This is a genomic window from Sphingomonas sp. GV3 (genome assembly GCF_031082075.1).
Lineage (GTDB): Bacteria > Pseudomonadota > Alphaproteobacteria > Sphingomonadales > Sphingomonadaceae > Sphingomonas > Sphingomonas beigongshangi.
Genome location: NZ_JARWLE010000001.1, coordinates 255,343 through 311,461 on the forward strand (window position 1 = coordinate 255,343; position 56,119 = coordinate 311,461).

The window sequence follows — 56,119 nt, forward strand, 5'->3', positions numbered from 1 at the left end:
GGATCTGACCGGAGACGGCGGCCTGCCGGAGGACGAGGCGGCGGCGCTCGCGAACGACGTCAAGGCCGCGCAGCGTGCCGGGCGGTCGTTCGTACGCGCGCTGCATCCGCAAGGATCGGGCCGCAGCATCACGGTGCGCGGGGCACGCGCGCCGGGCGATCTCGGCGCGACCGGAGCGGTCGTGCTGTGGACGCTCGACGCGACCGAGACGCAGGGCGAGATCGCGCGCCTTTCCGCGGAGGTCGACGAGCTGTCCGCGGCGTTCGACGCGCTGACCGGACTGATCGAGGCGGCGCCGTTGCCGATGTGGTACCGCGCGCCGGACTTCCGCCTCGCGATGGTCAACCGTGCCTATGTCCGCGCGGTGGAAGGCAAGGATGCCGCCGATGTCGTCGGCCGCGAGCTGGAGCTTGTCGAGGGATCGGGACGCGGCGGCCCGAAGGCGGGCGCGCGGCTGGCACGCGAGGAGGGCCGCCCGCAGGTGGCGACGCTGCCCGCGACGATCGGCGGCGAGCGGCGTGCCTTTCACGTCCACGACATCCCGCTGCCGACCGGCGGCGTCGCGGGCTATGCGGTCGATATAGAGGACCTCGAACAGTCACGGGCCGATGCGAAAAGGTTCGCTGAAGCACAGCGCGCGATGCTCGATCGCCTGTCGGCGGGCGTCGCGCAATTCGGACCCGATCGCGGTCTGGTCTTCTGCAACCAGCCCTTCCGACGGATGTTCGCGATGCGCGCGGAATGGCTTGCGGATCGGCCCGAATTCGATCGCGTGCTGGAACGGATGCGCGAGGCGAGCCGGCTGCCCGAGGTGCGCGACTTTCCCGGCTGGAAGGCGGAGCGGCGGCAATGGTTCGTCCCCGGCGAGGATGCGGCGGAGGAGAACTGGCATCTGTCGGGCGGCGTGCACCTGCGCGTCGTCGCGCAGCCGCTGCCCGATGGCGGGTTGCTGCTCATCTTCGAGGATCGGACGGAGCAGGTGCAGCTGGCCAGCGCGCGCGACACGCTGCTGCGCGTGCGCACCGCGACCTTCGACAATCTGTTCGAGGCGCTGGCGGTGTTCGCGGCCGACGGCAAGCTGCAGCTGTGGAACAACCGGATGCGCACCGTGTGGGGCTTCGAGGAGGAGTTCCTCGCCGCGCACCCGCGCGTCGATGCTTTCGCGGAGGCGGCGGCCTCCCGTCTCGCGACGCCCAACCGCGCCGCGCTGATCCCCGAGCTGGTCCGCTCCGCCACCGCGGAGCGCCAGCAGCGCGGCGGGCGCGTCGCCTTCGCCGACGGGCGGCATTTCGAGTTCGCCGCCGTGCCCCTGCCGGACGGCAATGCGCTGCTGACGATGCTCGACATCACCGACAGCCGCCGTGCCGAACAGGCGCTCCGCGAACGCGCCAATGCTCTGGAGGCGGCGGACAAGGTGAAGACGCAGTTCGTCGCGAACATGAGCTATGAACTGCGCACGCCGCTGACCTCGATCAGCGGCTTCGCGGAGATGCTGCACGGCGGCTATGCCGGCGCCCTTTCCCCGCAAGGGGACCAATATGTCCAGGCGATCCTGGATTCGGTCGAGCGGCTGGGGCTGCTGATCGACGACGTGCTCGACCTCACACAGGGCGGCGACGAGGCTGAAATCGCGCGCGTCGACGTCGACCTCGCCGCGGTCGCGCGGCAGGCGGCGGAGACGATCCAGCCGGCGGCGAAGCGCCGCAAGCTCGACTTCGCGGTCGAACTGGCGCGCTCGACCGGCCGGGTGACGGGCGATCCGAAGCGGCTGAAGGAAGTCGTCGAGCACCTGTTGCGCCATGCGGTCGCATCGACGCCGGAGGGCGGCCGCATCCTGCTGCACGCCGACGGCAATGCGACGAGGGCGCGGATCGTCGTGTCCGACGACGGCTATGGCATGGATGCGCAGGCGGTGGCGCATGCCTTCGACCGGTTCGCCGAACCGGGTATGCAGCCGACGGGCGAGCGCGCGCTCGGCCTCGGCCTGCCGCTGGCCAGGCAGTTCGTCGAGGCGCATGGCGGCACGATCGAGCTGGTGTCCGAGCCGGGGCAGGGGACGCTGGTAACGTTGGAGCTGCCGCGGCGATGAAGCATCGTCGCGCAGGTCCTCGCCATGAAGACGTCTCATGAACGTCGTGCACCTTCCGGATGCCGCCGCGACCGAAGCGTTCGGGGCGAAACTCGCCGCCGTTCTTGAACCCGGGGACGTGATCGCATTGTCGGGTGACCTCGGCATGGGCAAGACCAGCATCGCGCGCGGGCTGCTCGCCGCGCTGGGCCTGCCAGGCGAGGCGCCGAGCCCGAGCTTCGCGATCGTGCAGCCCTATGCCCCGCCGGAGGTGCGCCTGCCGGTCCTCCACGTCGATCTTTACCGCATCGACGATCCGGCGGAGATCGAGGAACTGGGGCTGGATGACGCGCTCTACGACTCCGCGTTGCTCGTCGAATGGCCCGAACGCGCGGCCGGACGCTGGCCCGAGGCGCTGGCGCTGACCTTGTCGGCGGCACCGGACGGCGGACGAATCTTGACAGCCGATCTGCCCGCGTCATGGAAGCGGCGATGGCCGATATGACTCCGCCGGGCGGCGCGCCCGCCTTCCTCGAACGTCACGGCTGGGCAGGTGCGATCGTGCCGCTCGCGGGCGATGCGTCGTTCCGCCGCTACTTCCGTGTCCATGCCGGCGAACGGCGCGCGATCCTGATGGATGCGCCGCCCCCGCACGAGGACCCGCGGCCCTTCCTCTCCGTCGCGGCCTGGCTCGGCGACCATGGTTTCGCCGCGCCGACGATCCACGCCGTCGACCTCGACCAGGGCCTGGTTCTGCTCGAGGATTTCGGCGACGATCGGCTGCGCGAGGCGGCGGATGCGGATGCGGCGGGTGCGCTGCCCCTGTACGAGGCAGCGATCGATGTGCTCGTCGCCCTCGCCCGGCATCCGGCGGAGGGGCTGGAGCCCTACGACCGCGCGGTGCTGCACCGCGAAGCCGCGCTGTTCGTCGAATGGTATTGCCCTGCGGTCGGGCTGGACGTGGATCTGGACGGCTATCGCGCCGCGTGGGACGCGGTGTTCGACCATGCGCTCGCCGCCGAGCCCGTCACCGTGCTGCGCGACTATCACGCGGAAAATCTGATGCTCGTCGGCGCGGAGCGGCGTCTCGGCCTGCTCGACTTCCAGGATGCGCTCGCCGGCCACCCGGCCTACGACCTCGTCTCGCTGCTACAGGACGCGCGTCGCGACGTCGAGCCTTCGCTGGAGGAGGCGATGCTGGCGCGGTACCGCGCCGCGACCGGGGCGGACGATGCGTTCCTGCGCGCCTATCACGTGCTCGGCGCGCAGCGGAACGCGAAGATCATCGGCATCTTCACGCGCCTGTGGAAGCGGGATGGCAAGCCGCGCTATCCGACCCTGTGCCCCCGTGTATGGGCCTATCTGGAGCGCGACCTGTCGCAGCCGGTGCTCGGCCCCGTCGCCGCCTGGTTCGACGCCAACGTGCCGCCGGAGAAGCGCGGCGACCCGCTGGTGCTCGCCGCATGACGCGGTTGCGCTCCCTGCGTCCGGAGCCCGGCGGACGCGTGCCGGAAACGGCGATGGTCATGGCCGCGGGGCTCGGCAAGCGCATGCGCCCGCTCACCGCGACGCGCCCGAAGCCCCTGGTGGAGGTGGCGGGCAAGCCGTTGATCGACCATGTGTTCGATCGCCTGCGCGCCGCGGGCGTCCGCCGCGCGGTGGTCAACGTCCATTATCTGGGCGACCTCCTCGAAGCGCATCTCGTCAACCGCTACGCCGACATCGAGATCCTGATCTCCGACGAGCGCGCGCAGCTGATGGAAACTGGCGGCGGCCTTGTGCAGGCGCGGCATCTGCTTGGGGACGATCCCATACTCGTCGTCAACAGCGACAATCTGTGGCTCGATGGGCCGGTCGACGCGCTCAAGCTGCTGGCCGCGCGCTGGGACGATGCGCAGATGGATGCGCTGCTCCAGGTCGTTCCCTATGCCCGCGCCAACAACCACAAGGGGCAGGGCGACTTTCGTCTCGCCGCCGACGGGCAGATCGTCGGGCGTCGTCGCGAGGGCGGCACCGCGCCCTTCGTCTACACCGGTGTCCAGATCCTGCACCCGCGGATCATCGCGGACTGGCCGGAGGGCCCCTTTTCCACCAACCTGTTCTGGAACCGCGCGATTGAGGCGGGCCGCGCCTTCGGTCAGGTCCACCAGGGATTGTGGTTCGACGTCGGTACCCCGCAGGCGATCGCCAAGACGGAAGTCTTGATCGCGGATGGCTGAGAGCCGCCGCCCCAGGCTGTTCACGATCCCGTCGCACAAGGCGTTCGCCGACACGCTGGTCGCGGGGCTGCTGCGACGCGCCGGCGACGATCGCATGGCGCTCGCGCGCGGGCTGGTCCTGCTACCGAATAACCGCGCCGTCGTGGCGGTGACCAACGCCTTCGTCCGGGCGAGCGGCGGGGGATTGCTGCTGCCGCGACTGGTGGCGCTGGGCAGCCCCGATCTGGGCGAGGCGGTCGGCGCGGCGCTCGATCCGGTCGACGGTGCCGATCCGCCGCCCCCCGCCGTCGCGCCTATGCAGCGGCGGATGATCCTGTCGCGGCTGGTGCACGAGGAGCGCGCGCGCGCCGGCCAGCCCGTCGACGCCGCCGAGGCCGTCCGGCTCGCGGGCGACCTTTGCCACACGCTGGATCAGCTGCTGGTCGAGGAAGTGTCGCCGGCGCGTTTGCGCGACATCGATCTCGCCCCCGAACTCAGCGAGCATTGGCAGCGCGCGCTGTCGACCTTTGCGGTCGTGCTCGAGCGCTGGCCCGTGGAACTCGCGCGGCTGGGCATGATCGACGCGGCGACGCGGCGCCGAATGCTGCTCGACCGACTGGAGGCGCGCTGGCGCGACGCGCCGCCGATCGGCTTCGTCTGCGCGGCGGGCATCACCGATCCCGCACCCGCGGTCGCCCGCCTGCTCCGCTGCGTTGCGGAAGCGCCGGCGGGGATGACGGTGTTCGCCGGGCTCGATCTTGCCATGCCAGACGAGGAATGGGACGCGCTGGGTCCGCATGCCCCCGACGCGGTCACCGGTGCCATCCGTCGGTCCATCGAAACGCATCCGCAATTCCATATGAAGCAACTGATGGAGCGGATGGGCGTCGGCCGTGCGGAGTTCGCGCCCTGGCCGGGCAGCGCCGGCCCGGACGCCGGCGTCGTGCGCGGGCGGGCGATTGCCAATGCGCTCGCACCCGCTGCCTTCACAGGCAAGTGGACAGCACTGAAGGCAGAGGATCGCCGCTTGACCGGAGTCACCGCCGCCGAGCTCGCCACGCCGGCGGAGGAGGCGCAGGCGATCGCGATCGCATTGCGCGGCGCGTTGGAAGAGGAAGGGCGGACCGCCGCCTTCGTCACCCCGGACCGCGCGCTGGCGCGCCGCGTCGCGGCGCATCTGGAACGCTGGGGCATCACGGCCAACGATTCGGCGGGGCGGCCGCTGTCACTGTACGCGTCGGGTACGCTGCTGCTCGCGCTGGCGGAGGCTGCGGCGCAACGGTTCGCACCGCTCGCCCTGCTCGCGCTGCTCAAGCATCCGCTGGTCAGGAGCGGCGAGCGACGGCTGGCATGGCTCGACGGCGTCCGCAGCCTCGACCGCGCGCTCCGGGGGCCGCGCCCGGCGCCCGGCCTGGACGGCATCGCGGCGCATCTCGAACGGAGCGGACGCAAGCGCGCGGCGGCCTGGTGGCAGGAGGCGTCCGAGCTGCTGGAGCCGATCGAGCGGACCTTCGATGATGGCCCACAGCCGCTGGCGACGATGCTCGCCTGCCTGCGGGAGACGGCGCAGGGCCTGTGCGGCGACGACCTGTGGGCCGGCTTGCCGGGCCGCGCCGCGGCACAGTTCATGGACGATCTGGAGGCGGATGCCGCGGCCGGGCCTCCGCGCGTCGACCCTGCCGGGCTGGCGCCGCTGCTGCGCGGTTTGCTCGACGAGGTGGCGGTACGCCTGCCGAGCGGGCGCAACCATCCGCGCATCGCGATCTACGGCCTGCTCGAGGCGCGGTTGCAGACCGCCGATCTGATGGTGCTGGGCGGCCTGAACGAAGGCGTCTGGCCCGGGCGGCCCGCGCCCGATCCGTGGCTGGCGCCGCGTATCCGCGCGGCGCTGGGGCTGCCGGGCCTGGAATATGCCGTCGGCGTCGCAGCGCACGAATTCGGCCAGGCCCTCGGCGCGCCGGCGGCCCTCGTCACGCGGGCGCGCCGCGACGCGGCGGGGCCGACGCTGGCGTCGCGACTCTGGCTGCGCCTGCAGGCGATGGCCGGCGACCGCTTCGTGCGCGCGCACGATCTGGAGCGCTGGGTCCATGCGCTCGACGCGCCAGGCGAACACGCGCCCGCCGATCGGCCCGCGCCCATACCCCCCGCCGCGCGGCGGCCGAGCACGATTTCCGTCACCGAGATCGATCGGCTGAAGGCCGACCCCTATGCCTTCTACGCCCGGCGCGTGCTGGCGCTGATGCCGCTCGATCCGGTCGATGCCGATCCGACCGCCGCCTGGCGGGGCACCGAGGTGCATCGCATCCTGGAGGAATGGTGGAAGCAGGACGGCTGTGCCCCTGACGCGCTGGTCCGCCGTGCCGAGGCGATGCTGGCCGACGAGCGGACGCACCCGATGATGCGCGCGCTGTGGCGCCCGCGTCTGATGGAGGCGATCGAGTGGATCGCCGGCGCGGTCGCGGCGCAGGCGGCCGAGGGGCGGCAGGTGGCGAGCGCGGAAGGGTCGGGCCGCACGGAGATCGCGGGCGTGACGCTGACCGGCCGCTACGACCGGATCGACCGATTGTCCGACGGCAGCCTCGCGATCGTCGACTATAAGACGGGCAAGCCGCCCTCCGCCGCGGCCGTCCGGGCCGGCTACAGCCTCCAGCTGGGCCTGCTCGGCGCGATCGTCGAGCGGGGCGGGTTCGCGGACGTGAAGGGCCGTGCCGCGGCGTTCGAATATTGGTCGCTCGGCAAGAAGCGCGACCAGTTCGGCTATATCGACACGCCGGTCCATCCCGACGGCGCGCGCGACCGGATCGCGACCGCCGACTTCACCGCCATCGCCATCGCCAATTTCGTCGAGGCGGCGGGCAAGTGGCTGACCGGTGGGGAGCCGTTCACCGCCAAGCTCGTCCCCGAATACGCGCCCTATGCCGAATACGACCAATTGATGCGCCGGGACGAATGGTATGGCCGGGACTGACGCGCTCGCCACCTTGCCCCGGCTGAAGGGCGCGCAGGCCGCCGCGAGCGATCCGGAGGCGCATGTCTGGCTCTCCGCCTCGGCGGGGACGGGCAAGACGCAGGTGCTGGCGGCGCGCGTCTTCCGCCTGCTGCTGCGCGGCGTCGATCCTTCGGCTATCCTCTGCCTGACCTTCACCAAGGCGGGCGCGGCGGAAATGGCGCAGCGGATCAACACCCGTCTTGCCGCCTGGGTGCGGATGGCGCCGCCGCAGCTCGCCGCCGATCTCGACGCCCTCGGCGAGCGCGCCACGCCCGACTTGCAGGAACGCGCCCGCACGCTGTTCGCGCGTGTCCTCGATGCGCCGGGCGGGGGCCTGCGCATCCAGACGATCCACGGTTTCTGCCAGAGCCTGCTCGCCGCCTTCCCGGTCGAGGCCGCGCTGACCCCCGGCTTCCGTCCGCTGGAGGCACGCGAGGAGGCGGTGCTGGCGCGCGAGGCGCTGGCGCAATTGCTCGCGGATGCGGAGCGCGAGGGGCGTCTTGCCCCGATCGACTCGATCGGCGCGCTGTCGCTGCGGCTGGGCGAGGGCGGCGCAGAAAGCTTTCTGCTCGCCTGCGCACGCTCGCTGCCCGCGCTGGAAGCTCTGCCGAGCGGCATCCAGCCCTGGCTGCGCCGCGCGCTCGACCTGCCGCAGGGCGACATCGGCGAGGCGCTGGCATCGGGTTGCGACCTCATCGACACCGACGTGATCGAGCGGCTCGCGGCGGCGAATCGCGCCTGGGCGACCGCCACCGGTCTCGGCCATGCGGCGCGGTTCGACGCCTGGCTCGCCGCCTCGCCCGAAAACCGGGCGCTGACGCTGGAGGATCTCGCTGGCACGGTACTGACCGGCAAGAACGAACCGCGCAAGGCGTCGAAGAAGCTGGTCGATGCCGAACCGGACTATGAGACGCTGGCGGCGGAGCTCGGCGCGCACTGCCTCGACCTGATGGCACTGACCAGCCGCGCTGCCTATGCCGATCTGCTCGCCGCGGGGCTGGAGGTCGGCCGCGACTATGCCCGTGCCTATGCGGCGGCGAAGCGGCGGATCGGTGCGGTCGATTTCGACGACCTGATCGCTGTCACCGTCCGCCTGCTCGAACAGCCCGGCATCGGCGAGTGGGTGCGCTACAAGCTCGACCAAGGCACGGAGCACGTGCTGATCGACGAGGCGCAGGACACCAACCTCAACCAGTGGCGGATCGTCACCGCGCTGGCCGCGGAATTCTTCGTCGGCCGCGGCGTCTTCGCCCCGTCGACGCGTACGCTGTTCACCGTCGGCGACTACAAGCAGGCGATCTTCGGGTTCCAGGGGACGGACCCGATCAACTTCCGCTGGGCGGAGGGGCATTTCGCGCAGCGCGCCGCGTCGGTCGCGGGCGATCTCGACTGGCCGGCGCACGAGCGCGGCCTGCCGTTCAACCAATTGTCGCTCACCCATTCCTTCCGCTCGACGCGGCCCGTGCTCGAATTCGTCGACGCGGCGGTGGCGACGCTGGGCGAGCCGGGCCTCGGCATCGCCGGCGATCTGGAGCGCCATGCCAGCGAGGTGGTCGGGCCGGGACGCGTCGACCTCTGGCCGCCCGTCGTCGCGGGCGGCAGCGAGGAGGACGAGGAAGGCTGGATCGACGACGCGGTACGCGAGCAGGCGGTGCGCATCGCCCGCGCCGTGCGCGACTGGCTGAAGCAGGGCCTGATGCTGGAAAGCAAGGGCAGGCCGCTCAGGCCCGAGGATGTGATGATCCTCGTCAAGCGGCGTGGCGACCTGGCCTCGCTGATCGTTGCGCGGCTGTATGCGGAGGGGGTGCCGGTGGCCGGCGTCGACCGGCTGCGGCTCAACGCACCGCTGGCGGTGCAGGACCTGCTGGCCGCGATCCGCTTCGTGCTGCAACCCGACGACGACCTGTCGCTCGCCGCCTTGCTCGTCTCGCCGCTGATCGGCTGGACCCAGGACGAACTGATGGCCGCCGCGCCGCGGGAGACGGGCAGCCTGTGGTCGCGACTCGTCGATACGCAACCCGAAGCGCGGCTGGCGCCGCTACGCGCCATGCTCGGCCGCGCCGACATCGACACGCCCTATCAGTTCCTCGAGGCGCTGCTGTCCGGCCCGCTCGACGGCCGGCGCAAGCTGATCCGCCGGCTCGGCGAGGAGGCGCGCGACCCGATCGAGGAGTTGCTGAACGCCGCGCTGCTGTTCGAGACCACGTCCACGCCATCGCTGCAGCGCTTCCTCGACTGGTTCGATCGCGGCGACGTGGAAATCGTCCGCGACCCGTCCGCGCCACTCGACGCGGTGCGGGTGATGACCGCTCATGGTGCCAAGGGCCTGCAGGCGCCGCTTGTCATCCTCGCCGACGCCACCGTCGACCCGACCGCGGCGCCGCGCACGCTGGTGCGCTGGACGCCGGAGCCGGGCGCGCAGCCTATCCCGATCTTCCGCCCGCGGTCGGCGGAGCGGGGTGGTCCGCTGGACGAGGCGATCACCACGCTCGAGCGGCGTGAGTTGGAGGAGCATTGGCGGCTGTTCTACGTCGCTGCGACCCGCGCGGAGGAGCGGCTGGTGATCGGCGGCGCGCTGGGGTCGCGGGCCAAGGGCGTGCCGCCCGCCGCCAGCTGGTACGCCGCTGCCGAGCGCGCCTTTACCGCGCTGGGCGTCGAGGGGGAGGGCGTCCGCAGCTTCGCCGGCACCGATCCGCAGCCGCCGGTACGGCCGCGTGCGGCAGCAAAGGTCGAGCAGCTAGCCCCCACGGACATTCCCGACTGGGCCCGTCGCCCGGCGCCGCAGGAAAGCCGTCCGCCGCGCCCGCTCGCGCCCTCGTCGCTCGGCGAGGACGAAGTCAGCGACCCGCCGCCCGGTCCCGCCATGCGCGCCGCGGCGGAGCGCGGGCGGCTGTACCATGCGCTGTTCGAGCGGCTTCCGGCTGTGGCCCCTCACGCCCGGGCGGCAGCGGGCGAGCGCTGGCTCGCCACCGCCGGCGGTCTTGCCGATGCGGCGCAGCGGGGCGAGATCGTCGATTGCGTGCTGTCGATCCTCGACGATCCGCAGTTCGCCGACCTCTTCGGCCCCGATGCACTGGCGGAGGCGCCGATCGCCGCGACGATCGGCGGGGGGATCGTCGTGTCGGGCACGGTCGATCGTCTCCTGGTGACCGAGGATGCGGTCCGCGTCGTCGATTTCAAGACGGGCCGCCGGCCGCCCGCCACCCTCGCCGACGTGCCGCATTACCATCTCGCGCAGATGGCCGCCTATGCGGCGGCGCTCGCGATCGTCTTTCCGGGACGGCGGGTAAAGGCCGGATTGCTCTATACCGCCGGCCCGCGCCTGTTCGACCTGCCGCCCGATCTGCTCGCCGCGCAGAAGCCGGGCTTGCATCGAGCGGAGCAAAGCTAGGGCTCGGGCGGTTGAGCCGGCACGCGTGCCATCCTAGATGGGACGCAAAGGAGACTATTCATGGCGACGAAGACGATCACCGATTCCAGCTTTCAGTCCGACGTGCTCAACGCCGACGGGCCTGTGCTGGTCGATTTCTGGGCCGAATGGTGCGGACCCTGCAAGATGATCGGGCCGAGCCTCGAGGAACTGTCGGAGGAACTGGGTGAGAAGGTGACGATCGCCAAGCTCAACATCGACGACAATCCCGACGCGCCCGGCCGCTACGGCGTGCGCGGCATCCCGACCATGATCCTGTTCAAGGGCGGCGCCCCGGCGGCGACCAAGGTCGGAGCCGAGCCGAAGGGCCGCATCAAGGCGTGGCTGGAAGGCGAGCTGGCATAAGAGCGCCGTCCTCGTCAGGACCACGTGAAACGGAGCGGGGTGGCGCGACATGGCTCGCCCACCCCGTTTTTGTGCGCCCTCGTCCGGAAGGACGCCGGCGTAAATATATTTTTCGTTGATGTTTCGCGGGTTGTTGGCAGTAGTTGATATGAATGGAATCCGCTGGTCATTGGTCATGCGATAATATTCGCGTTCTACGTTCGACTGTCATGCACCGGCAATGCCTTCGGCAGCGCCCACACGGTCGCCAAAACTCGAGAACGGACCTCATCCAAAACCGTTTGTTCCGAGATAATTATAGATAAGGCCTTTCCTATAGCTTTATAGGTCGATATCCGACACATGTAAGACAGGGAGGCCCTTCGACTATGGACGATTCCGAAGATTGGGCTCCCGTCCGGACACGTTTGCACGAGGTGCTCGTCTGGGTCGCCTTCGGCGGCGTGCTTGGTATCTTCTGGCGTGAGATCTTGCGGCTCGTACGGCACTGGCTGCTTCAGGCGGGCTGAACGCGTGCCGCTACGCGACCGCTAGCCCTCCAGGATCGCCAATGCCTGCTCCCACAGGTCCGCCGATGCCGCTGCGATCATGCCGCTCCGGCCGTCGCCGATCCGGTAATCCGCACCGTCCAGCCGGCGAACTACGCCACCCGCCTCGCGCAGGAAGAGACTGCCGGCGGCGTGGTCCCACGGCAGGGTACGACGGAACAGCGCGGCGTCGTTGTCGCCGAGCACCAGCCGGGGATATTGCTCCGCCGCGCAGCGGGGCATCGGGACGATCTGCCAGCGGCCGGCCGCGCGCGCGTCGATATCCGCCAGCTCCTCGGTCGACAGGAAATAGCTCGCCACGCCCGCCACCGGCTGCGGTCCCGACGATCCATGCGCCGTCACCTGCACGCCGTCGACGAACGCACCGCCGCCCGCAACCGCGTGGACGAGCCGTCCGCTGACGGGGTCGAGGATCCAGCCCGCCTCGACCATGCCATCATCGGCAAGCGCGACCATGATGCCGAACGGCGTGCGACCGCTGGCGTAATTGTTGGTGCCGTCGATCGGATCGACGATCCATACCCGGCCATGATCGAGCCCCTCCAGCAGCGAGGCGTCGGCCGACACCGCTTCCTCGCCCACGACGCGGGCGTGCGCGTCGATCGCGCTCAATCCCTCGGTCAGCGCGGCCTCGCTCGCGCGGTCTGCGACCGTGACGAGGTCGTCCGCCGCCTTCTCGATCACCTGGTCGGGCGACAGATTGCGGAAATGCGGCATGACGATATCCGCACCGACGCGGCGCATCAGCGCGACGACGGCGTCGTGGTGGTCGTGGGTCATGGCGGCGCCGGTCCTCAGCTGCGATAATCGGCGTTGATCGAGATGTAGCCGTGCGTCAGGTCGCAGGTCCACACCGTCGCGCGGCCATCGCCGAGACCCAGGTCGACGCCTATTTCTATCTCCTGCCCCTTGAGATGCGCGGCGACGGGCGCCTCGTCATAGCCCTCGACAGCGAGGCCGCCTTCGGCCACCTGCGTCGCCCCGAAGCGGATCGCCAGCCGGTCGCGCTCCGCCGGCTCGCCCGCCTTGCCGACCGCCATCACGATGCGGCCCCAATTGGCGTCTTCGCCCGCGATCGCGGTCTTGACCAGCGGCGAGTTCGCGATCGACATGGCGATGCGATGCGCGCTGCGGTCGCTTTCCGCGCCCTCGACGGTGATCTCGATGAGCTTTTGCGCGCCCTCGCCGTCGCGCACCACCAGCAGGGCAAGCCGGCGGCAGAGGTCCGCGAGCGCTGCGGCGAAGGCGTCGGCGCCGTCGCTGTCGGCGTCGACCAGCGGCGTGTTGCCGGCCTTGCCCGTCGCGAAGGCCAGCACCGTGTCGCTGGTCGAGGTGTCGCCGTCGACGGTGATGCACGAGAAGGTGCGGGCATTGGCCGCGCCGAGCGCGCCTTGCAGGAACGCCGGGTCGACCGCGGCATCGGTGAAGATGAAGCCCAGCATCGTCGCCATGTCGGGGGCGATCATGCCCGATCCCTTGATGATCCCGACCAGGGTCACGGTCCGGCCTTCGACGATCGCGGTCGTCGTCGCGCCCTTCGGATAGGTGTCGGTCGTGCCGATCGTCTCGGCCGCCGCCTGCCAGTCGCAGGCTTCCGCGGCGAAGGCGGCGTCCAGGCCGGCTTCCGCCTTGTCGATCGGCAGCGGCACCCCGATGACGCCGGTCGACGCGACGAAGACGTCGGAGGGTTGGCAGCCGAGATGCTGCGCGGTGCGCGCCGCGATCGCCTCGACCGCGGTGCGGCCTCGGTTGCCGGTGAAGGCGTTCGAATTGCCGGCGTTGACGACCAACGCGCGCGCCTGGCCCAGCGTCAGCGCCTTGCGGCACCATTCGACCTCGGGCGAGGGGCATTTGCTCTGCGTCAGCACGCCCGCGACCGACGTACCCGGATCGAGCGCGACGAAGGTGAGGTCGCAGCGGTCCCACGCCTTGTACCGGGCCCGCGCGACATGCGGCACGACGCCGGCGATCGGGGGCAGGTGGGGGAAGGCGGCTGGGGCTAGCGGAGAGATGGACGAGGACATGGCGCCCCCATAAGCTGGTTCCGGGACAGGGCAAAGACACATGATCGACGCAGACGAGCCGGCAGCACCGACGATATTGTATGCCGGCACGCGGCCGCCCCCCCGCCCGCGCCGGCGCCTGTCGGGTGACAACAGGTCCCTGATGATCGGTGTGCTTCTGGCCATCGCCGCGATCGTCATCGCAGGAACCATCGTGGCGGCCATGCTCGCCGTCCGCGGCTATCAGGTGTATCGCGACCGTCAGCGACAGGAGCTGGCCGCGCCGCCGCAAGTTATCGGCGCTCGTCCAAGGAAAGCGGCTGAGGTGGCGTCCCCACGCGTCTTGAAGAAGGGGTTCGTGCCCGCGGCGCCGATAGGGGATCAGGGTTCCTGGTTTCCGCCCGATGCCTATCCGGCGGAGGCGCAGCGCCGAGGTGAGGAGGGTCGCGTCTCCGTGCTGCTGGCGATCGATGCGCAGGGCCGTGTCGCGGGCTGCACTGTCACGACGTCGAGCGGGTCGAAGATCCTCGATGAGCAGACCTGCGCGCTGGCACGGCGCCACGCCCGCTTCTCACCGGCGCGGCAGGACGGGGTCGCGGTGAGCGATACGTATCGCATGCGTGGTGTCAGATGGGCGCTGGATCCTGCCGCCTCCCAGCGCATGGAGGTCGGGCAGGCGCCAAGGTTCCTGGTCGACCAGGTGATCGAGGTGGCGGTGACGCCAGAGGGAGCGGTGTCCGGCTGCAAGGTTGTGCGTCAGGGAACGCCAAGTGGCGATCCCTGCGCGTCGGCTCCGATCGGCCGGAAGCTGTTTGCGCCCCCGATGCGCAACGGCCGGCCTACGACGGCGCGCGTCCGGCTCGCGTCTCGGATGCTGCTGCTACCGGCGCCATAGCCGACGGGCTAAGGCTGAGCCCTCAACTGCTATGGTCGGAAATGATCTTCCAGCCTTCCGGCCGGCGTTCGAACAGCAGCGAGGTCATGCCTGTGTCGGTCCGGCCGCCGGGATAGCGCAGCGTCCAGCGCGCCCACAGCATCTGGTGGACGTTGCTGATCCGGCGGTGGCCGAGCATCTGGAAGCTCAGTGCGCCGCGCTTGGTCGGGTCGGTGCCATAGCCCTTGTCGTAGCGGGCGGCGATCGCCGCCTTGCCGCGGACGAGGCCGTCCTTGGTCACGAAGACGGCATCACCGGCGTAGATGTCTAGGAACTTCGCCATGTCGCCGCTGGTCCAGCCCGCGGCGCTCGCGACCATCGCCGCCTCGATCGCGGGTTGCGGATCCGCGTCGGGGGCGGGGGCGGGGATGCGGGCGGGCGCGACCAGCGCGGCGGCGAGCAGGATCGGCATCATCGTTCGTCCTCCGTGACGGGATTGACCAGCATCGCGAGGCGCGCCTCGTCGAGCGGGGGTGCGAGCAGGAAACCCTGGTAGATGGCGCATCCTTCCGCCGCGAGCAGCGCCCGCTGCGCCTGCGTCTCCACGCCCTCCGCGATCACCGGCAGGCCGAGCGACCGAGCCAGCGTCATCACCGCGCGGACCACCCCCCGATGGCGCGCGCCGTCGCCGACCGCCAGTGCCTTGTCCAGCTTGAGATAGTCGAGCGGCAGCGCCGTCAGATAGGCGAGGCTGGAATAGCCGGTGCCGAAATCGTCGAGCGCGACCTTGATCCCCGCATCGCGCAGCGCGTCGAGGACGCCGGCCGCGGCTTCCAGGTCGCGGATCGCGCTCGATTCGGTAATCTCGACGGTCAGTCGCGCCGGCGGAAAGCCGCTGGCGACGACCCGGGCGAGGAACGCGTTCGCGAAGCCCGGGCGGCCCAGATCGGCCGGCGTCAGGTTGAGCGCGACCCGCAAGGCGGCGCGGGCATCGCGCCACGCCGCGGCGCGCGTCAGCACCAGCGACTGGATGTGGTCGGACAATGCCAATCCGAGGTCGGCGCGCTCCGCCGCGGCGAACAGCACGTCCGCGCCGAGCGCGCCCAGCCGGCCGTGCCGCCAGCGTGCCAGCGCCTCGACCCCGATCACCTCGCCGTCACCGATCCGGGCCTGAGGCTGGAACAATATGTCGATCTCGCCCTGCTCGATGGCATAGTGCAGGTCGACCGCCATCGCATCGAGCGGCGCGGCGCCTTGCGGACCGACGACGCGGACCATGCCGCTGTCGCTGGCCTTGGCGGCGGCGAGCGCCTCCGAGGCGCGGCGCAGCAGGCGATCGGCATCGTCGCCCGGCGCACTGCCGGCCATCGCCCAGCGACTGCCGAGCACCGCGAGCCGCCCCGCCACCGCGAGCGGCTTCGCCAGCGCGCCGTCCAGCCTGGCCGCCAGCCGATCGAGCGTCGCCGCGTCCGCCGCCGCGGCGACGATCAGTTCGCCGCCACTTGGCACCGCGACGATCGCCGCATCGCCGAGCAGGTCGGCGACGATCGCCTCCACCTGGCGGTGCGCCTCCGCGATCAGCACGTCGCCCGTCGCGCGACCGCGGGCGGCGTTCAGGATGTCGAGTCGCGACAGGGCGATCATCAGCACGCCGATCGGAGCGCCCTGCGCCAGTCGGGCCGCGATCCAATGCTCCGCGACCGCGACCTGTTCGTCTTCCCGCTCGCTGGGCAGGCGGCGATCGTCGGGGCGGGCGCCCGCGCGATTGGCGTGGCGGCGTGCGAAGCGGAGCGTCTGGCGGACCGAATCGTCGGCGGCGTCGCAGGCGAAATGCGTCGCGCCGGCGGCGTAGAGCGCATCGAGCGTCGCGTCGTCGTCGACCCTGTCGAGCAGCGCGACCAGCGCGCCGCCCGTCGCGGCGGCGAATCCGCCCAGCGCGCGCACGGCCTCGATCCCCGATTCGGTGTCGCGGCGCGCATCGACCAGCGCCACCGCGGCGTTCTCCGCCATCGCCGCGTGCACGTCCGCCTGCTGAGCCGCGCTGACGATCCAGCCGTCCGCGCGCGCCACGGCCGCCAGTCGATCATGATCCTCCAGCGACACGATTATCACCGTGCCGCGCTCGTCTCTCCGCCCCATCGTGCCACGACTAGGCGGTGCGACCGTTTCGGGCAATGTGGAACGGACTTGTCCGCGCCGGGTTGACGTCCTAGCTCGATGACCATGGCCTCCGCTCCACCTTTTCCCGATCAGCGGCTGGTCGATGCGCATGGCCGGGCGATCCGGTATCTGCGCATATCGGTCACCGACCGCTGCGACCTGCGCTGTCGCTATTGCATGGCGGAGCAGATGACGTTCCTGCCGCGGGCAAAGCTGCTCAGCCTCGACGAGATCGCGATCATCGCGGAGCGCTTCATGGCGCGCGGCGTGACGAAGATCCGCCTGTCGGGCGGGGAGCCGCTGGTGCGACGCGACGTCGGCGATCTGGTGCGCCGCCTCGGCCGTCATGTCGGCCAGGGCCTCGACGAGCTGACGATGACGACCAACGGGACGCGGCTGGCCCAATATGCGGACGAGATGGTCGCTGCGGGCATCCGGCGCATCAACGTCAGTCTCGACAGCCTCGATGCAGACCGGTTCCGCTTCATTACCCGGCATGGCGACCTCGGCCAGGTGCTCGGTGGCATCGCGGCGGCGAAGGCGGCCGGGCTCGCGGTCAAGATCAACATGGTCGCGCTCGCCGGGCTCAACGAGGACGAGATCAGCACCATGCTGCAATGGTGCGTCGACGAAGGGCATGACCTGTCGCTGATCGAGACGATGCCGCTGGGCGCGATCGACGAGGATCGCGTCGATCGGTTCGTGCCGCTGACGCGTGTCTTCGAGGCGCTGGCCGCGCGCTTCCCCCTGGCCCGCGACCCGCACCGTACGGGCGGTCCGGCGCGCTACTGGCGGGTCGGCGAGAGTGCGACGCGGCTCGGCCTGATCTCGCCGCTGACCGCCAATTTCTGCGACGGTTGCAACCGCGTGCGGCTGACCACCGAAGGCACGTTGTACATGTGCCTGGGTCACGAGGATCGCGTCGATCTGAAGGCGGCGCTCCGCGACGGCGGCATACCGGGCCTGGACGCGGCGATCGATCACGGGCTGATGCGCAAGCCCGCGCGGCACGACTTCACCATCGGCGCAGGCGCCGCGCCCGCGACGACGCGGCACATGAGCGTCACCGGCGGATGAACGCCTTCGAACGGCGCGCGCTTGTCGCCTCGCCCACCGCACCCGCGCAGGCCGCCGCCGCCGAACTGGCGGATGCCGCCGACTGGGTCGATCCGGCCGAGGCGGATGTCATCATCGCCTTGGGCGGCGACGGTTTCCTCCTCCAGACGCTCCACGCGCAGCTCGATCAGCGTCGTCCGGCGGTACCCGTGTTCGGGATGAACCTGGGCACGGTCGGGTTCCTGATGAACGAATGGCGGCGCTTCGACCTCGGCGAACGGCTCGCGCGCGCCAAGCCGTTCAAGGTGACGCCGCTCAGCGCCACCGTCACCGGCATGGACGGCCGCGTCCATCAGGCGCCGGCGATCAACGAGGTGTCGCTGCTGCGCGAGACGCGGCAGACCGCCAAGCTGGAAGTGACGGTCAACGACCGGATCGTGCTCGACGAGCTCGCCTGCGACGGCATATTGGTGGCCACCCCCGCGGGGTCGACCGCCTACAACCTGTCCGCGCAGGGGCCGATCCTGCCGCTCGGCTCGAACATGCTCGCGCTGACGCCGATCAGCCCGTTCCGCCCGCGGCGCTGGCGTGGCGCGATCCTGCCCGACAAGGCGCGGATCTCGATCCGCGTCCTCGATCCTGGCAAGCGACCCGTGTCGGCGGTCGCCGACCAGCGCGAGTTCCGCGACGTCGCAGAGGTGGCGATCGGCATGGATCGCGCGCGCGAGCTTACGTTGCTGTTCGATCCCGAACATGCGCTGGACGATCGCATCACCATGGAACAGTTCATCGCCTGACCCGCGTCGACGGGACGGGGCGGGCAGGTGGAACGCCTCCGACACACCATTGTGGAAAACCCGCGAAAACGGGGTTGCGCGATCCGAATTGCCGTTTATAGACCCCCTCCACACAGCGACGGTAACGGTCCCTGATAGCTCAGCGGTAGAGCTCTCGACTGTTAATCGAGCGGCCGTTGGTTCGAATCCAACTCAGGGAGCCATCGCTTCGCCCTTGCGAAGCTGACCTGCCGTCACTGTGTCCTTCCCGATTAGCGGTTGCCAAGCCTTTCGCGACGCGACATCATGGCCGCTGGCGAGGCGCACAACGCGCCCGCGGGAGAGGTTTCACATGATCTACCTGGAATTGGCGATCGGCGCGATGGCCGCGGCAGTGCTCGCGGTGCCCGTCCTGCTCGCGGTCACGAGCAAGCCTTCGGTGGACGCCGAGGACTCGCTGCCGGGCTGAGCCAGCCGGGGGAAGAGGGTGTCGCCGCCTGGCGCGACTGCACCGAACCTTCACATACTGATTACGTTTAACGCATCGGAAACGGCGCGCGATTAGGGTAGGGGCGACGCGAGCATGCCGTGCAATGGCATGCCGCTTCGTTTGTACAGGATCGTCGCCCGTGGACCTCATGCATCGTGCGACCGCCGCACAACTCGTCGCCTCGCTGCATCGTCCGTTGCGGGCATCGGTCGGCGAATGCCTGGACCTCTGGCGGCGGCTCGATGACGTCACGCGTGCCCACGCCTATCTGGTGCTCGAGGGCCCGGAGCCGAATGCGCGGCGCACGCTCAATGCAACGGAGATCGCCGCCCTCGTCGCGCACTGATCGACAGCGTCGGCCGTCGCCGGGATCGAGAGCGGCGTGGTGCGCCCGTACCAACCGTTCCGAAACCGAGGCGACGAGGCTGGCCCGGTCGCGCGGCCGCCCTTTTCCAAACTCCGGCTAGCCGCCGCAACGCAGCGTTCGGGGTGGACGCGCGGGGGCGCCGCCGCGATCGACGCACGGATCGCGCCTTAGCTTCGCTCGAAGCCGATCGCGATCGCCACCGCAAGCACGACCAGCACGGCCAGGAAGACGAGCATGCGCGGGATCGCCTGCCGCTGCGGCTTGTTCCGGAAGGGGTCCTCGTCGGCCATCGGTTGATCTCTCAATATGTTATCGACCAGTCTTAACGTCCGGCGGTAGCTTTGGTGGCGTAGGCGAGCGGTTGCTTGCCGCGTGCGCATGCCCGCCCCACATGCTGGGTCGTCAACATCGAAAGGGAAGCGAATGCGGCAGGCGCTCGGCATGCTGGCCATCGACACGCGCGGCAAGGGGCTGCTCGAGATCACCGAGCGCGTTGCGGGCTGGGTGGCGGAGCAAGGCCTCGCCGACGGCCTGCTCACGATCTTCTGCCGTCACACCTCCGCGTCGCTGGTGATTCAGGAGAATGCCGCGCCGGCAGTGCGCCGCGACATGGAGGCCTATTTCGAGCGGATCGCGCCAGAGGACGCGGTCTACGAGCATGACGACGAGGGACCGGACGACATGCCGGCCCATCTGCGCACCGCGCTGACCGGCGTGCAGCTGACCATTCCGCTGATCGACGGCGCGCTCGCGCTCGGCACGTGGCAGGGGATCTATCTCTTTGAACATCGTCGCCGGCCGCACCGCCGCAGCCTCGCGCTGCACCTGATCGGCGCCTGAACGCGGCGATGGAGCGTGCCATGATGGAGCCAAGTCGTTCATCGCTCGTTCGACTCGCATAGCGTAAGAACGGCGGGTTCGCCGCACCCGCGCGCGAATGGAGTATGGGAAACATGATGCATCTTGGCCGTAAGGCGATGATCGCGGCGATGGCCGCGAGCACGCTGATGGTCGCGGGTTGCGCGACCGAGACCACATACCGGCCCGCCACGGGCCAGGGCTTCAATCGGACAGGTTACAGCGAACGGCGGATCGAGCCGGATCGCTTCATCGTCAGCTTCGCCGGCAACAGCGTCACGTCGCGCGACACGGTCGAACGCTACCTGCTGTTCCGCGCCGCCGAACTGACGCTGCAGAACGGCTTCGACTATTTCGTCATGGCCAACCGCGACACCGATCGCCAGTCGCAGGTCTATACGACGCCTGGGATCGGCGGCTTCGGTGGATTCGGCGGTTATTGGGGCCCGGCGTGGCGCTATTACGGCCGCGGCTTCGGCTGGCGCACTTGGGACCCGTGGTTCGGTGGCTTCGGCCCATGGGACAATGGGTTCGATATCCGCCAGATCGACCGGTACGAGGCGACCGCGGAAATCGTCATGCGCCACGGGCCGATCCCGCGCGACAATCTGCGCGCGTTCAACGCCCGCTCGGTCGTCGACACGATCGGGCCGAGCGTGGTGCTGCCCAAGGCGAACTGACGCGGCGCGGCGGTCGACGCCGGACGCAAAGTGGGGCCGGTCGCGGATCGCGCGACCGGCCCCTTTTCGTTGGCCCCGCCCTGCACCGATCCATCCCCTCGCCGGATCGCACACCAGATGGGTGCAGTGCGCGGATATGGACCCCGGCAGCGGTGCCGCGGCGTCGCTCTCGCGATCCGCGCCCGTGCCAAGGGGCGCGGCTAGCGGCCCTTCGCCTCAGGCGGTTACCGCGCCATGGCAATGCTTGTACTTGCGGCCCGATCCGCACGGACAGGGGGCGTTGCGGTTGACGCGGCCTTCCCAGCCGGCCGGATCGTCGCCCAGGTCCGGCGCCTCGGGCTGCACCATCTGCATCGGCGGCAGCTGCGGCATGACGCGGCCCAGCGTGGCGGCGTCGATGTCCGCCGAATTGTCCTCGCCGGTGAACGGGTCGAAGTGCGTCGTGATGAAATCGGGCAGCTCCGGCAGCGGCGGCGGCGCCTGGATCTGGAACTCGGCATAGGCGATCGTGCGGCTGACGTCCTCGCGGATCGCGTCGAGCATCCGCTGGAACAGGCTGAACGCCTCCTGCTTATACTCGTTGATCGGCGTCTTCTGCGCATAGGCGCGCAGATGGACGACCTGGCGCAGCGCATCGAGTGTCGCCAGATGCTCCTTCCAATGATGGTCCAGATTCTGGAGCAGGATCGATTTCTCGACCTGCTGCCACGTCTCCGGCTCGAGCTGCGCGGCCTTTTGCGCGACCATCGCATCGGCGGCCTCGCGCACGCGCTCCTCGACGATCTCCGGATCGATCGCGTCTTCCGTCAGCCAGTCTTCCACGGGCATGTCGAGGTTCAGCGTCTCGACCAGCCGCGTCTTCATGCCGGCGACGTCCCATTGCTCCGGATAGGAACCGACCGGGCAGGCCTCGCCGACGATCACGTTGACCGTCTCCGCGCGCATGTCGCTGACGACGTCGCCGACCGTCTCGGCATCCATGATGTCCGCGCGCTGCTCGTAGATAACCTTGCGCTGGTCGTTCATCACGTCGTCATATTCGACGACCTGCTTGCGGATGTCGTAGTTGCGCGCCTCGACCTTCTTCTGCGCGGTCTCGATCGCCTTGGTCAGCCACTTCGACCCGATCGCCTCGCCGTCCTCGATGTTCGACCGCATCATGCGCGCGAACAACGTGTCGGGACCGAAGATGCGCAGCAGGTCGTCGTCGAGGCTGAGGTAGAAGCGCGACAGGCCCGGGTCGCCCTGGCGGCCCGAACGGCCGCGCAGCTGGTTGTCGATGCGCCGGCTCTCGTGCCGCTCGGTGCCGAGCACGAACAGGCCGCCCGCCGCGAGCACTTCCTGCTTCTCGACCTCGATCTCCTCGCGGATGCGCGCCGCCGCCGCCTCATATTCGGGCGTACCCTCGACCAGGTCGGGATGCTCGTCGAGCATCCGGAATTCGAGGTTGCCGCCCAATTTGATGTCGGTGCCGCGGCCGGCCATGTTGGTCGCGATCGTTACCGCCGACTTGCGACCGGCCTGCGCGACGATATGCGCCTCCATCTCGTGGTAACGCGCGTTGAGCACCTTGTGGTCGACGCCCTCCTGCACGAGGAATTCGCTCAGCAGCTCGGATTTCTCGATCGACACCGTGCCGACCAGCACCGGCTGGCCCTTGGCGGCATGCTCGCGGATCTTCTTGGCGATCGCGCGGAACTTGTCGTTGGTGTCCTTGTAGAATTCGTCCTCCTCGTCGACGCGCTGCACCGGCACGTTGGTCGGGATGGTGACGACGTTCATCTTGTAGATGTCGTAGAATTCGGCCGCTTCCGTCGCCGCGGTACCGGTCATGCCGGCGAGCTTGGGATACATGCGGAAATAGTTCTGGAAGGTGATCGAGGCCATCGTCTGGTTCTCGGGCTCGATCGTCACGCCCTCCTTCGCCTCGACTGCCTGGTGCAGGCCGTCGGACCAGCGGCGCCCGTCCATCATGCGGCCGGTGAATTCGTCGATGATGACGACCTTGCCGTCCTTGACGATATAATCGGTGTCGCGCTTGAACATCATGTTCGCGCGCAGCGCCTGGTTGAGGTGATGGACCACCTGCGTATTCTCGAAGTCGTAGAGGTTCGCGCCCTGCAGCAGGCCCGCCGCCTCCAGCAGCCGCTCGGCCTTCTCGGTGCCGTCCTCGGTCAAAATGATCGACTTCTGCTTCTCGTCCTTCTCGTAATCGTCGGCGCTCAGCTGCTTCACGATCGCGTCGACGCCCATGTACAGTTCCGACTTGTCGTCGGTCGGGCCGGAGATGATCAGCGGCGTGCGCGCTTCATCGATCAGCACCGAATCGACCTCGTCGACGATCGCCATGCTGAAGGCGCGCTGCACCATCGACGAGCGCTCGTACTTCATATTGTCGCGCAGATAGTCGAAGCCGAACTCGTTGTTCGTGCCGTAGGTGATGTCGCTATTGTAGGCGGCGCGGCGCTGCTCGTCGGTCAGATTGGGGATGATCGTACCGACCGTCAGACCCAGGAAGCGATAGACCTGGCCCATCCACTCCGCGTCGCGGCTGGCGAGATAGTCGTTGACGGTGATGACATGGACGCCGTCGCCCGGCAGCGCATTGAGATAGGTGGCGAGCGTCGCGACCAGTGTCTTGCCCTCGCCGGTCCGCATCTCGGCGATCTCGCCGCGATGGAGGACGATGCCACCGATCATCTGCACGTCGAAATGACGCATGCCGAGCACGCGCACCGCCGCCTCGCGTACGGTGGCGAAGGCTTCGGGCAGCAGGTCGTCGAGCTTCGTGCCATTGGCGAGCTGCTCGCGGAATTTGGCGGTCTGGCCGGCGAGTTCCTCGTCCGACAGCGCCTGCAGCTGCGGCTCGAAGGCGGCGATCTTGGCGATGATCGGGTTCAGGGACTTGACGTACCGGTCGTTGGACGAACCGAACAGGGATTTGGCGAGGCCGCCGAGCATAAGCGTGATGTCCTGATGAAGGCCGGCGCGCACGCGATGACAGGCGGCGCGGCCGATGATGACATGGGTCGTGGGCGCAAGCGGCCGGGGCCGCGGGACGTTCGATGCAGGGACGCTATTCGCGCCGGCGGCTCGCGTACAGCCGCACGACCGCAAGCGATCGGGCGGGAAGGGGGCGGGCGACCGCGATGTCGATCAGACGGGCGATCGCCGCCTGCGGCCGTTGCGCGACCCGCACCGCCGCGACACGCGCCGCGGCGGCGGTGACCTGCGCGCTCACCGCTTGCGCCGCGGCGGGCGCACGCGTCGCCGATCCTACCCCGGTCAGGGCGGACAGCAGCGCGGAAAGAAGCAGCAACAGGTTCATCGGGCGCCCGGCATAGAGACTGCGGCGGCGGGCGTCCACCGTGGAAGCGGGGCGGGACGTCTCATCCCGCGGCCTTGGCCAGCCCTTTCGACAGCTGCAGCGCGCCGTGCAGCCGCGCCTTGGCGTCGGGCCACGCGCGTTGCAGCACCAACTTGCTGTCGGGGCGCAGCTTGGCGACGCCGTTCAGCCGGTCGACATAGGCGAGCAGCCCCTGGACGTTGGGCGGCTTGTCGTCGTGGAACGAGACCAGCACACCGCGCGGGCCGACGTCCATCTTGGCGATGCACGCCTTCTTGGCGTTGAGCTTGATCTCGATGACGCGGATTAGATTGTCGGTGGCGTCGGGCAGGGGGCCGAACCGGTCGATCATCTCCGCCGCAAACGCCTCGATCTCGCGCGACGAATCCAGCTCGTTGAGGCGGCGGTATAGTCCCATGCGCAGGTCGAGGTCGGGGACGTAATCGTCAGGGATCAGGATGGGCGCGTCGACGGTGATCTGCGGCGAGAAGTCGCGCGGGCGATCGCTCGCCAGGCCGCCGGCCTTGGCGTCCATGATCGCCTCTTCCAGCATCGACTGGTAGAGTTCGTAGCCGACCTCCTTGATATGGCCCGATTGTTCGTCGCCCAGCAGGTTGCCCGCGCCGCGGATGTCGAGGTCGTGGCTGGCGAGCTGGAAGCCCGCGCCCAGGCTGTCGAGGTCGGACAATACCTTCAGGCGCTTTTCCGCCGTGTCGGTCATCTGCCGTTCCGGCGGCGTCACCAGATAGGCATAGGCGCGTGTCTTAGACCGGCCGACCCGCCCGCGCAGCTGGTAGAGCTGCGCCAGCCCGAACCGGTCGGCGCGGTTGACGATCATCGTGTTCGCCGACGCGATGTCGATGCCGCTCTCGATGATCGTCGTGGAGATCAGCACCTCGAACTTCCTGTCGTAGAAGGCGCTCATCCGCTCCTCGACCTCGGTCGCGCTCATCTGGCCGTGCGCGATGACGTAGCGCACCTCGGGCACCTCGTTGCGCAGATAGTCCTCGAGGTCCGGCAGGTCGGCGATACGCGGCGTGACGAGGAAGCTCTGCCCGCCGCGATAATGTTCGCGCAGCAGCGCCTCGCGCAGCACGACCGGGTCCCAGGGCATCACATAGGTGCGCACCGCCAGCCGGTCGACCGGCGGCGTCTGGATCACCGACAGTTCGCGCAGGCCGCTCATCGCCATCTGCAGCGTGCGCGGGATCGGCGTCGCGGTGAGGGTGAGCATGTGCACGTCCGCGCGCAGCGCCTTCAGCCGCTCCTTGTGCGTCACGCCGAACCTCTGCTCCTCGTCGACGATGACGAGGCCGAGCCGCTTGAACTCGATCCCCTTGGCGAGCAGCGCGTGCGTGCCGACGACGATGTCGATGCCGCCGCTCGCCAGCCCCTCCTTGGTCTTCTTCGCCTCGGCGGCGGGGACGAGGCGCGAGAGCCGGCCGATCTCGATCGGAAAGCCTTCGAACCGTTGGGTGAAATTGTTGAAATGCTGCCGCGCGAGCAGCGTCGTCGGACAGATGACCGCGACCTGCATCCCCGCCATCGCCGCGACGAAGGCGGCGCGCAGCGCCACCTCGGTCTTGCCGAAACCGACGTCGCCGACGACCAGCCGGTCCATCGGCTTGCCCGCCGCCAGGTCGGCGAGAACGTCCTCGATCGCGCGATCCTGGTCGTCGGTCTCTTCATAGGGAAAACGGTCGACGAAGCTCGAATAGCCGCTGGGATCGGGCTCGGCGATCTCGCCGGGGCGCAGCGCGCGCTCGGCGGCGACCTTGATGAGCTCGCCCGCGATTTCGCGGATCCGCTCCTTCATCTTCGACTTGCGCCGCTGCCACGCCTCGCCGCCCAGCCGGTCGAGCGCGGTCGCTTCCTCGCTGCTGCCGTAGCGCGACAGCACCTCGAGGTTCTCGACCGGTACGAAGAGCTTGTCGCCGCCGGCATATTCGACCGCGACGCAGTCGTGCGGGCTCTGGCCGACGGGGATCGAGGTCAGGCCGAGATATTTGCCGATGCCGTGATCGGAATGGACGACGAGGTCACCCGGCGTCAGCGTCGCCAGCTCGGCCAGGAACGCATCCGCCGACTTCTTGCGCTTCGCCCGCCGTACCAGCCGGTCGCCCAGCATGTCCTGCTCGGTCAGTACCGCGACGTCCGGCGCGGTGAAGCCATGGTCGAGCGGCAGCACGACGAGCGCGACACCCGCGCTCTTCCCCGTGTCGGCGATGCCCAGCGCCTCCTGCCAGGTCTCCGCTGCCTTGGCGCCGTTCAGGCCATGGTCCTTGAGCAGGGTGCCGAGCCGTTCGCGCGCCCCGTTCGAATAGCTGGCGAGGACGGGCTTCTTGCCCTCCTTGCGCAGCCGGCCGAGGTGCTGGACGACCGCATCGTAGACATTGGCGCCGCTCGAGCGCTCGGGCGCGAAGTCGCGCGCGCCGTCGACGCCGAAGTCGAGCACCGTCCGGCTCTCCGGCTCGTGGAACGGCGTCGCCGTATGGACGTGCCGCGCTTCCAGCGCCTCGCGCCACTCGCGCTCGCCGAGGTAGAGCGCGGTCGAGCCGAGCGGGCGATAGCTGCCCGGCTGCGCACCCTCCGCGCGCTGGCGGTTCTCGTAATAATCGGCGATCGATTCCAGCCGCCCCTCGACCGCGCCGGCGACGCCCGCGTCGCGCACCACCACGTCGTCGGCGCCGAGGTGGTCGAACAATGTCGCCAGCTTGTCCTCGAAAAGCGGCAGCCAATGCTCCATGCCCGCCAGCCGCCGGCCGTCGCTGATCGCCTGGTACAGCGGATCGCCCGTCGCCGTCGCGCCGAACTTGTCACGGTACCGGCTGCGGAAGCGCTTGATCGACTCCTCGTCGAGCAGGGCCTCGGACGCGGGCAGCAGGGTGAAGCCGTCGACGCGTCCCGTGGTGCGCTGGTCGCCGGGATCAAAGGTGCGCACGCTCTCGATCTCGTCGCCGAAGAAATCGAGACGCAGCGCTTGCTCCTCGCCGCTCGGGAACAGGTCGACGATCCCGCCGCGCACCGCATATTCGCCATGGTCGTGCACCGTGTCAGTGCGGACATAGCCGTTCGCCTGGAGCAGCGCGGCTAGCTTGTCGCGGTCGATCCGCTCGCCGGGCGCGAGCCGGGCAACGAGCTGACGGATGCGGAACGGCGTCAGCACGCGCTGCGTCGCCGCGTTTGCGGTGGTCAGCAGCAGCTGCGGTGCCTTCACCGACCGCTGCAGCCGGTGCAGCGCCGCCACGCGCTCCGCCATGATCCGCAGTGTCGGCGAGGCGCGGTCATAGGGCAGGCAGTCCCAGGCCGGCAGGCCGATCACCTCCAGGTCGGGCGCGAAGAACGCCGCCGTTCCCGCGATCGCCCGCATCGCGCCCTCGTCGGCGGCGACGAACACCGCGCGCGCGCCCTTCTGCGCGGCGGCGCGCGCCAGATCGGCGAGGAAGGCCGGCTGGAATCCCGCCGGTATGCCCGACAGGGTCAGCGGTGTCTTGGCGGACAGGATCGTCTTCAGGTCGGGCATCGCGGCTTTCAAACTCCCCTCGTGCGGGCAGGAGGGGTCGGTCAACATTCTCCCCTCCCGCTTGCGGGAGGGGCAGGGGGGTGGGCCCGACGTGTAGGATCAGGCGGCAAGGCAGGGGGATGGATCAGGCCCACCCCCAACCCCTCCCGCAGGCGGGAGGGGAGAATAGAAGCGCCCCTCCCGCACACGGGGGCGAGCAGGCGTCAGAACGTCGGCACGTAGGTGATCGCCCGCATCCGGTCCATCATCGGACCCTGCCAGCGCTCCGGGCATGGAAGCGAACCGATCGCCCAACCCATGATATCGACGTCCTGCTCCTCCAGAAGCGTTTCGAACCAGTCGAGTTCCGCGGGCGTCATGCTGGCGCCATGCGCGTCGAAGAAACCGCCGATCATCAGGTCGGCCTCCTTGGTGCCGCGATGCCAGGCGCGGAACTTCAGGCGTTTGAGGCGAGTGGCGTGGTCCATGCGGCCCCTTCTTTGCGGCAAATGCGCGGATGCCCGGCAGACGCTGGCGGCGTTCGTCGGGTACGGTATAGCGGCCCATGTAATCATGCGCCCGCTCATCCTCAATCCGCTGTTCGCCGAGGTCACCGCGCTCAAGGGCGTCGGTCCCGCGCTCGCCAAGCCCTTGGACCGGCTCGGCCTGCAGCGCGTCGTCGACGTCGCCTTTCACCTGCCGAACGGCTGGGTCGACCGCGTCGCCCGCGACGCGCTGGACGAGGCCGACGTCGGCCGCATCGTCGCGATCACGCTGACCCCCGTCGACTATCGTTTGTCGAGCGGGCGCGGCCCGACGCGCGTCCAGGCGGTCGACGCGCGTGGCAATGCCGTCAGCCTCGTCTATTTCGGCGGCTCGTCGGGCTGGGTGAAGAAATTGCTCCCGCTGAACGAGCCGCGCCGCGTCTCCGGCAAGCTCGAACAATATGGCCAGACGCTACAGATCATCCATCCCGACCTCGCCGAGCCCGACGAGCCGTTCCGCGCGCGCGAGCCGATCTATCCGCTGTCGGAGGGACTGACCTCGCGCCGCCTTGGCGCGCTCGCGCAACAGGCGGTCGAGCGCGCGCCCGACCTGCCCGAATGGATCGAGCCGGGGCTGAAGGGAAAGCGCGGCTGGCCAGGCTGGCACGAGGCGCTGGCGCGGATCCACGAGGACCCGGCCGACAAGGCGGCGCGCGAGCGCCTCGCTTATGACGAGATCTTCGCCAACCAGCTCGCGATGACGCTTGTCCGCGCCGACACGCGCAAGCGGCGCGGCCGTGCGCTTCACGGCGATGGGCGCCTGCGCGACATGCTCAAGCTGCCCTATACGCTGACCGGCGCGCAGACCCGCACGATCGCGGAGATCGAGGGCGATCTCGCCCAGACCGCGCCGATGCTGCGCCTGCTCCAGGGCGACGTCGGCGCCGGCAAGACCCTGGTCGCCGCGATGGCGCTGCTGATCGCGGTCGAGGCCGGGGCGCAGGGCGCGATGCTCGCCCCGACCGAGATCCTCGCGCGACAGCATTACGAGACGTTGCGCCGGACGCTCGCCGGCCTGCCGCTCACCATCGCCGTGCTGACCGGGCGCGACAAGGGCCGCACGCGGGAGGCGACGCTGATGGGACTCGCCAGCGGCGAGATCGACATTCTCGTCGGCACGCACGCCATCTTCCAGGAGGCGGTCGGCTACAAGGACCTCGCGCTGGTCGTCGTCGACGAGCAGCACCGTTTCGGCGTCGCGGAGCGGATGATGCTGCAGGCCAAGGGGCGGACTCCGCCGCACCTGCTGGCGATGACGGCGACGCCGATCCCGCGCACGCTGACGCTGGCGCAATATGGCGAGATGGATGTCAGCCGCCTCGACGAGATGCCACCGGGACGCCAGCCGATAGAGACCCGCGTCGTCAGCGAGGACCGGCTGGACGAGGTGGTCGAGGCGCTCGGGCGTCATATGGCGGATGGCGGTCAGGCCTATTGGGTCTGCCCGCTGGTGGAGGAAAGCGAGAAGAGCGACCTCGCCGCCGCCGAGATGCGCGCGGAGCAGCTGCGCGCGCGGTTCGGGGATCGCGTCGGCGTCGTTCACGGTCGCATGAAGGGGCCGGAGAAGGATGCGGTGATGGAGGCCTTCGCCGGCAACCGCCTGTCGGTGCTCGTCGCGACGACCGTCATCGAAGTGGGCGTCGACGTCCCCAACGCGACGCTGATCGTCATCGAACATGCCGATCGCTTCGGGCTGGCGCAGCTCCACCAGCTGCGCGGCCGCGTCGGGCGGGGCGGGGGCCTGTCGCGCTGCCTGCTGCTGCGCGGCGCGGCGCTGAGCGAGACCGCGCGCGCGCGGCTCGCGCTGATGCGCGACACCAACGACGGGTTCCGCATCGCCGAGGAGGATTTGCGGCTGCGCGGCAGCGGCGAATTGCTCGGCACGCGCCAATCCGGGGAAATGGCCTTCCGTCTCGCGACGCCCGACATGCTCGCCGACCTGCTGCAATGCGCCCAGGATGACGCCCGCCTGCTGATCGACCGCGATGGCGGCCTCGAAGGGCCGCGCGGCGCGGCGGCCCGCATCGCGCTCTACCTGTTCGATCGCGATGCGGGCGTGGCGCTGCTGCGCTCCGGGTAAGGCGCGAGCGGCAGGCGAGGCGCTTGCCTGGGCAATGCACGAAGCCTCCGGCCCGTCGGCTACGCCGCCTCACCCGCACCGGGGGCCGCTGCGCCGTCAGACGTGGCCGTCCACAGGCCGCCCGTCCGGATCGCGCGTGCCGCGAGCCGGACGGGCCGGAGTGCGCCCCTATCCGTGATGGCCATGGTGGTCGCCGCCGCCTCCACGGGGTGGATGCGGAGGGGCGCCGGGCCGCGGCGGCGGCGCATGGAAGGCGACGCGTGGCGGCGGCGCTCCATGGGGCGGGCTTGCCCAGGCACGGCCGCCCTGCGTGGCCCACTCGCCATGCGGGGCGGGCCCCGGCCGGTCCCGCATGCCCTCACCGCCATAGCCGCGTGCCTGCGGGACGGCGCCATGCCACTGAGGCGGCGGAGCGTGGAACGGCGGCGAGGCGGGGGCTGCGCCTGGGGCGGTGTCACGCTGCCAGGGCGGCGGTCCGCCGCGATGCACGACCGGCATCGGCGCGCGGGCGAATGCCTGCGCCTGCTCCTGCGCGGATGCTCCACCGAGCTGTGGCGCATGCGGCGCGCGATACGCGGTCGGCAGGGTCGACGGTGCGTTCCCGTGCAACGGCGCGCCGCTCGGTTGCCAGCCGCCGCGACGCGGATCGGCGAAAGGCTGACGACCTGCCATCAGCGGCCGCGCGGTCGCGACGATCGGCGGGTGGCCATGGTTCGCGGTCGCGAATAGCCGCGGGTCGCCGCGCGCCGCCGTGAAATGCGCGAACTGGTTCTGCGTGGGCGCGACATGGGCCTCGTGCGCGGCGATCCAGTCCTGCCGGCTCGGCCGCGCCTGCACGCCGCCCGGGCCGCCATTGTAGCTGACCCGCGTGATGCGGTTCACCACCACGTCCTGCCGATAGACGTTGGTGATGTGGACGTTGGTGATGGTGGTGACGGCGCGATTGTAAAAGATGTGGCCGCCGTTCCAGTACCCGCCCTGATAGCCGGCACCGGTATAGCCGAATCCATAGGGCACGCCGCCGTAGAAGCCGACGTGCGGGCCCCAATAACCGGCGTGAAAGACATAGGCGCCGTCGCTCCAACCCCACCAGGGCGGCGTCCAGAGCAGGCCGGGGCGGGGCGCCATCACCCAGGTGCCCGGAACCCAATAATAGGCGTATTCTATGTCGTCCCAGGCCCAATAGCCCGGCGTCCAGACGTAATCCGGTCCCGGCAGCGCCGGCTGCGTATAGACGGGCAGCGGGGGCGGCGGGGAGCCGACGCTGATGTTAATCGACAGCTGCGCGGCTGCCGCCGTCGCGACGACCATGCCTCCGCCCAGCGCCAGTAGTGCCACCAAGCCCCTTTTCATCGAGCCCACTCCTTGCATTGCCATCCCCAAGTCCTGCGCGCATGTCGCTGAACCGTGAATTACAGAACGGCAAGTGAAGGATATGTAATGCCGATGTCATGATAGGAGGGGGCGGGGCTCTCCTCCGATTCAGGACAGTTGGACGAACAAAAAATATTTCGAAAAAAGGAACTACGAAAGTGTTGCGCTCAACCTAGTAGTGATGGGGGCATCCGTGTCGTCATATATTATGAAGGCGGGGATATCGTTCTAATTGCATCGAACGTGCGCGTGTCGTCTGTGCCCTGACACGTATATGTGCTATGGCGAACATGCTCTTTTGCAGGTGCCGAATGACGTTGCCGCAAAAGCGACCAAACACCGTGACCTTTGTGACTTTCGGAACTATGTTGCGAGCACGTGCAACGGAAGATCGTCGCACGACAGCGATCTGTCGCAAGTCGCGCTGGGACTTGCCGGATCGTTCAACGCGAAGGCCGGCTCAGCCCTGCATGCCGCCCAGCACCGCGTGGTACCGATTCGCCGGGATCGCCCGCTCGAGCTGGCAGCCGATTCGACCGCCGAGCGCCCAACGGACCGCCGCCTTCACATCGCCCAGGACGGGCAGCTGGATGGAAATCCATTCGCCCACGCTGACGGCGGCATCGCTGCGGAGCATCAATCCCCCAGGCGACAGGTTGACGATCAGCACCGGCAGCGTGCGGCCGTCGACCAGTCTCGCCCGGCTGCGATGATGCACCTCGTCGCGCGGCTCGGCCCGCCCGTCGGCCGAGTGGCGTCCATCGGAAAGACCCATCGAAGCAGCACTCGTCACGCCGGTTCTCCCTTGGTCCGCTACGGTACAATTTGGACCAATATGGATCAAACATACGGAGAGTAAGTTTACAAAGGCTTATTCCGCCGGAATGAGCAATCCGTGATTCTTCTTGCCGGCCGAAAGACGTACTGGCTCGGCGCCGATCGCGATCATCTGCGACTCGTCGGTCACCTTCTTGGCGCCGATGCGCGCGCCGCCGCCCGCGATCAGCCGGCGCGCCTCGCCCTTCGACTTGGCGAAGCCCAGTGCGATCAGCGCCTCGACGACGCCGATCGAGCCGCCCTCGACGGTGATCGTCGGCAGCGCGGCACCGGCGCTGCCCTCCTCGAATGTGCGGCGTGCGGTCTCTGCCGCCTCCTCGGCGGCAGCGCTGCCGCGGCACATCGCGGTCGCCGCGTTGGCCAGCACCTTCTTCGCCTCGTTGATCTCGGCGCCTTCCAGCGCTTCGAGACGGGCGATCTCGTCGAGCGGCAGATCGGTGAACAGCCGCAGGAACCGGCCGACGTCGCGGTCGTCGGTGTTGCGCCAGAACTGCCAGTAATCGAAGTGCGGCAGCTGGTCCTCGTGCAGCCAGACGGCTCCCGCCATCGTCTTGCCCATCTTGCCGCCGTCGGCGGTGGTGATCAGCGGCGTGGTGACGCCGAACACCTCCGTCCCGTCCATCCTGCGGGCGAGCTCGATGCCGTTGACGATATTGCCCCACTGGTCGCTGCCGCCCATCTGCAACCGGCAGCCGTGGCGATGCGCCAGTTCGCGGAAGTCATAGGCCTGCAGGATCATGTAGTTGAACTCGAGGAAGCTCAGCGACTGTTCGCGATCGAGCCGCAGCTTGACCGAATCGAAGCTCAGCATCCGGTTTACGCTGAAATGCTGGCCGACCTCGCGCAGGAAGGGAATGTACTCGAGGCGGTCGAGCCACTCGGCATTGTCGAGCATCACCGCGTCGGTCGGTCCCCCCATCTCACCTTCGGGGCCGAAGGTCAGGAAGCGTTCGAAGATGCGCTTGATCGAGGCGACGTTCGCCTTGATCCCCTCTTCGCCGAGCAGCTTGCGCGCCTCGTCCTTGAAGCTCGGGTCGCCGATCTTGCCGGTACCGCCGCCCATCAGCACGATCGGCTTGTGGCCGGTCTGCTGCAGGCGACGCAGCAGCATGATTTGCACCAGGCTGCCGACGTGCAGCGACGGCGCAGTGGGGTCGAAGCCGATATAGCCGGGGACGACCTGCTTGGCCGCCAGCGCGTCGAGCGCCTCCGCATCGGTCAGCTGGTGGATGTAGCCGCGCGTCGAGAGCGTATTGAGCAGGTCGGAGGCATAGGTCATGCGCGCAGCCGTTACACAGCCGGGACGGTCCCGTCACGGGGGTTGGTGGGCGCGCGACCCGGGCTCAGCGCCGCGGCAGCTGCACCTGCGGATCCACCGGGGTCCGGCCCTTGCGCAATTCGAAGTGCAACTCCGGCCGGTCGGCGAAGCCGGTGTCGCCCGACAAGGCGATCGTCTGGCCACGCTTCACGCTCTGCCCGCGCTGGACCAGCAACTTGCTGGCATAGCCGTAGACGCTGGTCCAGCCGCCGCCGTGCTTGACGATGACCAGGCCGCCCAGCGCCGCGATGCCGTCGCCGGCATAGGCCACGACGCCATCCGCGGTGGCGCGGATCGGTGTGCCGATCGGCACCGCGATCGTGATGCCGTCGTTGCGCTCGCCGCTGCGTCCCGGACCGAAGCGGCCGACGACATTGCCCTCGGCCGGCCAGGCGAAGCCGCCCCCTGCAAGGCGGGTCGGCGCCTCGACCACCGCGGTCGGCGGGAGCACGCGCCGTGCGCTGGCGACGGGCTTGGCGGGTGCCTGCCGCGGCGCGGGGGCGGGTTCGCCGCCGGTGAGGATATCGTCGATATCCAGGCGGAAGGCGGCGGCGCGCTCGGCGGTGGAGGCCGCGCGGCCCGGCTCGCCGGGGATCAGGATGCGCTGCCCGGCCCGCAGGATGTATGGTTCCTCCAGCGCATTGGCGGCAACGATCCGCGACCATTCGACGCCATAGGCGCGGGCGATGGCGATCCCGCTCTCGCCCTGGCGCACCAGGTGATAGCGCCCGCCGGGAATGGTCAGTCGCTCGCCGGCGCGGACGGTGAAGGGCGGGGCCAGATCGTTGGCGCGGGCGATCGCCTCCGATCCCGCGCCGGTGCGCTCCGCGATGGCGCGCAGCGAATCGCCGGGCTGCACGACGTAGCGCTGGTCGGAGACGGTCCGCGCATCCGGCGTGACGGGACGCGCCTCCCACACCGGCCGCGCGGTGCGCGGCATCGCGACGGGAACGTCGACCTGCCGCGCCGGACGGTCGTCGCCGTCGTTCGCGGCGTCCCGCCGTGGCGCACGCGGATAGGCGACCGGCGGCGGGTCGTATCGCTGGGGCTGGCGGGCAGGCGCCTGGCGGACCGGCGGGGGTGGGGGGGGCGCGTCCTCGACGGGCATATCCACGCTGGGGATGCATCCCCCCAGCAACAGCAGCGCGAACGGGGCCGCGACGCGCTTCATCTCAGCGCGCCGGCTCCAGCCGGTTCAGCCCGCCCAGGTAGGGCTGCAGCGCCGAGGGCACCGCGACCGACCCGTCCTCCTGCTGATAGTTCTCCAGCACCGCGACGAGTGTCCGCCCGACCGCGAGGCCCGACCCGTTCAGCGTATGCACGAAGCGCGGTGCTTTCTCCCCCTCGACCCGGTAGCGCGCATTCATCCGCCTCGCCTGGAAGTCGGTGCAGGTGGAGCAGCTGGAAATCTCCCGATAGCTCGCCTGACCGGGCAGCCATACCTCGAGATCGTAGGTCCGCGCCGCCGAGAATCCCATGTCGCCCGCACACAGCAGCATCCGGCGATAGGGCAGTTCCAGCGCGTCGAGCACGCCCTCGGCGCAGGCGGTCATGCGCTCGTGCTCGGCCTCGGAGGCATCTGGGGCGACGATCGACACCATTTCCACCTTGTCGAACTGGTGCTGGCGGATGTAGCCGCGCGTGTCGCGCCCCGCCGCGCCCGCCTCCGAGCGGAAGCACGGGGTCAGCGCGGCGAAGCGCAGCGGCAATTCGCCCTCGGGCAGGATCGCCTCCCGCACGATGTTGGTCAGCGACACCTCGGCCGTCGGGATCAGCCAGCGGCCGTCCGTGGTGCGGAACAGGTCCTCCGCGAACTTGGGAAGCTGCCCCGTGCCGAATACCGCCTCGTCGCGCACGAGCAGGGGCGGGCAGACCTCCTCATAGCCGTGCTGGCGGGTCAGCCGATCGAGCATGAACTGGCCGAGCGCACGCTGCAGGCGGGCGGCGTGGCCGCGGACCAGCGTGAACCGCGCGCCTGCCAGCGCGACGCCGGTCTCGAAGTCCAGGCCGAGCGCGGGGCCGATCGCATCGTGCTCCCGCGCCGCGAAGGCGAAGTGGAGCGGCGTGCCACGGCTGTGAACGACGACATTGTCGTTCTCGTCCGTACCGTCCGGTACGTCGGCGGCGGGGCGGTTCGGAAGGGCGGCGAGCGCCGCGTCGAGCGCGGCGGCGGTGCGCGCCTCATCCGATTCGAGCGCGGGAAGCGCCTCCTTGAGGGCGGCGACCTGCGCCATCAGCGCCGCGGCACGCGCCTCGTCCTTCTGTGCCTTTGCCTGGCCAATGCCCTTCGACAGCTCGTTACGGCGGGTCTGCGCGTCCTGCGCCGCGGCGATGGCGGCGCGCCGTGCGTCGTCGAGGGCGATCAGGTGCGCTGACTGCGGCTCGAGACCGCGACGGGCGAGGGCGGCGTCGAAGGCGGCGGGGTCGTCGCGAAGGCTGCGTATGTCGTGCATGGTGCCACGGCTATGGCCGCGCCCCCCGCCAGGCGCAAGCCGGCAACCGCGACCGGGTGCGCGGCGTTGTCGATCCCGACGATAACGATCAGGAGACGTTAGATGCAGGTGCCCCACAATGCCTTCGTGCTGGTCGCGGACGGCCGAAAGGCGCTGTTCTTCCGGAACGAGGGCGATGCCGACTATCCGAACCTCAAGGTCGAGCATGCCGAGGAACATGTGAACCCGGCCGACCGCGATCAAAAGACGGACGCCGCCGGCGGCGCCTCCTCGACCCAGTCAGGAGCCGGTGCGCCGCCGGTCGCGCAGGGCGGATCGAACCATGCCAGCGGCGGCGGTGCGCAGTTCGCGCCGTCGCGCGGGTCGATGGACGAGACGGACTTCCACCAGCAGGAGGAGGATCGTTTCGCCGCGGAAACCGCGGACATGCTGAAGCGGCGCGCCCTGGCGAACGAATTCGAGGCGCTGATCATCGTCGCGCCGCCGAAGACGCTGGGCGAACTGCGCAAGCATTATCACAAGGAGGTCAGTGATCGCCTGAAGGGCGAATTGGCTAAGGATCTGACCGGACATCCGGTCCCCGATATCGAGAAGGCGCTGCAGTCGGCCTGACGCGCCGACGATAGGCGCAAACGAAACGGGGGCCGCCGGATGCAATCCGGCGGCCCCCTCACATGGGAGTTCTCAGGTCAAGAGGCTGTGCGGTAGAGCGTGCAGCCTCTTTCCTTCCGCACAATCATATCTGTTCTACCTTGCCGGTTCGGCTGCCAGCCGCAGCAATGAACCAAAACAGCGCGCCTGCAATAGCGCCTAATAGGGCAATTTGGCCGACGTAGTAGAAGTTCATCAGCCATCCGTAAGCAGTCAAAGATCCGTCGATGACGGTTGATCGTCCATCAATGCTCGCATTATCCGGTCGACTTATTAACGCGAGCACGAGCCAGGGAAGAGCGGCGACCACTGCACCAGTCGCAGCGCAGTTGATGATTGTCGCATTGACGTGTCGGCGTAACATGAAGAACGCCGGGAGCCCGATGATAAAGGCTGGAGGGTAAGCGCCAAACACGGCAAATGCCACAGCGCTCCGCCAGATCCGTTCGAGCGGATCGGTGATGCCCTCATATGCTGGCATAGCAATAGCCATCAACAAGGCGGCTGCGCCCGGGACCACTACAAAGGCGAGGATCACCCGCCAAATTGAAGGATAGGTGCGCTTGGCTCGTGCGGCGTACATGACGCCAGCTTATCGCTTTGTCGTCGCCATTCCAGATCAATCGTCAGGAATGGTCAGAGCGTCAGGCCATGGTCGTCCTCCTCAATTTCTGGATCACTGGCCTGAGCCTGTTGCAACAAGCGTCCCGGTGACCGGTCCGCTCTAACCTCACATCCGGTCGCCGCTCGTGCGCGGCTGCACCACAATCCCGCTTGCGTCGGGTCTGGCTCAGGAGACGGGACCAACCTTTTTTTCGGCATCTGAAGCCAACAGGGACCTCCGGTCCGTCCACCTGGATCCGGCAGGGACGATGCCCTGCGGGAACTCGTATCGGGTTACGTGCTCATGCGGCCTTCAGCAGCGCGCCTGCGGGCACCACGCCGGCCGAGACGAACTGCCACAGCGCGATCAGCAGCTTGCGTGCGACTGCCACGATCATGACCCGCCGCGCGCGACCACCGTTCGCGCCCACCCGCTCCGCGTACCACTTCGTCAGCTCCGAGTCCGGCTGATGACGCAGCCACAGCCAGGCGACCTGGATCATGGTCGTTCGCAACCGCTTGTTGCCCGCCTTGGACACGCCCTGCTCCCGGTCCATGCTGCCGCTTTGCCACGGTGATGGGGCCAGCCCGGCATAGGCGGCGACCTGTCGTCGATTGCTGAAGCTGCGGAAGAACGCTTCTGCGTGCAGCACGCCGGCGAACTCAGGACCGATGCCGCGCAACTGGATGAGCCGGGGACCAGTGTCCGCCTCACCGGCGGCATCCGACCGCGGCTCGAGCAGCGCGTCGCGCTCGGCTTCGACCTGCTTGATCTGGCCGACGACCATCTCCAGCCGGTCCAGCTCGCGCTCGATCTCGCGGCGAACATGCCGGGGCAGCGGTCGTCCATCGCCGGTCACCAGTTCGTCCAGCCGCGCCCGCCGGTCGGCGCGCAGTGGCTCGTAGTCGCCGACCCCTTGCGCGAACAGCAGGCCCTTGATGCGGTTGACGTGCCGCACCCGCTCCACGACCAAAGCCCGCCGCTCGCGCGAGATGCGTCGCCGGTCCTCGTCCTCGACGCTCGGCACCGCCACCATCGCACACACCCGCGGCTCCCCGCGCTTGTAGGCCAGCAGCGTGCGGACCAGCGCCTCGCCGTCGAGCTTGTCCGTCTTGGCGCGCCGGCTGCGTCGTGAAGCGGCAATCGAGGCGGCGTCGACGACGTAGCTCTCGATACCCTCGCGCACCAGGCAGCGGTGTATCCAGAAGCCGTCGAGGCCCGCCTCCTGGATGACGACCAACGGGTACTGCTCGCCCATCCGCGCCTCGGCCTTCGCCTGTAACTGCGCGAACCGCTCCAGGAGTGCCGGCACGTCGCTGCCCTTCACCTGATGCCGCGAGATCCGCTCGCCGCGACCCGGCGACAGCGACGTCACCAGCCAGGTGGAGCGGCTCAGCTCCAGCGACACGAAGATTGCGTTCAGCTGCGTGCTGACGGCGGCATGGCATGAGACGGACACGGGCACGGGCAACCTCCTTCACGACAAAGCGGGAAGGTCAGTCTGCCTCAACCGGCGCCAGCCCGCGCCCATGGGATCTTTTTTAGAAGCGAAGGTAACGTGTCAGGCGGTCGCCGGGCGCGCCATCCGGCGCCTGACGACGAGCGCCGCTGCGGCCGCGCCGAACAGCAGGACCATCGGCGGAGCCGGCACCGGCGCGGGCGGTCCCGGAGGTCCGGGAGGCCCGGGCGGCGGCGGCGGCGGGTTCGGACCGCTCGAGGACCATCCGCCACTCGTACTCCAGCCCTTCTGATCCTGGTTCTGCTGCTGTCCCTGTTGCTGCCCCTGCTGCTGGTTCTGGTTCTGGTTCTGGTTCTGGTTCTGGTTCTGGTCCTGGCTTTGCTGATTCGTATTGGTGTTGGTGTTCTGATTGTTGTTCGAGTTTTGGTTGCTGTTCGAATTCTGATTGCTGTTGTTGTTCTGGTTGTTGATGTTGTTCTGGTTGTCGACGACGACATTGGCGCCGCCGGTGGAGCTCGACGTCGAGCTCGAGACGTTTCCGGACGACGAGGAGCTGCTGGAGACGTTGCCGGACGACGAACTGGAGACGTTGCCGGACGACGAACTCGAGACGTTGCCGGAACTGGAAACATTGCCGGAGGAGGACGAGGAACTGCTGCTCGACGTCGATCCGCCGCTCGACGTCGACGAGATTACGATGCTGCCGCTCGATCCCGAACTGCCGCCGCCGAAGAACCCGCCGCCGAAGAACCCGCCGCCGCCGCCGGCCCAGCCGCCGCTGCCGCCGACAACGACCGGCACGGCACCGCCGCCGCCGCTGACGAATCCCTCGCCGCGGGGCAGAGGGAGCGGGACGGGCGCTGCCTGGCTCGCCACCGTAACGACAGCCGGCGCGCAGGTCGTGGTGGTCCGCGTCACGATCCGGCGAACGCCCCCCTTCCGCACGACCGAGGCCAGCTCGCGGTGCACGACGCGCTTCTTGACCTGCTTGACGAGAGTGGGGCGGCTGGGCCGCTCGGCGACATGCACCGCTCCGCCGCCGATCAATGCGCCGCCGCATGCGCAAGCGCACAGTTTCGCCAGGGCCATTCGGACGGACATATCTGTTCTCTCTCACTTCCGACCTGCGCTGGCCGGTATCCCCATTGCGTCGAAGGATCGCCGCTAGCTCACCAAGTGCAAATCAAAGGTTGAAGCGCAAGATCATTAACCATGATCATCGCCGAATCCGGCGCCTGAAATGCCATGCGATCGGCCTCAACAGCCTTAATGTGCCAAGGCGAAACACATCGTCGTCCCCGAAGGCGCGGTTCGGCGACAGGGCTATTTGCGATAGCCGACGCCGTCGACATGGTGATTCGCAAGAAAATGTCGCGAATGCGCAGAATTCGGCAACTCGCCTCGCTTGTGAATGACGCGGGGCACGATTATAGGCGCGAACACCAAGACTTGGGGGCGGGCCCTTGGCACTCGAGGGGCCGGAGGGAGAGTGGCATGGTAGCGCAAGTGCATCGCGTACACGACGACACGACCAATCCATTGCCGGCCAACGACGCGGAGGACGGCTATCGTCCCAGCGCCGACGAGCCGTTCATGAGCCTGAGGCAGCAGGCCTATTTCCGGGCGAAGCTCCTTCGGTGGAAGGAGGCGATCCTGAGCGACGCCGCAGGAACGCTCAACCAGTTGCAGCTGGACTCGCTGCGCGAGGCCGATCTCACCGATCGCGCTTCGAGCGAGACGGATTGGTCGATCGAACTGCGGACGCGGGATAGGCAGCGCAAGCTGATCGCAAAGATCGATGCGGCGCTCCGTCGGATCGACGACGGCGAATACGGCTATTGCGAAGTGACTGGCGAACCGATCAGCCTGGGACGGCTGGAGGCACGCCCGATCGCGACGATGACGGTCGAAGCGCAAGAGCGCCACGAGCGCAGCGAGAAGATTTCCCGCGAAGACTGACGAATCTCGCTGAGGACCCCTCCCGCATCGGGAGGGGTCGGTCGCGAACCCGTCAGAGTCGTGCGATCTCTTCCTTGATCCGCAGTTTCTGGCGCTTCAGGTCGGCTAGCGTCGCCGCGTCGGGCATCGGGCGATGGACCTCGTCTGCGATGCGGCGGTCGAGCGCGGCATGCTTGGTCTCCAGAGCCTGTTGATGCGCAGTGTGCATTTCGGTGTACCTCCTGATGCATGCGGTTGGGGGAATGGAGTTAATCACCAAAGGGCGAAAAAGTCCTCACCGAAATCAGGTCAAAGCGACCGGCCGAGCCATGGTATGCGACGACCTGCATGCGACCGGCGATGCTGCCGCAGCGCTTGTTGCGGCGACGAGCGTTTCGTAAACTGCGGCCGCGTCGTCGATCCCGATCGACGTGACGCGAGGGGGCACGATGGACGAAAACGAGATCGCAGCACGACTCGATCGACTCAGGACCGAGCATCGCGACCTGGACGCCGCGATCGAGGCCCTGGGAGGGGTGGGGGTTCCCGACCAGTTGCAGCTTGCGAGGCTGAAGAAGCGGAAGTTGCGCCTGAAGGACGAGATCGCGATGCTGGAGGACACGCTCATCCCCGATATCATCGCCTGATATGCCGACGCCGATGACGATCATCGCCGCAACCGCCCCAGTTCGACACACCATATGGTGCGGTGCTTATGGCTCCCGCGCTCGGCCTGTGGCACCCGCAAAACGATGAATTCCGGACACTCCGAATCGCGGATCCATCGGCGCCTCATCGACGCCCTCTATACCGAGGCGATGGTGCTCGCCGACGAGGCGCGGGCGTATTTCGACGAGGCGGGCCGAGCCGAGCGGGACGCGCTCGACCCGCTGATTCGCGTGGGATTTTCGTGCGAGTCGCTGAAGGTGACCACGCGCCTCATGCACGTGATCGCCTGGCTGCTGACGCAGCGTGCGGTCGACGCGGGCGAACTCAAGCCGCGCGAGGCGCTCGACCCCACCCGCCGGCTCGGTACGGCCCCCTCGTTCGACGCCGACCTTCTCGATGCGCTGCCACCCCGCGCGCGGGCACTCGTGGCGTCCAGCGCCGACCTGCATCGCCGCGTCGGGTTGCTTGATGGCGCGCAGGGCATTGCCGCCGGCATCGTCAGCCCCGTTCACGGCCTCCACGACCGGATCGCGCAGGCCTTTTGACCAGGTTATTGCGGCGCCATCACCGACAGCAGGTCATCCACACTGCCAACCGCGAAAGCGGTATGCTCGTCGCCCACCGCGTAGGGCAGGAGGATGCGCCGGCCCTGCAGCAGCGCGCCGCAGCTATAGGTGACGTTGGGCACGTAGCCGCCGCGCTGCTCCGCGCTGGGGAACAGTAAGGGGGACGGGGTGCGGGCAAGGACGCGCGACGGATCGTCCTTGTCGAGCAGGCAGGCGCCGACGCAATAGCCGCGCACCATGCCGACGCCATGCGTGAAGACGAGCCAGCCTTCGTCGATCTCGATCGGCGAACCGCAATTGCCGATCTGCACGAATTCCCAGGGATATTGGGGCGCCATGATCGGTTCGCCGTGCTCCCACGTGTAAAGATCGGGTGAGCGCAGCAGCCAGATGCGCTCGTTGTCCTGTCGCCCGAGCATGACGAACTGGCCGTCGACCCGCCGCGGGAACAGTGCCATCCCCTTGTAGCCGGCCATTGCGCCGAGCAGCGGGCGCATTTCGTACGTCCGCTCGTCTATGCCGCGCAGCAATTCGCAGCGCGCTTCGCGCCCGTCGAATGCGGTATAGGTGCCAAGCACGCTCTCGACCCCGTCGTGATCGGTGAAATTGACGAGGCGGAGGTCTTCGACACCCTGACGCTGACTGGGCAGGATGGGAAAGATCACCGTTTCCGAAATGTCGCGACTGTCGGGCGAGTGGAGTCTGACCCAACCGGCGTCGTCGTCGCTCTCGATGGTCGGGGGCACACCCTGATCGCTGGCGGGGTCGATGACGAGGCCGTGCGCGCCGTCCCACCGTCCGGTACGGAACGTCACGGAAGAGATATGACCTTCGCCGATCCCGCGCAGCGACAGGATGAAGCGCGGGTCGCCGCCGTCCTGCACCCGATCGGGGGCACGGACGATGCTCGGATTGAACAGCGCTGCCGACTCGAAGGCATATTCCTGACTGAAATAGGCGCCGAGCAGCAGGCGGTCGCGCTGTTGCGTGATGGGACCGCAATCGAGCCTGTCCTGCATCTGTTCGAAGCGACGGAGAAAGGCCTTGTCGACGTTGCGGTGCCGCTCACGCATCGCGCCGTGCAGGAGGTCGAGCATGCGCGTCCGCATCGTCTCGTCCAGCGCCATCAACCGTGCCGCGACCTGCGCGACCCGGGTCGGCCGATCCTTGCCGAAGGCATCGGGGTAGCCGAAATCGAACGGCCGTATCACGGTCCGTGCCGGATCCGGCTGCAACAGCAGGTCGAGGGTGGTGAAGACATCGGCGGCGTTCATCGGCTTCTGCGTCCTTCGGCAAGCGGCGTCCCGCATCGACGGCACAGCGCGGCAGACGCGCGATTGATCCATGTCGGCGGTCTCGGACCTGTTCGCCGACCAGCCGCCGCCGGATCAGCCAGTCGTCAGACCCATACGAGCCCGGGCGGCCCGATACTGGTCCGCGAGGCGGGCGACGCGCGCAGCCGCCGGCTCGACCGCCTCGACCGCGCCGATTCCCTGTCCGGACCCCCAGATGTCCCGCCACGCCTTGGCCTTGGCGCCATTGCCACCGCCGAAATCCATCGTCTTGAGATCGCCCTCCGGCAGATGGTCCGGGTCGAGCCCCGCCGCCTCGATCGAGCCGCGCAGGTAATTGCCGTGCACGCCGGTGAAGAGGTTCGAATACACGATGTCGGCGGCGCGCCCGGCGACGATCGCGTCCTTGTAGGCGGGGGCGGCGTTCGCTTCGTCGGTCGCGATGAACGGGGAGCCGATATAGGCGAGGTCCGCGCCCATCGCCTGCGCGGCGAGGATCGCATCACCCGTCGCGATCGAACCGGACAGCGCCAGCGGTCCGTCGAACCATTGCCGGATCTCCTGCACGATGGCGAACGGCGACAGCCGGCCCGCATGGCCGCCGGCACCGGCGGCGACCGCGATCAGCCCGTCCGCGCCCTTTTCGATCGCCTTGCGCGCGAACCGGTCGTCGATGACGTCGTGCAGCGTGATGCCGCCCCAGTCGTGAACCGCGGTGTTGAGATCCTCGCGCGCGCCGAGCGAGGTGATGACGATCGGGACCTGCCATTTCGCGCAGGTCGCCAGGTCCGCCTCCAGCCGATCGTTCGACTTGTGCACGATCTGGTTGACGGCGAACGGCGCAGCAGGCGCATCCGGATGGTCGCGATTGTGCGCCGCCAGTTCCTCGGTGATGCGATGCAGCCATTCGTCGAGCAGCGCCTGCGGTCGCGCGTTGAGCGCCGGGAACGAGCCGACGATGCCGGCCTTGCATTGCGCGATGACCAGATCCGGGTTGGAAATGATGAACAGCGGCGACCCGATGACGGGCAGGCGCAGGCGGTCGAACAGGGCAGGCAGGCTCATGGATCGGTTTTGTAGCGCAACGGATCGCGCTGTCCAGCGGGTCGCAGTCGGTCGGATGTCCGGGCGCTTGCGGCACCATGGTAAAGGTGTAGGAGGTTAACCATACACCTACCGGAGAGACTTGCCCATGAAGTTCGCCGCCGTCACCGCGCTCGCGCTGACCGTCTCCACGCCGGCGCTCGCCGCCGGCTCCCTGCCCAAGACCGTCGTTCCGGTCCTCTACGACATCACCGTGTCGCCCGACGCGGACAAGATGGTGTTTTCGGGCAGCGAGGACGTGACGGTCGACGTCAAGGCGGCGACCCGCTCGATCGTGCTCAATGCCGTCGACCTCGCCGTCGCCAGCGCGTCCTTCGACGGCAAGGCGGTTCCGTTCGCGATCGACAGGGAAAAGCAGCAACTCACGCTCACCCTGCCTCAGGCCGCCGCGAACGGCCGGCACACGATATCCTTCAGCTGGACGGGCAAGATCAATCAGTCGGCGGCGGGCTTCTTCGCGATCGACTATACCAACCAGGACGGCTCCAAGGCGCGGATGCTCGCAACGCAGTTCGAGGCGCCCGACGCCCGCCGGTTCGCGCCGATGTGGGACGAACCCGCGTTCAAGGCGAAGTTCCGGCTGAAGGCGGTCGCGCCAAAGGGGCAGCTCGCCTTCTCCAACATGCCGGCCAGCAACGTCACGGCACAGGCTGACGGAAAGCAGCTCTACAGCTTCGCCGAGACGCCGGTGATGTCGAGCTACCTGCTGTTCCTCGGCATGGGCGACATGGAGCGCAAGACGGTCAAGGCAGGCAACGTCGAGATCGGCGTGATCACGCGCCGCGGGGTGGTCGATCAGGGCGATTACGCGCTCGCCCAGGCGAAGCGCCTGCTGACCTATTACAACGATTATTTCGGCACGCCCTATCCGCTGCCGAAGATGGACATGATCGCTGGCCCCGGCTCCAGCCAGTTCTTCGGCGCGATGGAGAATTGGGGCGCTATCTTCTATTTCGAGCCCGAACTGCTGTTCGATCCGAAACGTGCGACGGAGAGCGGCCGCCAGCGGATCTTCACGGTCGTGGCCCACGAGATGGCGCACCAATGGTTCGGCGACCTCGTCACCATGGCCTGGTGGGATGACCTGTGGCTCAACGAGGGCTTCGCCTCGTGGATGGAAAGCAAGTCCGCCGGCGATCTCAATCCGTCGTGGGAGGCCGGCGCGTCCGCCGTCGCCTTCGATCGCGAAGGCGCGATGGGCTTCGACGCCACCGCCGCGACGCACCCCATCATCCGCCACGTCGAGACGGTCGACCAGATCGGCGAGGCCTTCGACGGCATCACCTATTCGAAGGGGCAAGCCGTGATCGGCATGCTCGAATCGACGCTGGGCCCGGACACCTTCCGCGCCGGCATCCGCCGTTACATGGCGAAGTACAAATATTCGAACACCGTCACCGATCAGCTGTGGTCGGAACTGTCCGCCGCCGCCGGCACGCCGGTCGAACAGATCGCGCACGACTTCACGTTGCAGGGGGGCGTCCCGCTGGTCAGCCTGTCGAATGCCCGCTGCGTCGCCGGCGTGACGCAGGCCAGCCTGGCGCAGGGGCGCTTCGGCATGGACGCGGCGTCCAAGACCCCGCAGACATGGCATGTCCCCCTGGTCGCCGCGACGCTGGGCGGCGGCGAGACGCGCACCGTGGTCACGGGCGCTTCGACGGCCGTCAGCATCAAGGGCTGCGGCACGCTCGTGCTCAACCGTGGCAAGGGCAGCTATACGCGCGTGATGTACGATCAGGCGGGTCATGACGCGATCGTGCGCGACTATACCAGGCTCGCGCTCACCGATCGGCTCGGCACGCTGGGCGACGATTATGCGCTGGCGGCGGGCGGATATCAGGACCTCTCGCGCTTCTTCGATGTCATGGCGAAGGTGGCGCCGGACGCCGATCCGCTGGAATGGGAGATCGTCGCGGGCCGCCTCGGCAGCCTGACCGGCCTGTATTACAAGACGCCGCTGGAGCAGCCGCTGCGCCAGCGTACCGTCCAGGTGCTGGCGCCGATCATGCAGCGCATCGGCTTTGCCGCGAAGCCGGGCGAATCGCCGCTCGTCTCCAACCTGCGCGAGTCTTTGGTCGCGCGCCTCGGCTCGAACGGCGATCCCGAAGTGACCGCACAGGCGCGCCGTTATGTCGCGGCGCTGGCGACCGATCCTACCGCCATCCCGCCCGCGATCCGCCAGCCGATCCTGTCGACCTTCGCGATCAACGCGACACCCGCCGAGTGGGAGCAGCTGCTGGCACTGGCGAAGGCCGAGAAAAATCCGGTCGCGAAGAACGGCTTCGTCTCGCTCTTGGGGGCCAGCCGCGACGACACCGTCGCCGCCAAGGCGCTCGAGCTGCTGCGCACGGACACATTCACCGCGCCGCAAAAGGCTTCGCTGCTACGATCGGTTTCGGGGTCGCACCCGGACATGGCGTTCGATTGGGCGGTGGCCAATCGCGCATTGGTCGAGCCCTTCGTCGAGGAAAGCCAGCGCGCGGGCTTCATCGTCGGCCTGGGTGGCGGATCGAACGACCCGGCGATGCCCGGCAAGATCCAGGCTTATGCCGACAAGTATATCCCTGCCGCGTCGCGCGGCGGCGCGAAGCGAACGCTGTCGGGCATCGCGGTCCGCAAGACCGTCGCCGATCGCCTCCGGCCCGCGGTGGCGCGCTGGGTGGGGCGCTAGGTCAAGCGGCCTGCATGCGGCGTCCTCGCCATCCCCGGTGCGCCGGGGGTGGCGAGCGCGCGCATTCCGTCGCGAGGCATGCGCGCCGCTGAGGGAAGCGCGCGCCGTCGCCGCAGACTCACTTGCGCGCGGGCAGGCCCGTCACACGGGCCATGCCGTCGTCTCCGAACGAGATCAGCCAGTTGCTGCCGTCACGGCACGTCGCGGCCCAGGCGGGCAGGCCATTGATGCCGGCCGGCTGACGGCGCGTGCCGATGACGCCCTGACAGGCGTTGCCGGCATCGCGGATCGCGCGCAGGATAACGCCGCGGCGCTGCGGTTCGGAAAGTGCGACGACCTTTTCCGCGAACCCGCCGGGCTTTGCGACGACCGTCGGCGTGGCGGCGTTCGAAGTTCCTTGGTTCGACGGGCCGCAGGCCGCCAGCAGGGCCATGGCCGGGAACGTCATCGCCAGCACGCGCATCGTCATCGTCCTTTCCGTCGTTGATCGAGGTGCGTCTGCGTAACGCATCCTGGCGGGATCGGCTTCCGCGAAATTGTGACAGCTCGGTTTCGCATTTATGATGAGCGCTGTCGCACGACGGTCGCCAAACTGACACGCTCGGCTGTCACAGCCTTGTCCCGAGATGTTGCGAGCTATTCGCGAGGTCAAGGGAGCATCGTTTGGCAACGCAAATGAATACGGCGGGGGTCGCCAAGGCGTATGACCGCTGGGCGCCGGTCTATGACCTCGTCTTCGGTCCCGTGTTCCGGCAAGGCCGCGCCGCAGCGATCCGTGCGGCGGAACGCGCCGGGGCGCGCATCCTCGAGGTGGGGGTCGGCACCGGTATCTCGCTGCCCGGCTATTCGGCCGGCAGCCGCATCGTCGGCGTCGACATTTCCGAGGACATGCTGGACAAGGCGCGCGATCGCGTCCGCAAGCTTCGGCTGGCGAACGTCGAGGCGATCGAAATCGGCGATGCCGAGGCCCTGCGCTATCCCGACAACGCGTTCGACGCAGTCGTCGCGCAATATGTCGTCTCCGCCGTTCCCAATCCGCACCGGGCGCTCGACGAGTTCGCGCGCGTTTGCCGGCCGGGTGGCGAGATCGTCGTGACGACGCGGGTCAGCGCGACCGGGGGCATGCGCGGCAGGATCGAGAAAGGGCTGATGCCGATCACCAGCCGCCTCGGTTTCCGCACCGACTTTCCCTTCTCGCTCTACGAGAATTGGGCGGCGGGGCGCGACGACGTGACGTTGATCGAAGCGCGGCCGATCCCCCCGCTCGGCCACTTCTCGCTTGTCCGCATCGCCAAGCATGCCTCCACGCAGGACCCCGTCCGATGACCAACTTCCGCGCGCAGCTCGCCGAACAGCGATGGGACGACCATCGTTACTATCACCACAGCCTAATCAACCAGAGCCTCCATTTCATCAGCGCCTGTACCTTCCTGACGGCCTATGCGCTGCTGTTCGTCGATGCCGCCGTCGCCAGCCTGCTCGCCTGGGGGGTCGCGATGACCAGTCGCCAGGCCGGCCATTTCTTCTTCGAGCCGAAGGGCTACGATCACAAGAACCAGGCGACGCATGCTCACAAGGAAGAGATAAAGGTCGGCTACAATCTCGCCCGCAAGGTCGTGCTGATGAGCCTGTGGGCGCTGATCCCCGTCACGCTGTTCCTCGAGCCGACGCTGTTCGGCCTGCTGCCCGCGCCCGATGGCTGGCAGACGACGCTGCGCCGCGTCGGCACGGCCTGGCTGGTACTCGGGGCAGGGGCCATCGTATTCCGCTCGCTGCAGCTGTTCGTGCAGCGCGACGTGGAGACCGGACTCGTCTGGGCGGCGAAGATCATCACCGATCCGTTCAACGACTTCCGCATGTACAAGAGCGCGCCGCGCCGCCTGCTGCGCGGCGAGCGGTTCGACGACCCGGAGGCGGCGCACGGCTGAGGCGCCGCAGCGATCGCCATCGAGGGGGGTGCTGCTGCGCCACCCTTCGGTGGCCTTTCAGCCTCGGCCGAACCGAGCCGCGATCGTCTCGCGGAGCAGCCGCCGGCGGACGTCCTTGTTGGTCGCGCCCTCCGCATGCCAGAACCAGCCGTCGTCGCGCATCGTCTGCACCGCCCCGACGAACCGCTCGACGATCTCGGCGAACAGGCTGTCGTCGATGTCGAGGCTGAAGATCAGTCGCCCCGTGCCGACCCAGCTGAGCGCAAGGCCCGCCGCCCGGAGGTAGAATTGCAGCATCCAGTTGTAGGCCGAGGGCGCGTCGTAGAGCACGCTCCAGATCGTCTGGATGTTCGCGACGCGCACCGGCAACCCCTCAGCCGCCAGCGCGGCGTTGAGCATCGCGGCGCGCGCGTCCCAGCGCCGGTCGAGCCCGTCGTACAGCGCGTCGCCCGCGGGTCCGTCGATGTGGCGGAGGAAGGCATTCATCGATCCCATCACATAGGGATGCGCGTTGAACGTGCCGCGCGCGAAGCAGATGTCGACGGGGCGATCGTCGCGCCACCTCTTCATCAGATCGGTACGTCCCGCGAGAACCCCCAAGGGCAGACCGCCGCCCAGCGTCTTGCCATAGGTGACAAGGTCGGGCCTTACATCGAAATAGGCCGCCGCGCCGCCCTTCGCGAGGCGGAAGCCCACGAAGACCTCGTCGAGGATCAGCACGATGCCGTTGGCGCGGCATACCGCCGCCAGCCGGCGCAGCCAGGCGGCATAGGCGTCGCGGTCGATGCCGGCTTTCCGCCCGCCGTCGACGAGCTGTCCATCGGACGGGGCAGCGCCATTGGGGTGGAGAACCTGCAGCGGATTGACGAGCACGCAGGCGATGTCCTTGCGCGTGGCGAGAACATGCAGCGTCTGCTCCGACTGGTCGGCCAGCGTCAGCGTGCCGTCGGCGGGGACGGGATTGCCGATCCCCGGCTGCACGTCGCCCCACCAGCCATGATAGGCTCCGGCGAACCGGACGAGACGGCGCCGGCGGGTATGGTAGCGCGCGAGCCTGACTGCCTGCATCACCGCCTCCGTGCCGGACATGTGGAACGACACTTCGTCCATGCCGGACAGCGCACGCAGGCGCGCGACATTGTCCGCGACCACCGGATGCAGCGCGCCGAGCACCGGCCCGAGATCCTCGACCAGCGCAGCGCCCTCGCGGATCATCTGCTTATAGGCGTCATAGCCGAGCAGGTTGACACCGTACGATCCGGTCAGGTCGATCAGGCGGTTGCCGTCGAGATCATAGACATTGGGGCCGTCGGACCGTTCGAGGAAGGCGCCCGTGCCCAAGGTCTCGCGAACGCGGCGGCTGAACTGGAAGGGCACGCGATAGGCGCCGGTGAACTGCAGGTCGGACAGGCCGTCGCGGGTCGCACGCGTCAGCGCCAGCGTTCTGGCGAACCGCGTCGTGTAGAGCGCGCCCAGCCGTTCGAAGGCGGCCTGTCGCCGTGCGACGATCTCGTCGGGTGCGCCGTCGGCCCGGAAGAAGCGGTCGGGGCCATATTCGTAGAAGGGGATCTGGCCGGCGATGCGCTTCGCCATGCGGACGTGCCCGCCGAGCGACCGATGCTTGGCACGCGACAGCGCGAGGCGCCGGCGCCCCTTGGCCGCGGCGATCAGCCCGGCGCCTGCGGCGATGGGATAGAGGAGGATGGACATGGATGCGACTGAGCGCACGCGCGTGACGCGCCGATGACAGCGCCGAAGGGATTGATGCGCGTGCTGATGCAGGAGGACGTCAATTTCCTCCTGACCAACCGTCTTCCCCGTCGTCTCGCGACGACGGTGGTGGGCCGGATCGCCCGCGTCGAGCATCCGCTGGTCGCGAAACCCGCAATCGCCTTGTGGCGGTTTTTCGGGGGAGTCGATTTGTCGGACGCGGCGACGACGCGGTTCCGGTCCCTGCGCGATGGCTTCACCCGGGCGTTGAAGCCGGGCGCGCGTCGGTTCGACCCCGACCCGGCGACGATCGCCGCGCCCTGCGACGCGATCGTCGGCGCGCACGGCCGGATCGACGGCGATGCGCTGTACCAGGTCAAGGGCTTCCCCTACCGGCTCGGCGACCTCATTCCCGATCCCGCCCTGGTCGAGCGGTTCCGCGACGGCAGCTTCGTGACGCTGCGCCTGACCGCGGGGATGTATCACCGGTTCCACGCGCCGCACGATCTGACCGTCGAGGGATTGACCTATCTCTCCGGCGACTGCTGGAACGTCAATCCGATCGCGCTTAAGCGTGTCGAGCGGCTTTTCTGCCGTAACGAGAGGGCCGTCATCGAGGCGCGGCTTGCGGATGGAACGCCGATGCTGCTGGTGCCGGTCGCGGCGATCCTAGTGGCGAGCATCCGTTTGGTGTTCCTGGACAGCGCGCAATGCCTGCGCGACTTAGGATCGGCACGACTCGCCTGCAATGTCGCCTTGTCCAAGGGCGCTGAAATGGGCTGGTTCGAACATGGATCGACGATCCTCGTCTTCGTGCCCAGGGGCGTGCGCCTGCGGCGCGAGTTGGTCGAGGGCGAGGCGATCCGGGCCGGGGATGCAATCGCCTTCCTCGATCCGCCGTCGTTGCCACGAAACGGATGACGGCAAACCTTATGCCCCGCCGCGCTCGCGACGCAGCTGGTCCCAATAGGCGAGCCGCTCCTGCAACCTCTTCTCGAACCCGCGCCCGGTGGGTTCGTAGAAGCGCTGCGGGCCCAGATCCTGCGGCCAGTAGTTCGCGCCCGAAAAGGCATCCTCCGCATCATGGTCATAGGCATAATCGGCGCCATAGCCGATCTTCTTCATGAGCTTTGTCGGTGCGTTGAGGATGTTGTCGGGCGGCATCAGCGAGCCCGTCTCCTTCGCGGTCCGCCAGGCGCTCTTCTGCGCCTTATAGGCTGCATTCGACTTGGGGGCGGTGGCGAGATACAGGCAGGCCTGGGCGATCGCCAGTTCCCCCTCCGGCGAGCCGAGGAAGTCGTAGGTGTCCTTCGCCGCGATGCATTGCACCAAGGCCTGCGGATCGGCGAGCCCGATATCCTCCACCGCAGCGCGGGTAAGCCGCCGGAGTAGGTAGAGCGGTTCCTCGCCCGCCGTGAGCATGCGGGCGAGATAGTAAAGCGCCGCCTGCGGGTCGGAGCCCCGGATCGATTTGTGCAGCGCGCTGATCAGATTGTAGTGACCCTCGCGATCCTTGTCGTAGACCGCGACGCGCCGCTGCAGGAATGCCGACAGGCCCGCCGGATCGAGCGGCTCCGACAGTTCGACCAAGAACAGCGTCTCGGCCTGGTTCAGCAGGAAGCGGCCATCGCCGTCGGCCTGCGCGACCATAGCCTCGCGGGCGGCGGGGGTGAGGGGCAGGGCGCGACCTTCCGCCGCCTCCGCCCGTCCGAGGAGCTTCGTCAGCGCGGGCGCACCGAGGCGATGCAGGATCAGCACCTGGGCGCGGCTGAGCACCGCCGCGTTCAGCTCGAACGACGGATTCTCCGTGGTCGCGCCGACCAGCGTCACCGTGCCGTCCTCGACATAGGGGAGGAAGCCGTCCTGCTGCGCGCGATTGAACCGGTGGATCTCGTCGACGAAGAGCAGGGTGCGCCTGCCGATGCGCGCATGGTCGCGCGCCTCGGCAAAGGCCTTTTTCAGTTCGGCGACGCCGGAGAAGACCGCGCTGATCGGGACGAAGCGCAGGCCCACCGCGTCCGCGAGCAAGCGTGCGATCGTCGTCTTGCCCGTGCCGGGCGGCCCCCACAGGATCATCGACGACAGGCGGCCGGCCGCGACCATACGCCCGATCGCCCCGTCGGGACCGGTCAGATGCTCCTGCCCGACGACCTCCGCCAGCGTCCGCGGGCGGAGACGATCGGCGAGCGGCGCATCGGGTCCGGGTCCGGAGGCATTGGGGGGAGGCTCCGGTTCGAGCCCGGTCAGCAGGTCTGCCATGCTCGGAAGATAGGATGCCAGGGCGGGTGCGTCGACGTGGAAGGTCACAAAAGTCGCAGTGTTTTGGTGGTTTTCCAAGATATATCTTGAGGCATCTTGACGACTCAAGATCAAGATATATCTTGAGTGCATCGAGATATGGAGTTGATGATGTTCGATCATAGGGATCACCGCGATCACGGCCGTCATGGCGGCAACGGTGCCTATGCGCATGGGCGCGCGAACGGTTTCGGGCCGCGCGGCGGCTGGGAACAATGGGGCGAGCGACTGGAGCAGCGGTTCGCCGAAATCTTCGGGGAGCATGCCGGTCGCGGCGGCGGCGGCGGTGGCGGTGGCCGACGACGCATGTTCGATGGCAGCGAGCTGCGCCTCGTCCTCCTGAAGCTGATCGCGGACTCTCCGCGCCATGGCTATGAGCTTATCAAGGCGATCGAGGAGCTGACGAGCGGCGCCTATGCCCCAAGTCCCGGCGTCGTCTACCCGGCGCTGTCGATGCTGGACGAGATGGAGTTGATCGAGGAGCAGGCAAGCGAGGGTTCCCGCAAGCGTTTCGCGGTAACCGAGGCGGGGCGGGCGCATTTGGCCAAGAATGCCGATGCGGTAGCGACATTGATCGAGCGGCTGACAGATGTCGGCTCGGAGCGCGACAGGGTCGGCTGGATGCGATCGCCGATCCAGCGTGCGATGGGCAACCTGCGCCATGCGATCCAGAATGCCGTCCCCAAGGGAGAGGCGGAGGTGGAGAGGATCCATCGTATCGCCGGCATCCTCGACGAAGCGGCGCAAAAGGTGGAGCGGTTGAAATGAGCGTGTCGGTCGCGCGCGTGCCGACGCATTCGTCGAGCCGCTACCTGCAGCAACTGGCGAAACACTGGAGCCACAAGATGGAGGTCGTCTTCACCGCGGAGGAGGGGTCGATCGTCTTCCCTAACGCCTCACGATTGGAGATGCGGGCCAGCGACGACACGCTCGACCTGCTGCTGACGGTGCCGGACGGCGAAGACGAGGCGCGGATGCGCGAGGTGGTCGCGAGCCACCTCGACCGCTTCGCCTTCCGCGAGGCGCCGCTGACGTTCGATTGGCGTCGGGGATAAGCGGCACGGTGGTTGGAGGCGGCGACAAGAATCCGGTCGAAAGGCGGAGAGGGTCTGTTCAGGCTTGCCGTATTAAGGGTAAGCCAAGGACGTAGAACAAGGCCGATCATGCGCGCACCCATGCTTTCCCGCCTCTTCCTTCTTACCGGCATGGCGGCGACCCTGTTGTCGCCCATCCCCGCAGCGGCGGCGACGTCGCCCCATCTCATCGGCCTCGAGCGCCAGCTCAGTGCCCTGGTGAGCGGACGACCGGGCGAATATGGTATTGCGGCGCTCGATCTTCGCGACGGGTCCAGCGTGGCGGTCAACGGCAACGTGTCCTTTGCGATGGCCAGCACCGTGAAGCTGGCCATCGCCGCCGCCTATCTCGCCGATGTCGACAGGGGACGCCGCAGCATGAGCGATACCGTCGCGGGGCGGACCGCGGCGAAGGCCATGGAGCTGATGATCGTCCGCAGCGACAACCAGGCGGCGGACCAGCTTCTCGCCGCGCTGGGCGGGCCTGCCGTCGTCCAGCAATGGCTGCGCTCGCACGACATGGCAGGCATACGGGTCGACCGGACGATCGCGCAGCTTTTGCGCGATCGTGGCCATCTGGCGGACGTGAAGGACGTGGCGACGCCGAATGCCATGGTCGCGCTGCTGGGACGATTGGTGGACGCGACGGTGCTGACCCCCAAAAGCAGCACCTTCCTATTCGACCTCATGCGGCGATGCGCGACCGGTACGCATCGTATCAGGGCATTGCTCCCCACGGGTACGACAGTGGAGGACAAGACAGGCACGCTCGACGGCGTCACCAACGACGTCGGGTTCGTCACCATGCCCGACGGTCACCGCGTGGCGGTCGCCATCTTCGCCCGCGGCGGGCGTGATCGACAGTCCGGCATCGCGTCGATCGCGCGTCGTCTCTACGACTATTTCGCCGACAGCGAGCGGAACGCCTTGGCGATGTTCATGCAATTGCGCTGACGTGCCGCCCCGGCCGTCACGGCTTCGGGGTTCGCCGCGACAGCATCTCGTACCGCTGACGGCGGATCGACGCCGCGCGGCACGTGGCCTGCCGGCGAGGCGCCTGCGGGACGCCCGGACGTTATTCGCTGCGCCGGAGCAACGCGACCAGATCCTGTTTCCAGAAGCGGGCGGCGGTATGGGTGCCGTGCCCGCGCGTGTCGTCGCTTTCGGGGATGAGGACGAACCGCGCGTCCTTCATCCGCGCGACCGCACGCCGCGGATAATCCAGGTTGCGCGGATTGATGAAATCGTCGGCGGAATTGATCCAGGTGGTGGGCGCCGTGATCGTCTCGAGCCGCGACCAGGGCGCATAATGCCGCGATGCATCCAGCTGGTAGATGAGATCGTTCGCGTCGGTCGCCGCGATCGACGCCGCGACGCGCTCTCGCGCGAAGGTCGCCGCAGCGTCGCGCGTGGGATATTGCGCCTGGAAGTACAGGGGAGCGGCGCCCGCGACGAACAACAGGCTGGCGGCGGTGCGAAGTCCCTGCACCGGCGGCGCGCGATAGTCGCCGCCCGCCCAGGCGGGATCGGCCTTGATCCCGTCGATCGCGAGCTGTCGCCACATGCGGTTGAGCCCTGCGATCTCGACCGGCTCGCAGGCCAGCGGCATCAGCGCCCTGGCGAAATCGGGATGGGTTTCGCCCCAGACGAGGCTGTGCATGCACCCCATCGAGGTCCCCATGATCAGCCGCATCCGGCGGATCCCCAGACCATCGTGCAGCAGCCGATATTGCGCCTCGACCATGTCGTCATAGTCGTACTGGGGAAAGTGCATGCGCAGCCCGTCGGACGGCTTCGACGATTTGCCGTGGCCGATCCCGTCAGGAAGGATGATCCAGTAGCGGGCGATGTCGAGCGGC

At 68.5% G+C, this 56,119-nt stretch carries 50 protein-coding genes and 1 tRNA gene (2 of these 51 running past the window's edge); 27 read left to right on the forward strand and 24 right to left on the reverse strand.

Annotation, left to right across the window (positions count from 1 at the left end):
• The 8 genes from RF701_RS01220 to RF701_RS01255 form a co-directional block, all read left to right on the forward strand.
• On the forward strand, nt 1-2,089 hold the 3' portion of the coding sequence (locus RF701_RS01220; protein ID WP_308813811.1) for a PAS-domain containing protein. It extends 260 nt beyond the left edge of the window; the window shows 2,089 of its 2,349 coding nt (coding positions 261-2,349); the start codon falls outside the window, past its left edge; the stop codon is at nt 2,087-2,089.
• Between the two features lie 37 nt (nt 2,090-2,126).
• Entirely contained in the window at nt 2,127-2,573 is a 447-nt protein-coding gene (gene tsaE, locus RF701_RS01225; protein ID WP_203311179.1) for a tRNA (adenosine(37)-N6)-threonylcarbamoyltransferase complex ATPase subunit type 1 TsaE, read from the forward strand.
• A complete protein-coding gene (locus RF701_RS01230) occupies nt 2,570-3,535 on the forward strand; it encodes a phosphotransferase (RefSeq protein ID WP_308815597.1) in 966 nt (321 codons plus the stop codon). Before tsaE ends, RF701_RS01230 begins: the two co-directional genes overlap by 4 nt.
• Nucleotides 3,532-4,287 (forward strand): nucleotidyltransferase family protein, encoded by a 756-nt coding sequence (locus RF701_RS01235; RefSeq protein ID WP_203311178.1) that lies wholly within the window; start codon nt 3,532-3,534, stop codon nt 4,285-4,287. The genes RF701_RS01230 and RF701_RS01235 overlap by 4 nt, the downstream gene beginning before the upstream one ends.
• The gene (gene addB, locus RF701_RS01240; protein ID WP_308813812.1) at nt 4,280-7,234 is read left to right on the forward strand and encodes a double-strand break repair protein AddB; all 2,955 of its coding nucleotides are present in this window, start codon (nt 4,280-4,282) and stop codon (nt 7,232-7,234) included. Before RF701_RS01235 ends, addB begins: the two co-directional genes overlap by 8 nt.
• Nucleotides 7,221-10,646, forward strand: a complete 3,426-nt coding sequence (gene addA / locus RF701_RS01245; RefSeq protein WP_308813813.1) for a double-strand break repair helicase AddA — start codon at nt 7,221-7,223, stop codon at nt 10,644-10,646. The genes addB and addA overlap by 14 nt, the downstream gene beginning before the upstream one ends.
• Nucleotides 10,647-10,706: 60 nt before the next feature.
• Nucleotides 10,707-11,030 carry a thioredoxin TrxA gene (trxA, locus tag RF701_RS01250; RefSeq protein ID WP_203311175.1) on the forward strand — a complete coding sequence of 108 codons (324 nt, stop codon included), beginning with the start codon at nt 10,707-10,709 and terminating at the stop codon, nt 11,028-11,030.
• 368 nt (nt 11,031-11,398) lie between these two features.
• Nucleotides 11,399-11,539: a hypothetical protein gene (locus tag RF701_RS01255; RefSeq protein ID WP_210358693.1), complete on the forward strand. Its 141-nt coding sequence runs from the start codon at nt 11,399-11,401 to the stop codon at nt 11,537-11,539.
• Nucleotides 11,540-11,560: 21 nt separating this feature from the next.
• On the opposite strand, the gene RF701_RS01260 is transcribed toward RF701_RS01255, so the two are convergent.
• A complete protein-coding gene (locus tag RF701_RS01260) occupies nt 11,561-12,358 on the reverse strand; it encodes an inositol monophosphatase family protein (protein ID WP_308813814.1) in 798 nt (265 codons plus the stop codon).
• 14 nt (nt 12,359-12,372) lie between these two features.
• Nucleotides 12,373-13,602, reverse strand: a complete 1,230-nt coding sequence (gene argJ / locus RF701_RS01265; protein ID WP_308813815.1) for a bifunctional glutamate N-acetyltransferase/amino-acid acetyltransferase ArgJ — start codon at nt 13,600-13,602, stop codon at nt 12,373-12,375.
• A gap of 40 nt (nt 13,603-13,642) precedes the next feature.
• Between argJ and RF701_RS01270 the strand changes: the two genes are divergently transcribed.
• Nucleotides 13,643-14,476 carry an energy transducer TonB gene (locus tag RF701_RS01270; protein ID WP_308813816.1) on the forward strand — a complete coding sequence of 278 codons (834 nt, stop codon included), beginning with the start codon at nt 13,643-13,645 and terminating at the stop codon, nt 14,474-14,476.
• Nucleotides 14,477-14,498: 22 nt separating this feature from the next.
• Here RF701_RS01270 and RF701_RS01275 read toward each other — a convergent pair whose 3' ends face one another.
• The gene (locus RF701_RS01275; RefSeq protein ID WP_308813817.1) at nt 14,499-14,930 is read right to left on the reverse strand and encodes a DUF4440 domain-containing protein; all 432 of its coding nucleotides are present in this window, start codon (nt 14,928-14,930) and stop codon (nt 14,499-14,501) included.
• Nucleotides 14,927-16,594, reverse strand: a complete 1,668-nt coding sequence (locus tag RF701_RS01280; protein WP_210358697.1) for an EAL domain-containing protein — start codon at nt 16,592-16,594, stop codon at nt 14,927-14,929. Before RF701_RS01280 ends, RF701_RS01275 begins: the two co-directional genes overlap by 4 nt.
• A 78-nt stretch (nt 16,595-16,672) precedes the next feature.
• On the opposite strand from RF701_RS01280, the gene moaA reads away from it, so the two are divergent.
• The 4 genes from moaA to RF701_RS01300 all read left to right on the forward strand — a co-directional run bounded on the left by moaA (nt 16,673) and on the right by RF701_RS01300 (nt 19,283).
• Nucleotides 16,673-17,692 (forward strand): GTP 3',8-cyclase MoaA, encoded by a 1,020-nt coding sequence (gene moaA / locus RF701_RS01285; protein ID WP_374758574.1) that lies wholly within the window; start codon nt 16,673-16,675, stop codon nt 17,690-17,692.
• Entirely contained in the window at nt 17,689-18,468 is a 780-nt protein-coding gene (locus RF701_RS01290; protein ID WP_203311169.1) for an NAD kinase, read from the forward strand. Before moaA ends, RF701_RS01290 begins: the two co-directional genes overlap by 4 nt.
• 128 nt (nt 18,469-18,596) lie before the next feature.
• A tRNA-Asn gene (locus RF701_RS01295) sits at nt 18,597-18,671 on the forward strand.
• 405 nt (nt 18,672-19,076) lie between these two features.
• The gene (locus RF701_RS01300) at nt 19,077-19,283 is read left to right on the forward strand and encodes a hypothetical protein (protein ID WP_203311168.1); all 207 of its coding nucleotides are present in this window, start codon (nt 19,077-19,079) and stop codon (nt 19,281-19,283) included.
• A 188-nt stretch (nt 19,284-19,471) separates the two neighbouring features.
• On the opposite strand, the gene RF701_RS01305 is transcribed toward RF701_RS01300, so the two are convergent.
• On the reverse strand, nt 19,472-19,594 hold the full coding sequence (locus RF701_RS01305) for a hypothetical protein (protein WP_275298334.1): 123 nt from the start codon (nt 19,592-19,594) through the stop codon (nt 19,472-19,474).
• A 133-nt stretch (nt 19,595-19,727) separates the two neighbouring features.
• Here RF701_RS01305 and RF701_RS01310 point away from each other — a divergent pair, with 133 nt between their 5' ends.
• Nucleotides 19,728-20,144, forward strand: coding sequence for a secondary thiamine-phosphate synthase enzyme YjbQ (locus RF701_RS01310; RefSeq protein ID WP_308813818.1), 417 nt, complete (start codon nt 19,728-19,730; stop codon nt 20,142-20,144).
• A gap of 113 nt (nt 20,145-20,257) precedes the next feature.
• Nucleotides 20,258-20,842, forward strand: coding sequence for a hypothetical protein (locus tag RF701_RS01315; RefSeq protein WP_203311166.1), 585 nt, complete (start codon nt 20,258-20,260; stop codon nt 20,840-20,842).
• A gap of 216 nt (nt 20,843-21,058) precedes the next feature.
• Here the strand turns inward: RF701_RS01315 and secA are convergent, their stop codons facing one another.
• From secA to RF701_RS01335, 4 genes are all read right to left on the reverse strand, one after another.
• Nucleotides 21,059-23,803 carry a preprotein translocase subunit SecA gene (gene secA, locus RF701_RS01320; RefSeq protein WP_210358700.1) on the reverse strand — a complete coding sequence of 915 codons (2,745 nt, stop codon included), beginning with the start codon at nt 23,801-23,803 and terminating at the stop codon, nt 21,059-21,061.
• Between the two features lie 115 nt (nt 23,804-23,918).
• Nucleotides 23,919-24,170: a hypothetical protein gene (locus RF701_RS01325; RefSeq protein WP_308813819.1), complete on the reverse strand. Its 252-nt coding sequence runs from the start codon at nt 24,168-24,170 to the stop codon at nt 23,919-23,921.
• A gap of 61 nt (nt 24,171-24,231) precedes the next feature.
• Nucleotides 24,232-27,711: a transcription-repair coupling factor gene (mfd, locus tag RF701_RS01330; protein ID WP_210358904.1), complete on the reverse strand. Its 3,480-nt coding sequence runs from the start codon at nt 27,709-27,711 to the stop codon at nt 24,232-24,234.
• A gap of 203 nt (nt 27,712-27,914) precedes the next feature.
• Entirely contained in the window at nt 27,915-28,178 is a 264-nt protein-coding gene (locus tag RF701_RS01335; RefSeq protein ID WP_203311164.1) for a succinate dehydrogenase assembly factor 2, read from the reverse strand.
• An 85-nt stretch (nt 28,179-28,263) separates the two neighbouring features.
• Between RF701_RS01335 and recG the strand changes: the two genes are divergently transcribed.
• Nucleotides 28,264-30,315, forward strand: a complete 2,052-nt coding sequence (gene recG / locus RF701_RS01340) for an ATP-dependent DNA helicase RecG (protein WP_308815598.1) — start codon at nt 28,264-28,266, stop codon at nt 30,313-30,315.
• A 168-nt stretch (nt 30,316-30,483) separates the two neighbouring features.
• Here recG and RF701_RS01345 read toward each other — a convergent pair whose 3' ends face one another.
• From RF701_RS01345 to serS, 5 genes are all read right to left on the reverse strand, one after another.
• Nucleotides 30,484-31,668, reverse strand: a complete 1,185-nt coding sequence (locus RF701_RS01345) for a hypothetical protein (RefSeq protein WP_308813820.1) — start codon at nt 31,666-31,668, stop codon at nt 30,484-30,486.
• Between the two features lie 481 nt (nt 31,669-32,149).
• Entirely contained in the window at nt 32,150-32,482 is a 333-nt protein-coding gene (locus tag RF701_RS01350) for a PilZ domain-containing protein (protein WP_308813821.1), read from the reverse strand.
• A 78-nt stretch (nt 32,483-32,560) separates the two neighbouring features.
• Entirely contained in the window at nt 32,561-33,805 is a 1,245-nt protein-coding gene (gene tyrS, locus RF701_RS01355) for a tyrosine--tRNA ligase (protein WP_308813822.1), read from the reverse strand.
• Nucleotides 33,806-33,869: 64 nt separating this feature from the next.
• Nucleotides 33,870-35,015 carry a M23 family metallopeptidase gene (locus tag RF701_RS01360; RefSeq protein ID WP_308813823.1) on the reverse strand — a complete coding sequence of 382 codons (1,146 nt, stop codon included), beginning with the start codon at nt 35,013-35,015 and terminating at the stop codon, nt 33,870-33,872.
• A gap of 1 nt (nt 35,016) precedes the next feature.
• Nucleotides 35,017-36,297, reverse strand: a complete 1,281-nt coding sequence (gene serS / locus RF701_RS01365; RefSeq protein WP_308813824.1) for a serine--tRNA ligase — start codon at nt 36,295-36,297, stop codon at nt 35,017-35,019.
• A gap of 102 nt (nt 36,298-36,399) precedes the next feature.
• Here serS and RF701_RS01370 point away from each other — a divergent pair, with 102 nt between their 5' ends.
• Nucleotides 36,400-36,909: a host attachment family protein gene (locus tag RF701_RS01370; protein ID WP_203311158.1), complete on the forward strand. Its 510-nt coding sequence runs from the start codon at nt 36,400-36,402 to the stop codon at nt 36,907-36,909.
• A gap of 124 nt (nt 36,910-37,033) precedes the next feature.
• Here the strand turns inward: RF701_RS01370 and RF701_RS01375 are convergent, their stop codons facing one another.
• The 3 genes from RF701_RS01375 to RF701_RS01385 form a co-directional block, all read right to left on the reverse strand.
• On the reverse strand, nt 37,034-37,531 hold the full coding sequence (locus tag RF701_RS01375) for a hypothetical protein (RefSeq protein WP_018250504.1): 498 nt from the start codon (nt 37,529-37,531) through the stop codon (nt 37,034-37,036).
• A 322-nt stretch (nt 37,532-37,853) separates the two neighbouring features.
• The gene (locus tag RF701_RS01380) at nt 37,854-39,017 is read right to left on the reverse strand and encodes an IS110 family transposase (protein ID WP_017979475.1); all 1,164 of its coding nucleotides are present in this window, start codon (nt 39,015-39,017) and stop codon (nt 37,854-37,856) included.
• A gap of 96 nt (nt 39,018-39,113) precedes the next feature.
• Complete coding sequence (locus RF701_RS01385; protein ID WP_308813825.1) at nt 39,114-40,112, reverse strand: hypothetical protein; 999 nt, start codon at nt 40,110-40,112, stop codon at nt 39,114-39,116.
• Between the two features lie 393 nt (nt 40,113-40,505).
• Between RF701_RS01385 and dksA the strand changes: the two genes are divergently transcribed.
• A complete protein-coding gene (gene dksA, locus RF701_RS01390; protein ID WP_203311157.1) occupies nt 40,506-40,970 on the forward strand; it encodes an RNA polymerase-binding protein DksA in 465 nt (154 codons plus the stop codon).
• Nucleotides 40,971-41,022: 52 nt separating this feature from the next.
• Here dksA and RF701_RS01395 read toward each other — a convergent pair whose 3' ends face one another.
• Nucleotides 41,023-41,178, reverse strand: a complete 156-nt coding sequence (locus RF701_RS01395) for a YdcH family protein (RefSeq protein WP_203311156.1) — start codon at nt 41,176-41,178, stop codon at nt 41,023-41,025.
• 220 nt (nt 41,179-41,398) lie between these two features.
• Here RF701_RS01395 and RF701_RS01400 point away from each other — a divergent pair, with 220 nt between their 5' ends.
• Both RF701_RS01400 and RF701_RS01405 read left to right on the forward strand, forming a co-directional pair.
• Nucleotides 41,399-41,596, forward strand: a complete 198-nt coding sequence (locus RF701_RS01400; protein ID WP_203311155.1) for a YdcH family protein — start codon at nt 41,399-41,401, stop codon at nt 41,594-41,596.
• 105 nt (nt 41,597-41,701) lie between these two features.
• On the forward strand, nt 41,702-42,163 hold the full coding sequence (locus tag RF701_RS01405; protein WP_203311154.1) for a DUF1465 family protein: 462 nt from the start codon (nt 41,702-41,704) through the stop codon (nt 42,161-42,163).
• A gap of 5 nt (nt 42,164-42,168) precedes the next feature.
• Here the strand turns inward: RF701_RS01405 and RF701_RS01410 are convergent, their stop codons facing one another.
• Together RF701_RS01410 and RF701_RS01415 are read right to left on the reverse strand one after the other, a co-directional pair.
• Entirely contained in the window at nt 42,169-43,458 is a 1,290-nt protein-coding gene (locus RF701_RS01410) for a glycoside hydrolase family 130 protein (protein WP_308813826.1), read from the reverse strand.
• Nucleotides 43,459-43,572: 114 nt separating this feature from the next.
• Entirely contained in the window at nt 43,573-44,541 is a 969-nt protein-coding gene (locus tag RF701_RS01415) for a nitronate monooxygenase family protein (protein ID WP_210358709.1), read from the reverse strand.
• 127 nt (nt 44,542-44,668) lie between these two features.
• Here RF701_RS01415 and RF701_RS01420 point away from each other — a divergent pair, with 127 nt between their 5' ends.
• Nucleotides 44,669-47,251: a M1 family metallopeptidase gene (locus RF701_RS01420; RefSeq protein ID WP_210358710.1), complete on the forward strand. Its 2,583-nt coding sequence runs from the start codon at nt 44,669-44,671 to the stop codon at nt 47,249-47,251.
• A gap of 118 nt (nt 47,252-47,369) precedes the next feature.
• Here RF701_RS01420 and RF701_RS01425 read toward each other — a convergent pair whose 3' ends face one another.
• Nucleotides 47,370-47,714, reverse strand: a complete 345-nt coding sequence (locus RF701_RS01425; RefSeq protein ID WP_210358711.1) for a hypothetical protein — start codon at nt 47,712-47,714, stop codon at nt 47,370-47,372.
• A 200-nt stretch (nt 47,715-47,914) separates the two neighbouring features.
• Between RF701_RS01425 and RF701_RS01430 the strand changes: the two genes are divergently transcribed.
• Together RF701_RS01430 and RF701_RS01435 are read left to right on the forward strand one after the other, a co-directional pair.
• Nucleotides 47,915-48,577, forward strand: a complete 663-nt coding sequence (locus tag RF701_RS01430; protein ID WP_203311149.1) for a class I SAM-dependent methyltransferase — start codon at nt 47,915-47,917, stop codon at nt 48,575-48,577.
• Complete coding sequence (locus RF701_RS01435) at nt 48,574-49,179, forward strand: hypothetical protein (RefSeq protein WP_210358713.1); 606 nt, start codon at nt 48,574-48,576, stop codon at nt 49,177-49,179. The genes RF701_RS01430 and RF701_RS01435 overlap by 4 nt, the downstream gene beginning before the upstream one ends.
• Before the next feature lie 57 nt (nt 49,180-49,236).
• On the opposite strand, the gene RF701_RS01440 is transcribed toward RF701_RS01435, so the two are convergent.
• Nucleotides 49,237-50,889 (reverse strand): aminotransferase class III-fold pyridoxal phosphate-dependent enzyme, encoded by a 1,653-nt coding sequence (locus RF701_RS01440; RefSeq protein ID WP_308813827.1) that lies wholly within the window; start codon nt 50,887-50,889, stop codon nt 49,237-49,239.
• 33 nt (nt 50,890-50,922) lie between these two features.
• On the opposite strand from RF701_RS01440, the gene asd reads away from it, so the two are divergent.
• Nucleotides 50,923-51,810 carry an archaetidylserine decarboxylase gene (asd, locus tag RF701_RS01445; RefSeq protein ID WP_308813828.1) on the forward strand — a complete coding sequence of 296 codons (888 nt, stop codon included), beginning with the start codon at nt 50,923-50,925 and terminating at the stop codon, nt 51,808-51,810.
• 9 nt (nt 51,811-51,819) lie between these two features.
• Here the strand turns inward: asd and RF701_RS01450 are convergent, their stop codons facing one another.
• Nucleotides 51,820-53,148, reverse strand: a complete 1,329-nt coding sequence (locus tag RF701_RS01450) for a replication-associated recombination protein A (protein WP_308813829.1) — start codon at nt 53,146-53,148, stop codon at nt 51,820-51,822.
• A 150-nt stretch (nt 53,149-53,298) separates the two neighbouring features.
• Here RF701_RS01450 and RF701_RS01455 point away from each other — a divergent pair, with 150 nt between their 5' ends.
• The 3 genes from RF701_RS01455 (at nt 53,299) to RF701_RS01465 (ending at nt 55,214) form a co-directional block, all read left to right on the forward strand.
• On the forward strand, nt 53,299-53,955 hold the full coding sequence (locus tag RF701_RS01455) for a PadR family transcriptional regulator (protein WP_308813830.1): 657 nt from the start codon (nt 53,299-53,301) through the stop codon (nt 53,953-53,955).
• On the forward strand, nt 53,952-54,242 hold the full coding sequence (locus RF701_RS01460; protein ID WP_210358717.1) for a DUF2218 domain-containing protein: 291 nt from the start codon (nt 53,952-53,954) through the stop codon (nt 54,240-54,242). Before RF701_RS01455 ends, RF701_RS01460 begins: the two co-directional genes overlap by 4 nt.
• Before the next feature lie 108 nt (nt 54,243-54,350).
• Complete coding sequence (locus tag RF701_RS01465; protein ID WP_308813831.1) at nt 54,351-55,214, forward strand: serine hydrolase; 864 nt, start codon at nt 54,351-54,353, stop codon at nt 55,212-55,214.
• A 121-nt stretch (nt 55,215-55,335) separates the two neighbouring features.
• Here RF701_RS01465 and RF701_RS01470 read toward each other — a convergent pair whose 3' ends face one another.
• Nucleotides 55,336-56,119, reverse strand: partial view of an alpha/beta fold hydrolase gene (locus RF701_RS01470; RefSeq protein WP_308813832.1) — the 3' portion only. It continues 344 nt past the right edge of the window; 784 of the gene's 1,128 nt are visible here — the last part of the coding sequence; its start codon lies beyond the right edge, outside the window; it ends in the stop codon at nt 55,336-55,338.

What these genes read in the sequence shown, in the direction of transcription:
- RF701_RS01335 (WP_203311164.1), bottom strand. Translation starts at nt 28,178, where the DNA reads ATGGACCACGCCACTCGCCTCAAACGCCTGAAGTTCCGCGCCTGGCAT.
- RF701_RS01385 (WP_308813825.1), bottom strand. Translation starts at nt 40,112, where the DNA reads ATGTCCGTCCGAATGGCCCTGGCGAAACTGTGCGCTTGCGCATGCGGC.
- RF701_RS01280 (WP_210358697.1), bottom strand. Translation starts at nt 16,594, where the DNA reads ATGGGGCGGAGAGACGAGCGCGGCACGGTGATAATCGTGTCGCTGGAG.
- RF701_RS01235 (WP_203311178.1), top strand. Translation starts at nt 3,532, where the DNA reads ATGACGCGGTTGCGCTCCCTGCGTCCGGAGCCCGGCGGACGCGTGCCG.
- RF701_RS01465 (WP_308813831.1), top strand. Translation starts at nt 54,351, where the DNA reads ATGCGCGCACCCATGCTTTCCCGCCTCTTCCTTCTTACCGGCATGGCG.
- RF701_RS01370 (WP_203311158.1), top strand. Translation starts at nt 36,400, where the DNA reads ATGCAGGTGCCCCACAATGCCTTCGTGCTGGTCGCGGACGGCCGAAAG.
- RF701_RS01435 (WP_210358713.1), top strand. Translation starts at nt 48,574, where the DNA reads ATGACCAACTTCCGCGCGCAGCTCGCCGAACAGCGATGGGACGACCAT.
- RF701_RS01270 (WP_308813816.1), top strand. Translation starts at nt 13,643, where the DNA reads ATGATCGACGCAGACGAGCCGGCAGCACCGACGATATTGTATGCCGGC.
- tsaE (WP_203311179.1), top strand. Translation starts at nt 2,127, where the DNA reads ATGAACGTCGTGCACCTTCCGGATGCCGCCGCGACCGAAGCGTTCGGG.
- secA (WP_210358700.1), bottom strand. Translation starts at nt 23,803, where the DNA reads ATGCTCGGCGGCCTCGCCAAATCCCTGTTCGGTTCGTCCAACGACCGG.
- addB (WP_308813812.1), top strand. Translation starts at nt 4,280, where the DNA reads ATGGCTGAGAGCCGCCGCCCCAGGCTGTTCACGATCCCGTCGCACAAG.
- RF701_RS01400 (WP_203311155.1), top strand. Translation starts at nt 41,399, where the DNA reads ATGGACGAAAACGAGATCGCAGCACGACTCGATCGACTCAGGACCGAG.
- RF701_RS01395 (WP_203311156.1), bottom strand. Translation starts at nt 41,178, where the DNA reads ATGCACACTGCGCATCAACAGGCTCTGGAGACCAAGCATGCCGCGCTC.
- dksA (WP_203311157.1), top strand. Translation starts at nt 40,506, where the DNA reads ATGGTAGCGCAAGTGCATCGCGTACACGACGACACGACCAATCCATTG.
- RF701_RS01290 (WP_203311169.1), top strand. Translation starts at nt 17,689, where the DNA reads ATGAACGCCTTCGAACGGCGCGCGCTTGTCGCCTCGCCCACCGCACCC.
- mfd (WP_210358904.1), bottom strand. Translation starts at nt 27,711, where the DNA reads ATGCCCGACCTGAAGACGATCCTGTCCGCCAAGACACCGCTGACCCTG.
- RF701_RS01450 (WP_308813829.1), bottom strand. Translation starts at nt 53,148, where the DNA reads ATGGCAGACCTGCTGACCGGGCTCGAACCGGAGCCTCCCCCCAATGCC.
- RF701_RS01425 (WP_210358711.1), bottom strand. Translation starts at nt 47,714, where the DNA reads ATGCGCGTGCTGGCGATGACGTTCCCGGCCATGGCCCTGCTGGCGGCC.
- RF701_RS01230 (WP_308815597.1), top strand. Translation starts at nt 2,570, where the DNA reads ATGACTCCGCCGGGCGGCGCGCCCGCCTTCCTCGAACGTCACGGCTGG.
- moaA (WP_374758574.1), top strand. Translation starts at nt 16,673, where the DNA reads ATGACCATGGCCTCCGCTCCACCTTTTCCCGATCAGCGGCTGGTCGAT.
- RF701_RS01375 (WP_018250504.1), bottom strand. Translation starts at nt 37,531, where the DNA reads ATGTACGCCGCACGAGCCAAGCGCACCTATCCTTCAATTTGGCGGGTG.
- RF701_RS01315 (WP_203311166.1), top strand. Translation starts at nt 20,258, where the DNA reads ATGATGCATCTTGGCCGTAAGGCGATGATCGCGGCGATGGCCGCGAGC.
- RF701_RS01410 (WP_308813826.1), bottom strand. Translation starts at nt 43,458, where the DNA reads ATGAACGCCGCCGATGTCTTCACCACCCTCGACCTGCTGTTGCAGCCG.
- addA (WP_308813813.1), top strand. Translation starts at nt 7,221, where the DNA reads ATGGCCGGGACTGACGCGCTCGCCACCTTGCCCCGGCTGAAGGGCGCG.
- RF701_RS01405 (WP_203311154.1), top strand. Translation starts at nt 41,702, where the DNA reads ATGAATTCCGGACACTCCGAATCGCGGATCCATCGGCGCCTCATCGAC.
- RF701_RS01260 (WP_308813814.1), bottom strand. Translation starts at nt 12,358, where the DNA reads ATGACCCACGACCACCACGACGCCGTCGTCGCGCTGATGCGCCGCGTC.
- asd (WP_308813828.1), top strand. Translation starts at nt 50,923, where the DNA reads ATGACAGCGCCGAAGGGATTGATGCGCGTGCTGATGCAGGAGGACGTC.
- RF701_RS01415 (WP_210358709.1), bottom strand. Translation starts at nt 44,541, where the DNA reads ATGAGCCTGCCTGCCCTGTTCGACCGCCTGCGCCTGCCCGTCATCGGG.
- RF701_RS01255 (WP_210358693.1), top strand. Translation starts at nt 11,399, where the DNA reads ATGGACGATTCCGAAGATTGGGCTCCCGTCCGGACACGTTTGCACGAG.
- RF701_RS01305 (WP_275298334.1), bottom strand. Translation starts at nt 19,594, where the DNA reads ATGGCCGACGAGGACCCCTTCCGGAACAAGCCGCAGCGGCAGGCGATC.
- serS (WP_308813824.1), bottom strand. Translation starts at nt 36,297, where the DNA reads ATGCACGACATACGCAGCCTTCGCGACGACCCCGCCGCCTTCGACGCC.
- RF701_RS01360 (WP_308813823.1), bottom strand. Translation starts at nt 35,015, where the DNA reads ATGAAGCGCGTCGCGGCCCCGTTCGCGCTGCTGTTGCTGGGGGGATGC.
- RF701_RS01440 (WP_308813827.1), bottom strand. Translation starts at nt 50,889, where the DNA reads ATGTCCATCCTCCTCTATCCCATCGCCGCAGGCGCCGGGCTGATCGCC.
- trxA (WP_203311175.1), top strand. Translation starts at nt 10,707, where the DNA reads ATGGCGACGAAGACGATCACCGATTCCAGCTTTCAGTCCGACGTGCTC.
- RF701_RS01275 (WP_308813817.1), bottom strand. Translation starts at nt 14,930, where the DNA reads ATGATGCCGATCCTGCTCGCCGCCGCGCTGGTCGCGCCCGCCCGCATC.
- RF701_RS01345 (WP_308813820.1), bottom strand. Translation starts at nt 31,668, where the DNA reads ATGAAAAGGGGCTTGGTGGCACTACTGGCGCTGGGCGGAGGCATGGTC.
- tyrS (WP_308813822.1), bottom strand. Translation starts at nt 33,805, where the DNA reads ATGACCTATGCCTCCGACCTGCTCAATACGCTCTCGACGCGCGGCTAC.
- RF701_RS01325 (WP_308813819.1), bottom strand. Translation starts at nt 24,170, where the DNA reads ATGAACCTGTTGCTGCTTCTTTCCGCGCTGCTGTCCGCCCTGACCGGG.
- RF701_RS01455 (WP_308813830.1), top strand. Translation starts at nt 53,299, where the DNA reads ATGTTCGATCATAGGGATCACCGCGATCACGGCCGTCATGGCGGCAAC.
- RF701_RS01420 (WP_210358710.1), top strand. Translation starts at nt 44,669, where the DNA reads ATGAAGTTCGCCGCCGTCACCGCGCTCGCGCTGACCGTCTCCACGCCG.
- argJ (WP_308813815.1), bottom strand. Translation starts at nt 13,602, where the DNA reads ATGTCCTCGTCCATCTCTCCGCTAGCCCCAGCCGCCTTCCCCCACCTG.
- RF701_RS01460 (WP_210358717.1), top strand. Translation starts at nt 53,952, where the DNA reads ATGAGCGTGTCGGTCGCGCGCGTGCCGACGCATTCGTCGAGCCGCTAC.
- RF701_RS01310 (WP_308813818.1), top strand. Translation starts at nt 19,728, where the DNA reads ATGCGGCAGGCGCTCGGCATGCTGGCCATCGACACGCGCGGCAAGGGG.
- recG (WP_308815598.1), top strand. Translation starts at nt 28,264, where the DNA reads ATGCGCCCGCTCATCCTCAATCCGCTGTTCGCCGAGGTCACCGCGCTC.